53 protein-coding genes, 1 tRNA gene and 6 pseudogenes (2 of these 60 running past the window's edge) are annotated in these 56,428 nt (G+C 59.9%); 30 read left to right on the top strand and 30 right to left on the bottom strand.

What is annotated here, in order from left to right; translation table 11 throughout:
- Positions 1-715, top strand: partial view of an FAD-dependent oxidoreductase gene (locus tag ACZ9DP_RS07045; RefSeq protein ID WP_476200947.1) — the 3' portion only. The gene continues 884 nt to the left of window position 1, outside the view; 715 of the gene's 1,599 nt are visible here — the last part of the coding sequence; its start codon lies beyond the left edge, outside the window; its stop codon occupies positions 713-715.
- Positions 716-790: 75 nt separating this feature from the next.
- Here ACZ9DP_RS07045 and ACZ9DP_RS07040 read toward each other — a convergent pair whose 3' ends face one another.
- Together ACZ9DP_RS07040 and ACZ9DP_RS07035 are read right to left on the bottom strand one after the other, a co-directional pair.
- Positions 791-1,714 (bottom strand): RNA-guided endonuclease InsQ/TnpB family protein, encoded by a 924-nt coding sequence (locus ACZ9DP_RS07040; RefSeq protein ID WP_476200946.1) that lies wholly within the window; start codon positions 1,712-1,714, stop codon positions 791-793.
- Positions 1,711-2,040: a helix-turn-helix domain-containing protein gene (locus tag ACZ9DP_RS07035; protein ID WP_476200945.1), complete on the bottom strand. Its 330-nt coding sequence runs from the start codon at positions 2,038-2,040 to the stop codon at positions 1,711-1,713. Before ACZ9DP_RS07035 ends, ACZ9DP_RS07040 begins: the two co-directional genes overlap by 4 nt.
- A 36-nt stretch (positions 2,041-2,076) precedes the next feature.
- Here ACZ9DP_RS07035 and tnpA point away from each other — a divergent pair.
- The 3 genes and pseudogenes from tnpA to ACZ9DP_RS07020 all read left to right on the top strand — a co-directional run.
- Positions 2,077-2,463: pseudogene (gene tnpA, locus ACZ9DP_RS07030) on the top strand (IS200/IS605 family transposase); the annotation flags it as partial.
- 231 nt (positions 2,464-2,694) lie between these two features.
- Entirely contained in the window at positions 2,695-4,107 is a 1,413-nt protein-coding gene (locus ACZ9DP_RS07025; RefSeq protein WP_476200943.1) for an FAD/NAD(P)-binding protein, read from the top strand.
- A 307-nt stretch (positions 4,108-4,414) separates the two neighbouring features.
- On the top strand, positions 4,415-5,911 hold the full coding sequence (locus ACZ9DP_RS07020) for a DegQ family serine endoprotease (RefSeq protein ID WP_476202220.1): 1,497 nt from the start codon (positions 4,415-4,417) through the stop codon (positions 5,909-5,911).
- 329 nt (positions 5,912-6,240) lie between these two features.
- Here the strand turns inward: ACZ9DP_RS07020 and ACZ9DP_RS07015 are convergent, their stop codons facing one another.
- The 12 genes and pseudogenes from ACZ9DP_RS07015 to ACZ9DP_RS06960 all read right to left on the bottom strand — a co-directional run bounded on the left by ACZ9DP_RS07015 (position 6,241) and on the right by ACZ9DP_RS06960 (position 16,701).
- Positions 6,241-6,747: an RES family NAD+ phosphorylase gene (locus ACZ9DP_RS07015; RefSeq protein WP_194731066.1), complete on the bottom strand. Its 507-nt coding sequence runs from the start codon at positions 6,745-6,747 to the stop codon at positions 6,241-6,243.
- Positions 6,740-7,111: a DUF2384 domain-containing protein gene (locus ACZ9DP_RS07010; protein ID WP_074072035.1), complete on the bottom strand. Its 372-nt coding sequence runs from the start codon at positions 7,109-7,111 to the stop codon at positions 6,740-6,742. The genes ACZ9DP_RS07015 and ACZ9DP_RS07010 overlap by 8 nt, the downstream gene beginning before the upstream one ends.
- A 62-nt stretch (positions 7,112-7,173) precedes the next feature.
- Positions 7,174-7,962 (bottom strand): crotonase/enoyl-CoA hydratase family protein, encoded by a 789-nt coding sequence (locus ACZ9DP_RS07005; protein WP_476200941.1) that lies wholly within the window; start codon positions 7,960-7,962, stop codon positions 7,174-7,176.
- The gene (locus ACZ9DP_RS07000) at positions 7,962-8,831 is read right to left on the bottom strand and encodes a hydroxymethylglutaryl-CoA lyase (protein ID WP_476200939.1); all 870 of its coding nucleotides are present in this window, start codon (positions 8,829-8,831) and stop codon (positions 7,962-7,964) included. The genes ACZ9DP_RS07005 and ACZ9DP_RS07000 overlap by 1 nt, the downstream gene beginning before the upstream one ends.
- A complete protein-coding gene (locus ACZ9DP_RS06995; RefSeq protein WP_476200938.1) occupies positions 8,831-10,810 on the bottom strand; it encodes an acetyl/propionyl/methylcrotonyl-CoA carboxylase subunit alpha in 1,980 nt (659 codons plus the stop codon). Before ACZ9DP_RS06995 ends, ACZ9DP_RS07000 begins: the two co-directional genes overlap by 1 nt.
- A 7-nt stretch (positions 10,811-10,817) precedes the next feature.
- Positions 10,818-12,425 carry a carboxyl transferase domain-containing protein gene (locus ACZ9DP_RS06990; RefSeq protein WP_194731063.1) on the bottom strand — a complete coding sequence of 536 codons (1,608 nt, stop codon included), beginning with the start codon at positions 12,423-12,425 and terminating at the stop codon, positions 10,818-10,820.
- Positions 12,422-13,585, bottom strand: a complete 1,164-nt coding sequence (locus ACZ9DP_RS06985; protein WP_022718637.1) for an isovaleryl-CoA dehydrogenase — start codon at positions 13,583-13,585, stop codon at positions 12,422-12,424. The genes ACZ9DP_RS06990 and ACZ9DP_RS06985 overlap by 4 nt, the downstream gene beginning before the upstream one ends.
- Before the next feature lie 316 nt (positions 13,586-13,901).
- Positions 13,902-14,933 carry a hydroxyacid dehydrogenase gene (locus ACZ9DP_RS06980; protein WP_476200937.1) on the bottom strand — a complete coding sequence of 344 codons (1,032 nt, stop codon included), beginning with the start codon at positions 14,931-14,933 and terminating at the stop codon, positions 13,902-13,904.
- A gap of 301 nt (positions 14,934-15,234) precedes the next feature.
- Positions 15,235-15,408: pseudogene (locus ACZ9DP_RS06975) on the bottom strand (hypothetical protein); the annotation flags it as partial.
- A 27-nt stretch (positions 15,409-15,435) separates the two neighbouring features.
- Entirely contained in the window at positions 15,436-15,603 is a 168-nt protein-coding gene (locus tag ACZ9DP_RS06970; protein ID WP_476200935.1) for a hypothetical protein, read from the bottom strand.
- A 110-nt stretch (positions 15,604-15,713) separates the two neighbouring features.
- Positions 15,714-15,899: a hypothetical protein gene (locus ACZ9DP_RS06965; RefSeq protein ID WP_349254120.1), complete on the bottom strand. Its 186-nt coding sequence runs from the start codon at positions 15,897-15,899 to the stop codon at positions 15,714-15,716.
- 295 nt (positions 15,900-16,194) lie between these two features.
- On the bottom strand, positions 16,195-16,701 hold the full coding sequence (locus ACZ9DP_RS06960) for an Hsp20/alpha crystallin family protein (RefSeq protein WP_476200933.1): 507 nt from the start codon (positions 16,699-16,701) through the stop codon (positions 16,195-16,197).
- 335 nt (positions 16,702-17,036) lie between these two features.
- Between ACZ9DP_RS06960 and ACZ9DP_RS06955 the strand changes: the two genes are divergently transcribed.
- The 9 genes and pseudogenes from ACZ9DP_RS06955 to ACZ9DP_RS06915 all read left to right on the top strand — a co-directional run.
- A complete protein-coding gene (locus tag ACZ9DP_RS06955; RefSeq protein WP_476200931.1) occupies positions 17,037-17,351 on the top strand; it encodes a co-chaperone GroES in 315 nt (104 codons plus the stop codon).
- 41 nt (positions 17,352-17,392) lie between these two features.
- Positions 17,393-19,024, top strand: coding sequence for a chaperonin GroEL (gene groL, locus ACZ9DP_RS06950; RefSeq protein WP_476200929.1), 1,632 nt, complete (start codon positions 17,393-17,395; stop codon positions 19,022-19,024).
- 53 nt (positions 19,025-19,077) lie between these two features.
- Entirely contained in the window at positions 19,078-19,314 is a 237-nt protein-coding gene (locus ACZ9DP_RS06945; RefSeq protein WP_476200927.1) for a hypothetical protein, read from the top strand.
- Positions 19,315-19,559: 245 nt separating this feature from the next.
- Positions 19,560-19,847, top strand: a complete 288-nt coding sequence (locus tag ACZ9DP_RS06940; protein WP_022716313.1) for a hypothetical protein — start codon at positions 19,560-19,562, stop codon at positions 19,845-19,847.
- Between the two features lie 145 nt (positions 19,848-19,992).
- A complete protein-coding gene (locus ACZ9DP_RS06935) occupies positions 19,993-21,021 on the top strand; it encodes a LacI family DNA-binding transcriptional regulator (protein ID WP_476200925.1) in 1,029 nt (342 codons plus the stop codon).
- Positions 21,022-21,061: 40 nt separating this feature from the next.
- Entirely contained in the window at positions 21,062-22,300 is a 1,239-nt protein-coding gene (locus ACZ9DP_RS06930) for an ABC transporter substrate-binding protein (RefSeq protein WP_476200923.1), read from the top strand.
- Between the two features lie 75 nt (positions 22,301-22,375).
- Positions 22,376-23,290 carry a carbohydrate ABC transporter permease gene (locus tag ACZ9DP_RS06925; RefSeq protein ID WP_239600545.1) on the top strand — a complete coding sequence of 305 codons (915 nt, stop codon included), beginning with the start codon at positions 22,376-22,378 and terminating at the stop codon, positions 23,288-23,290.
- Positions 23,287-24,150, top strand: coding sequence for a carbohydrate ABC transporter permease (locus ACZ9DP_RS06920; protein WP_476200921.1), 864 nt, complete (start codon positions 23,287-23,289; stop codon positions 24,148-24,150). The genes ACZ9DP_RS06925 and ACZ9DP_RS06920 overlap by 4 nt, the downstream gene beginning before the upstream one ends.
- Positions 24,151-24,172: 22 nt before the next feature.
- Positions 24,173-25,840: pseudogene (locus ACZ9DP_RS06915) on the top strand (glycoside hydrolase family 127 protein); the annotation flags it as partial.
- Positions 25,841-26,056: 216 nt separating this feature from the next.
- Here the strand turns inward: ACZ9DP_RS06915 and ACZ9DP_RS06910 are convergent.
- Positions 26,057-27,353: pseudogene (locus ACZ9DP_RS06910) on the bottom strand (IS110 family RNA-guided transposase).
- A 59-nt stretch (positions 27,354-27,412) separates the two neighbouring features.
- On the opposite strand from ACZ9DP_RS06910, the gene ACZ9DP_RS06905 reads away from it, so the two are divergent.
- Both ACZ9DP_RS06905 and ACZ9DP_RS06900 read left to right on the top strand, forming a co-directional pair.
- A complete protein-coding gene (locus ACZ9DP_RS06905) occupies positions 27,413-27,763 on the top strand; it encodes a hypothetical protein (RefSeq protein ID WP_476202218.1) in 351 nt (116 codons plus the stop codon).
- Position 27,764: 1 nt separating this feature from the next.
- Complete coding sequence (locus ACZ9DP_RS06900; protein ID WP_194731925.1) at positions 27,765-28,841, top strand: ABC transporter ATP-binding protein; 1,077 nt, start codon at positions 27,765-27,767, stop codon at positions 28,839-28,841.
- A gap of 34 nt (positions 28,842-28,875) precedes the next feature.
- Here ACZ9DP_RS06900 and ACZ9DP_RS06895 read toward each other — a convergent pair whose 3' ends face one another.
- From ACZ9DP_RS06895 to ACZ9DP_RS06865, 7 genes and pseudogenes are all read right to left on the bottom strand, one after another.
- Positions 28,876-29,487: an alkylhydroperoxidase domain protein gene (locus ACZ9DP_RS06895; protein WP_476200920.1), complete on the bottom strand. Its 612-nt coding sequence runs from the start codon at positions 29,485-29,487 to the stop codon at positions 28,876-28,878.
- Between the two features lie 12 nt (positions 29,488-29,499).
- Positions 29,500-30,132, bottom strand: a complete 633-nt coding sequence (locus ACZ9DP_RS06890) for a CMD domain protein (protein WP_476200919.1) — start codon at positions 30,130-30,132, stop codon at positions 29,500-29,502.
- A gap of 30 nt (positions 30,133-30,162) precedes the next feature.
- A pseudogene (locus ACZ9DP_RS06885) lies at positions 30,163-31,213 on the bottom strand (putative FMN-dependent luciferase-like monooxygenase).
- On the bottom strand, positions 31,210-32,910 hold the full coding sequence (locus ACZ9DP_RS06880) for a dipeptide ABC transporter ATP-binding protein (protein ID WP_476200917.1): 1,701 nt from the start codon (positions 32,908-32,910) through the stop codon (positions 31,210-31,212). Before ACZ9DP_RS06880 ends, ACZ9DP_RS06885 begins: the two are co-directional and overlap by 4 nt.
- Entirely contained in the window at positions 32,907-33,824 is a 918-nt protein-coding gene (locus ACZ9DP_RS06875; RefSeq protein WP_476200915.1) for an ABC transporter permease, read from the bottom strand. Before ACZ9DP_RS06875 ends, ACZ9DP_RS06880 begins: the two co-directional genes overlap by 4 nt.
- Positions 33,821-34,765, bottom strand: coding sequence for an ABC transporter permease (locus tag ACZ9DP_RS06870; protein WP_074072061.1), 945 nt, complete (start codon positions 34,763-34,765; stop codon positions 33,821-33,823). The genes ACZ9DP_RS06875 and ACZ9DP_RS06870 overlap by 4 nt, the downstream gene beginning before the upstream one ends.
- 52 nt (positions 34,766-34,817) lie before the next feature.
- Positions 34,818-36,455: a TIGR04028 family ABC transporter substrate-binding protein gene (locus ACZ9DP_RS06865; RefSeq protein WP_476200914.1), complete on the bottom strand. Its 1,638-nt coding sequence runs from the start codon at positions 36,453-36,455 to the stop codon at positions 34,818-34,820.
- Between the two features lie 349 nt (positions 36,456-36,804).
- Here ACZ9DP_RS06865 and ACZ9DP_RS06860 point away from each other — a divergent pair, with 349 nt between their 5' ends.
- Complete coding sequence (locus ACZ9DP_RS06860; RefSeq protein WP_476200913.1) at positions 36,805-37,533, top strand: YoaK family protein; 729 nt, start codon at positions 36,805-36,807, stop codon at positions 37,531-37,533.
- Positions 37,534-37,550: 17 nt separating this feature from the next.
- Here the strand turns inward: ACZ9DP_RS06860 and ACZ9DP_RS06855 are convergent, their stop codons facing one another.
- The gene (locus ACZ9DP_RS06855) at positions 37,551-38,156 is read right to left on the bottom strand and encodes a class I SAM-dependent methyltransferase (protein ID WP_074072066.1); all 606 of its coding nucleotides are present in this window, start codon (positions 38,154-38,156) and stop codon (positions 37,551-37,553) included.
- A gap of 272 nt (positions 38,157-38,428) precedes the next feature.
- On the opposite strand from ACZ9DP_RS06855, the gene ACZ9DP_RS06850 reads away from it, so the two are divergent.
- A tRNA-Val gene (locus ACZ9DP_RS06850) sits at positions 38,429-38,504 on the top strand.
- Positions 38,505-38,509: 5 nt separating this feature from the next.
- Here ACZ9DP_RS06850 and ACZ9DP_RS06845 read toward each other — a convergent pair.
- Positions 38,510-39,145: a tyrosine-type recombinase/integrase gene (locus ACZ9DP_RS06845; protein ID WP_476200911.1), complete on the bottom strand. Its 636-nt coding sequence runs from the start codon at positions 39,143-39,145 to the stop codon at positions 38,510-38,512.
- Positions 39,146-39,287: 142 nt separating this feature from the next.
- Positions 39,288-39,683, bottom strand: a complete 396-nt coding sequence (locus ACZ9DP_RS06840) for a hypothetical protein (RefSeq protein ID WP_476200910.1) — start codon at positions 39,681-39,683, stop codon at positions 39,288-39,290.
- Positions 39,684-40,339: 656 nt separating this feature from the next.
- Here ACZ9DP_RS06840 and ACZ9DP_RS06835 point away from each other — a divergent pair.
- Positions 40,340-40,513 (top strand): annotated as a pseudogene (locus tag ACZ9DP_RS06835) (DUF1515 family protein); the annotation flags it as partial.
- Between the two features lie 317 nt (positions 40,514-40,830).
- On the opposite strand, the gene ACZ9DP_RS06830 reads toward ACZ9DP_RS06835, so the two are convergent.
- Positions 40,831-41,397, bottom strand: a complete 567-nt coding sequence (locus ACZ9DP_RS06830; protein ID WP_476200909.1) for a hypothetical protein — start codon at positions 41,395-41,397, stop codon at positions 40,831-40,833.
- A 707-nt stretch (positions 41,398-42,104) separates the two neighbouring features.
- On the opposite strand from ACZ9DP_RS06830, the gene tnpC reads away from it, so the two are divergent.
- Positions 42,105-42,917: an IS66 family transposase gene (gene tnpC / locus ACZ9DP_RS06825; protein ID WP_476200908.1), complete on the top strand. Its 813-nt coding sequence runs from the start codon at positions 42,105-42,107 to the stop codon at positions 42,915-42,917.
- Positions 42,902-43,003: a hypothetical protein gene (locus ACZ9DP_RS06820; RefSeq protein WP_476202216.1), complete on the top strand. Its 102-nt coding sequence runs from the start codon at positions 42,902-42,904 to the stop codon at positions 43,001-43,003. Before tnpC ends, ACZ9DP_RS06820 begins: the two co-directional genes overlap by 16 nt.
- A gap of 293 nt (positions 43,004-43,296) precedes the next feature.
- On the opposite strand, the gene groL (ACZ9DP_RS06815) is transcribed toward ACZ9DP_RS06820, so the two are convergent.
- The 3 genes from groL (ACZ9DP_RS06815) to ACZ9DP_RS06805 are packed head-to-tail and all read right to left on the bottom strand — an operon-like array spanning position 43,297 to position 46,871.
- On the bottom strand, positions 43,297-44,937 hold the full coding sequence (gene groL, locus ACZ9DP_RS06815; protein ID WP_476200906.1) for a chaperonin GroEL: 1,641 nt from the start codon (positions 44,935-44,937) through the stop codon (positions 43,297-43,299).
- 25 nt (positions 44,938-44,962) lie between these two features.
- Positions 44,963-46,225 carry a 5-aminolevulinate synthase gene (gene hemA / locus ACZ9DP_RS06810; RefSeq protein WP_476200905.1) on the bottom strand — a complete coding sequence of 421 codons (1,263 nt, stop codon included), beginning with the start codon at positions 46,223-46,225 and terminating at the stop codon, positions 44,963-44,965.
- A gap of 25 nt (positions 46,226-46,250) precedes the next feature.
- Positions 46,251-46,871: an SCO family protein gene (locus ACZ9DP_RS06805; RefSeq protein ID WP_237362026.1), complete on the bottom strand. Its 621-nt coding sequence runs from the start codon at positions 46,869-46,871 to the stop codon at positions 46,251-46,253.
- 247 nt (positions 46,872-47,118) lie between these two features.
- On the opposite strand from ACZ9DP_RS06805, the gene ACZ9DP_RS06800 reads away from it, so the two are divergent.
- The 10 genes from ACZ9DP_RS06800 to ACZ9DP_RS06755 all read left to right on the top strand — a co-directional run bounded on the left by ACZ9DP_RS06800 (position 47,119) and on the right by ACZ9DP_RS06755 (position 56,329).
- On the top strand, positions 47,119-47,835 hold the full coding sequence (locus tag ACZ9DP_RS06800; RefSeq protein WP_074072071.1) for a carboxypeptidase regulatory-like domain-containing protein: 717 nt from the start codon (positions 47,119-47,121) through the stop codon (positions 47,833-47,835).
- Positions 47,836-47,936: 101 nt separating this feature from the next.
- On the top strand, positions 47,937-49,076 hold the full coding sequence (locus ACZ9DP_RS06795) for a metallophosphoesterase family protein (protein WP_074072072.1): 1,140 nt from the start codon (positions 47,937-47,939) through the stop codon (positions 49,074-49,076).
- A gap of 11 nt (positions 49,077-49,087) precedes the next feature.
- Positions 49,088-49,555 (top strand): c-type cytochrome, encoded by a 468-nt coding sequence (locus tag ACZ9DP_RS06790; protein WP_476200904.1) that lies wholly within the window; start codon positions 49,088-49,090, stop codon positions 49,553-49,555.
- Positions 49,556-49,602: 47 nt separating this feature from the next.
- Positions 49,603-51,054, top strand: coding sequence for a cbb3-type cytochrome c oxidase subunit I (locus ACZ9DP_RS06785; RefSeq protein WP_074072074.1), 1,452 nt, complete (start codon positions 49,603-49,605; stop codon positions 51,052-51,054).
- Positions 51,051-52,721, top strand: a complete 1,671-nt coding sequence (locus ACZ9DP_RS06780; protein WP_194731038.1) for a cbb3-type cytochrome c oxidase subunit II — start codon at positions 51,051-51,053, stop codon at positions 52,719-52,721. Before ACZ9DP_RS06785 ends, ACZ9DP_RS06780 begins: the two co-directional genes overlap by 4 nt.
- A 3-nt stretch (positions 52,722-52,724) precedes the next feature.
- Positions 52,725-52,913 carry a hypothetical protein gene (locus tag ACZ9DP_RS06775; RefSeq protein WP_074072076.1) on the top strand — a complete coding sequence of 63 codons (189 nt, stop codon included), beginning with the start codon at positions 52,725-52,727 and terminating at the stop codon, positions 52,911-52,913.
- A complete protein-coding gene (locus tag ACZ9DP_RS06770; protein ID WP_074072077.1) occupies positions 52,873-53,088 on the top strand; it encodes a hypothetical protein in 216 nt (71 codons plus the stop codon). The genes ACZ9DP_RS06775 and ACZ9DP_RS06770 overlap by 41 nt, the downstream gene beginning before the upstream one ends.
- A gap of 179 nt (positions 53,089-53,267) precedes the next feature.
- A complete protein-coding gene (locus ACZ9DP_RS06765) occupies positions 53,268-53,390 on the top strand; it encodes a hypothetical protein (RefSeq protein WP_257788118.1) in 123 nt (40 codons plus the stop codon).
- A gap of 33 nt (positions 53,391-53,423) precedes the next feature.
- Complete coding sequence (locus ACZ9DP_RS06760) at positions 53,424-54,140, top strand: sulfite exporter TauE/SafE family protein (protein ID WP_476200900.1); 717 nt, start codon at positions 53,424-53,426, stop codon at positions 54,138-54,140.
- 56 nt (positions 54,141-54,196) lie between these two features.
- Positions 54,197-56,329, top strand: coding sequence for a heavy metal translocating P-type ATPase (locus ACZ9DP_RS06755; protein WP_476200899.1), 2,133 nt, complete (start codon positions 54,197-54,199; stop codon positions 56,327-56,329).
- On the opposite strand, the gene ACZ9DP_RS06750 is transcribed toward ACZ9DP_RS06755, so the two are convergent.
- On the bottom strand, positions 56,281-56,428 hold the 3' end of the coding sequence (locus ACZ9DP_RS06750) for an FCSD flavin-binding domain-containing protein (RefSeq protein ID WP_476200898.1). 1,118 nt of this gene lie beyond the right edge of the window; only the last 148 of its 1,266 coding nucleotides appear in the window; its start codon lies beyond the right edge, outside the window; the stop codon is at positions 56,281-56,283. The two genes, ACZ9DP_RS06755 and ACZ9DP_RS06750, sit on opposite strands and share 49 nt — an antisense overlap.

Raw genomic sequence — 56,428 nt, 5'->3', positions numbered from 1 at the left:
GGCCCTTTCAGATCCGCAGCATGAAAGCGCCTTTTTGTCCGCCGCTTACCTTGCCTTGAGCTTTCGTCCACTCGGTCGGTACCTCACGCCTGAAGTCATCCGCCGGCATCATGCAAGCCGTCTTGATGCAATCGCCGGCCATCTCAAGAACCTGGCCGCTAACCCGACCGAGATTGTCAGGCACCTACCAGGCTATCTGCGCAATCGCTACGGGCGAAGCGCCAGGAAGCCTGGCTTCTTCGTCAATAACAGCCGTCGGACGTACAGGCTTGCTTTCCATGCCGAACATTTCCCAGACAGGCAAAGCCACGTGCGCTTGTCTGACAGCGTCGATGCTTTCTTCGTGCCGCGGCTAACGATCGACACGCGCGTGCCTGACGAAAATATCCGTGCACTCGTTCGCACCCATCGTCTCCTGAATGACTGGCTTGAAAAAAATTGCTTGGGTCAACTCGATCTGAATCGTAGTGACGATACGCTTGCAAGTGCCATCGCTACGCGTATCCGCCATGGCACGCATCAGATTGGGCTGACACGGATGGGAACGAACCGCAACGACGCCGTCGTCGACGGGAACTTGAAGGTCTTCGATCTTTCTAACGCATATATTGCGAGTTCTTCTGTCTTTCCGACGTCGAGCCAAGCCAACCCAACATTGACAGCAATGGCCCTTGCCATTCGCCTCGCGCAGCACATCATCCAGCCGGCACCCTAGCGTTTCTCTTCTGGTGCATACCTCCGAGGACCTAAAGGGTTTCATTTGCGAGCTTCGAGGTTGTCGATTGCCGAGTTAACATCTTCCCCCGCTTGCAAGCGGGGGATTTCCGAGGGGGCGCGAAGCTCCGCCGATCGTTATCGCTTCTACGGAGAGCGGCTGCCCTTCCTCCACGATCATAGACGCCGTGTTCCGACGCAGGATGTTGATTGCAGCATTGTGGTCGGCATGGGCGCGGAAGCCGCATTGGCAACAGCGGAAAGACGCTTGGCTTTCGCGGCTTTCCCTGTCCACGGCTGCGCAGGCCGAACAGGTCTGCGAGGTGTGGCGGGGATCGACCTTGCACAGGTATCCGCCCCGTTCTTCGAGCTTGTAGGCCAACACGGTTTCAAAGCCGTGCCAGCCTTGTTCGAGGATCGCCCGGTTCAGGCCCGCCTTCTGGCAGACGTTGGTTCCGGGCGCGTCCACGGTTCCCCTGGCGCTGCGCGTCATGTTGCGCGTGGCGAGGTCTTCCAGCACGACCGTTGCGAAGCGACGGGCGATATCAAGACTGGCCTTGTGCCGCCAATCCTGCCGGATGCGGGCAGCACGGGCCTGCAAGGCTGCAACGCGGCGGCGGGCCTTGGCGTGGCGACGCGACCCGCGCTTGCGCCGCGCCAGAACGCGCTGGGCCCGGCGCTTCCTGGGCTCGATCTCCGCAAGGCCGGCAGGCATCCACCAATGCTCCCCGGTCGAAAGCGTCAGCGTGTTCGCCACGCCCCGGTCGATCCCCACGGCGGGCAAATCGTTTTGCGGGACGGCATGGTCGATTTCGCAGGCGAAGGCGATGTGCCAGCCGTTCGCCGCCAGGCTCACCGTCACGTTCATGGTCTTGCCACGCAGGCGCCGCGTGTCGCGGAACTTCACCCAGCCGATCTTGGGAAGGCGCGCGGCGGACCACTTGCCGTTCAGGCGCTTGACCTCGATCTCCCGCCCCTGAAAGCGGAAGGCGCCGTTCACGCCCTTCTTGCGGGGCGCGAGGGATATCCTGCGCGCCCGGCGAAGAAGTTGGCATACGCCTTATCCAGATCGCGCAGGGCCTGCTGCTGGGGCGTCACATGCACGGCGGCAATCCAGTCGAACGCGGCCCGCAGTGCGGTCAATTCCCGCGCCTGGGCGATGGCGTTCAAGCGGTTCCCGGTCTGCCGCCGGTAATGCCGCCACCAGTCCCTGCGCTGCTCCAGCGCCAGATTATAGACCAGCCGCACAACCCCCGCGAACTGCCGCAACAGGACTTCCTGTTCGCCGGTCGGAGCGAGCTTGTAGCGGAAAGCGCGGTGGATCATGTTACGATTCTATCAATTGCTCCAAGGAGCGCAACCGTGGATCGCACCGGCAGGCATGTCGTCTACATGCTCCATGGTCATTTGGTCTTTGTCACGAAATACCGCCGTGACGTTCTGTCAGAACCGGCAATCCGCCACCTGCGGCGCATCTTCGCCAAGCTGTGTCGCGACTTCGAGGCCGAATTGATCGAATGCGACGGCGAGGACGATCATGTTCACCTGCGGGTGCATGACCCTCCGAAGATCGCCCTGTCGAAGCTGGTCAACAGCCGCAAAGGCGTATCCAGCCGACGTCTGCGCGAGAGCCGCCCGGAAATCACCGGGCGCTACCACAAGGGCGTTTTGTGGTCGCCGTCCTCCTTTGCGGCAAGCTGTGGCGGCGCACCGCTCTCGGTGATCACCGAATATGTCAAATCCCAGCGGGAAGCGGCAAAGGCCGCTCTCGCGTTCCTCCCCGGCCTGAACGCCGGGGTATCCCGCGAGGTTCACGATGACACGCGTCAACTAGTCTCGGTGGCTGCAGCTGCATGTTCTGATTGATCTCCATAAATCTTATAGATTAATTTACTGCGACGGCGCCAAGTATCGGCTAGGCCGAGCCTCAAAGATGCGTCAAGCTCCTCCCAAATCTCGAACCCAGTTGGATCAGCAGCGGTGACGAAAAACGAAACGGATAGCGTCAAAAGACCCGCCATTGCCATCGTTGGCGGTGGCGTTTCCGGTGCGGGTGTAGCCTTTCATCTCGCAAGGACAATGCACGAGCTGCCACGCGTCATCGTCTTTGAGCCGCGCCGCGAATTGGGCCGCGGGCTTGCCTATGATACGAACGACCCTTCCCACCGCATCAATGTTCCGGCAGCCCGTATGAGCCTGCTTCCCGATGAACCGGAGGATTTTCTTGATTGGATTGCCGACAGCGATGGCGTCGCGGACGATCCGGAAGCGTTATGGCCGAATGGCAATCTCTTCCCGCAACGCCGGCTCTTCGGCGCCTATGTCGCTGCGAGACTGCGCCCATATCTTGAAAACGGTGAGGTCGAGCATAAGAGGACGCTCGTAAGAAGGGTGTTACCCGGCCCAAAGGAATGGTTGATCACCGACAGCAACGGCGATGAGACACGCGCGGATTTCCTCGTGATCGCCACCAGCCATCCAGCGCCCGCAGCACCGCGCAGCCTCTCCGCCGCATTGGCCGGCCACCCGCGCTTTGTTGCCGATCCGATGCGCCCCGGCTCGCTCGATGCCATTCGTCCGGACGATCGGGTCCTCATTGTCGGCAACGGCTTGACATCCGCCGATATCGTCGCGTCGCTGACACGCAGCGGGCATCATGGACCGATCACTTCGATTTCCCGCCGCGGGCTTCGTTCGCGCGGCCACCCAGCCTGCCCGCAGGAGCCCTTCGGCGACTTCCTTTCCGAACCGGCTACAAGCGCTGCAGCACTCCTCCGGAACGTTCGAAAGACGATCGCGGGGGCGGCCGAAATCGGCGAAAGCTGGCATGCAGTCATCGATCAGGTCCGCAGCAACGGCCATGAAATCTGGCGCAATCTGCCTGTTGCCGAGCGGCGGCGCATCGTCCGCCATTTGCGGCCTTATTGGGACGTCCATCGCTTCCGCATCGCACCGCAGCTCGAAGAGGTGCTGGACCGGGCGATCGTTGAAGGACGCCTCGAGGTCCTTGCCGCTTCCGTTGCCGGTGCCAAAACCGACGGAGCGGCGATCGACGTACTTCTGTTCAGGCGAAGCGGCGAGCGCGTGGAGAAACGCTTCGATGCTGTGGTCGTGACCACCGGTCCTGCCCATGGCAGCATTCTCCAAAGCCAGATATGGCTGCATGAGCTCAACCAGGGCGGTCATCTGAAGCTCGATCCGACCGGCCTCGGCATCGCCTGCAACGAGAGCTCAGAAGCGGTCGCAACGGATGGTCTGGCGAATTCGTCATTGCTGATCTCGGGTCCGCTGGCGCGCGGCACCTTCGGTGAACTGATGGGACTGCCGCAGGTAACCGAACATGCTGTCTTCATCGCAGCCGAACTTGCAAAAAAACTGAAAGCGGTCCGATAGCGTCGTGTGACTACCGACGAAGATAGGCCGCTTCGCCCCCCCGTCCGCATAGGGTGCACGAACATTAACCATCTGTAATTCTTACATTTTTGCAATGAAACCGTAATGAACATTTAATTTGTAAATGCGGCTTGACCAGAGCATATCTCTCCAAGACGCCATTTCTTGAAACCGGCAGCATTCGCTACAGTTTCGATGATTGTCCTCTGGAGGCCAAAGGATTGGCGCCACGTTCACCCGACGCCCGCGTTCCCCGGCATGGAACCAAGACGCCGCCATGCAGTATTTTCGCAAGGGACCTGTCACCATGTTACCGATCCTCTCCAAGCATCGCACCGCAGCGCTGATCGGCGCAGCATTTATCGCCGGCACTGCCGTCGTGCCGTTTGCCATCAACGCATCCAATGCCGCCGCCGCTCCGGCGAAAACCAACGGCGCGCTTTCCTCCAGCGGCTCTTTCGCCTCGGTCGTCGATGCCGACAAGCCTGCCGTCGTCACTATCACCACAACGATGAAGGCCGACGCCAGCGCCGACGACGACCAATCGCCGATGGACGAGCAATTCCGGCAGTTCTTCGAACAGCAAGGCATACCATTTCCGAAGCAGGTGCCGCAGCATCAGCACGGTGAGCGCGCCATGGCGCTCGGATCCGGCTTCATCATCAGCTCCGATGGCGTCATCGTCACCAACAATCATGTGATCGACAATGCTTTGGGCATCAAGGTGACCCTTGATGACGGAACGGAAATCCCGGCCAAGCTGATCGGTGCCGATCCGAAGTCTGATATCGCCGTCTTGAAGATTGAAGCTCCGAAGCCACTTGCAACGATCGCCTGGGGCGATTCTGACACGCTGAAGCTTGGTGATCAGATCCTGGCCATCGGCAATCCCTTCGGCATCGGCACGACAGTCACAGCCGGTATCGTGTCGGCCCGCGGCCGCGATCTGCACAGTGGTCCCTACGACGACTTCATCCAGATCGACGCGCCGATCAATCACGGTAATTCCGGCGGTCCGCTCGTCGATCACGGCGGCAATGTCGTCGGCATCAACACGGCGATCTATTCACCAAACGGTGGCAGTGTCGGCGTCGGTTTTGCCATTCCGTCCGATGAGGCCAAGGCGATCGTCGCCAAGCTTCAGAAGGACGGTTCGATCGAGCATGGCTATCTCGGCGTGCAGATCCAGGCAGTTACCAAGGATGTTGCAGATGCCGTTGGGCTCAATGCCTCGCAGGGTGCGCTCGTTGCAGCCGTCACCGGGGGAACCCCTGCCGCACGCGCCGGTGTCAAGACGGGCGATATCATCACCGCCTTAGGCAGCGAGACCGTAAAGACGCCGAAAGACCTCTCGCGTCTCGTCGCCGACATGTCGCCGGGCGCCAGAGAAACGCTCACCGTCTGGCGCGGCGGCCAGAGCACCGATCTCACCGTCACCATCGGCGGCAACGGCACCGGCGAGAAGCAGGCAGCAGCCGAAGAAAGCAGCGGCAGGACACAGGCCGGTCCGGGCATCGGAATTGCTCTTGCCGATCTGACGCCGGATAACCGGGAGGAACTTAACCTGGCCAGAGGCGTCACGGGCGCGGTCGTTGCCAGTGTCAATCCGGACAAGCCGGCCGCCGAAGCAGGCGTTCAGACGGGCGATGTCATCGTCCAGGTCAACGACAAGACCGTACATAATGCAGGCGATGTGAAGAACGCCGTCGCCAATGCTGCAAGATCTGGCCGCAAGTCGGTGCTGCTGCTTGTCGAACGTGGTGGCAATAGGATCTTCGTAGCGGTACCTTTCGCAGCGGCTTGACGCCGAATATCATGCGCTCTGCATTCAACCGGATGCGGAGCGCTATTGCTCCAAGCCTTGCGCCGCCTCCACTTCGCTGAGCGCCAGGAAGCGAATACTCCGGTGGACGCCAGCCAGCATTGGCAGCGTCCGGATCAGTGATGGGCAGTAGGGGTTCCCGCATCCTCCCCATTTCTAGCTTCGCGAGCCAGACATCTGCTACTTCGAACGACAGATGCGCCGACACCAGCTACTTAAGCAACCGTTCATTGCTCTCGAAGAGCGCTCATAAGCTTCCGGAATACTATAATTGGACAATTCCATCGCGATGTTCTCGACGCGTCCGTAATCTACAACCAGGAGGCCGGTGATTTGGGCAGTCGACCCTCTGGATCGATTGCGCGAAGCTCCGGTGCACCCGGCATATTCCATTCCCACAGCGCGACGCATGTGCCGCCGAGCGACATGAAAGATGGATAGATCGCGCCATGATATCGCGATGCAATCAGACGTTCGCGCAGGTGGTGGGTTGCCGGCACCTTGCTTTCATCCATCAGCATCCGCCATTCGCAACGATGGATATCCGCAGTAACGTCAAACTTTCGAAGAAGCATCTGGTCGGTCGTGTCCGCGAGGCGCGCCCCTTTGAGTTCCAATTGCACGATCATCGCCGGGTGCTGAACAAAGCCCTGGTTATATTCGGCCCAGGCCGTGGACAGCTCGCAGGCCGCATAGATGGTCGGGGCACCCACCCGATTCCACCGGCCACCAAAACGGCTGGCGCCCTCGCCAGAAAGCGGCGCATGGGCCCATCGTGGAACGAAGGCGCGCCATAGATGCACGACGGTCTCAGGCATAGACGCCGGAGCGGACGGCCTCGAGATAGGCGAGAACCCGGTCGGACTTGCCTTCGCCGACAAGGTCAAACGCCGTCTTGCCGCCCCAACCGGGGATCGGCTGATGCTTGAACCATATGACCGCACGGTTTTCGTCGCCGGCCATTTCGCTTGCCATCGCAAGGATACGGACGACGTTGCTCAGCGCATTATCCACTTTGCGGGCGCCCGATTTCGCCGCCAGCGTATTGCGCGCAACCCCGATCAGCCGGGCTAGCTCGGAGAGCGTTACGCCCAGTTGCTCGGCGACGCGCCGGGCCGATAGAAACGACGAATGTTCATCGCCGAAGCGAGCAGCGACATTGCTGAGGCCTGTAGCTGCCATGATGGGTATCCTCGCATATTTTGATCAGTCCTCAATCAAAGTATGCTCAAAGTACGCTCAATTCAAGCATCACTTCGCCAGGATGGCTCCCGCCGCTCGAAAAAGGCGGCAATGCCTTCGCGCGCCTCTTCCATTTCCCAGGTGTCGGCTAATTGCTCGATGACGCTTTCGATGACCGCGTCCGTGATCGGCATTCCGAGCGAGCGAACAAGTGTCTTGCCTCTTGCCACTGCATCGGGCGACGCCTTCAGGAAATGCCCGATTTCGGCCTCGACTGCCGCATCGAGATCCTCAGCGGGTACAACGTGCCCGGCCAGCCCGGCAGCCTTTGCCTCCGATGCGTTGATCAGTTTACCGGACATGATGAGCGGCCGGGCAGCTCCTTCGCCGATCCGCGCGACGACGAAAGGACTGATCGTTGCCGGGATGATGCCGAGGCGAACTTCGGTCAGGCCGAAACGGGCGGTTTCAGCGGCGATCACCAGATCGCAAACGCTGAGAAGGCCGACACCGCCCCCAAAGGCATTGCCCTGAACACGGGCAATCACCGGCTTCGGAAGGTCATTCAATGCACGGAACATGGTGGCAAGCCGCCTTGCCTCGGAAATCCGCTCATCCCGCCCCGCCTCAAACTGCACGCGCATCCAATCGAGATCGCCGCCCGCGCAGAAGCTTGCCCCCTCTGCGGCAAGCACGATTACCCGAACGCTGCGATCAGCACCGAGAGCCTTTGATGCGGCGGTCAGTTCATCCATCATCTGGGGCGAGATCGCGTTGTGCTTTTCCGGCCGCGCAAGCGTCAGCCGCGCAAGGCCGCGGGCGTCGATATCGATGTGAAGCGTTTCAGGCATCACGACTTACTCCTCAGCTCACGGGCAAAGGCGGCTGTCTGCCGCAGCTTGTCTTCCGCAAGCCCTGTCGAAAAACCTCTTGCCGCGAGATGCTGCGCGACGGCCATGGTGTCGACATTGCCCTTTGCACCCGGTGCGTAAGGACAGCCTCCGAGTCCGCCGATCGAGGCATCGAAGACGCGAAGCCCATGGTCGAGCGCAACGTCGACATTTTCGAGCGCACGGCCTGAGGTGTCGTGGAAATGGCCGGCAAGCATTGTGGCAGGCGCTTCGTCAAGCACGGCGGCGAGCATCCTCGCCACGGCTTCCGGTGTTCCGCGGCCGATCGTATCGCCAAGGCTGACCTCATAGCATCCAAGTTCCCTCAGCAATGCTACGACCTTCGCGGCATTGGCGGGCCGTACGGCACCTTCATAAGGGCATTCGACGACACAGCTGACATAGCCGCGTAGTGGAATACCGTGCGCGCTGCTCGCCAGCGCGACGGGGCGGAATCGCTCGATGCTCTCGGCAATCGAACAATTGATATTGTGCTGGGAGAAGCTTTCGGAAGCTGCGGCAAAGATCGCGACCTCGTCCGCCCGTGCCGAAAGTGCCGCCTCAAAGCCCTTCATGTTGGGGGTGAGGACGGCATAACGCACGCCAGGCACGCGGCGAATTCGGGCCATCACTTCGGCGGCGTCGACAAGCTGCGGCACCCATTTCGGACTCACGAAACTCGTCACCTCGATGCGCTCGTAGCCGCAATCGGACAGCATATCGACAAGAGCAATCTTGTCTGCCGTCCCGATGAAGTGTTCCTCATTTTGCAGACCGTCACGCGGTGCCATCTCGACGATCGAAACATGTTCCTGGTGTGCAGCCGTCATCATGCCTCTCTAGCCTTCAGGGTGACGAGGACGGCGCCCTCGGAAACCTGCTGACCCTCACTCGCGTGAACGCTTTCCACGATGGCGTCTCGCGCGGCGGTCAGCGTCAGCTCCATTTTCATGGCCTCCATGACGATCAGCGGCGCGCCTTTCGAGACGACGGCACCTTCGCTTGTCCGCACGATCTTGACGAAGCCTGGCATCGGCGCGATCAGGCGATCGCCGACCTCCGCTTCTGAGGCAGTACCATCCAGCGGATCGGGCAGCGCAAAGAGGTGCGAATTGCCGTCGAGCCTCAGGCACAACCGATGTGTCCCGCGCTCCACCTCGACAGAAACCTGTCTGCCATCGGTCTCCACTTGCAAACGGTCGGCATGGCGGCTGACAATCCTAATGGGAATCACCCGGCGGCCGTCATGGACGGCGAACATGCCGAAGCCTCGAGCGACGACACACAGACTTGCAGGACTGCCTGCATGTTCCAACGTCACTTTACGCTGCATCTCGCCCCAGAGCTGCCAATGGCCGAGCGTGTCCCACGGATCGCGGCCGTGGCTCTTTCCCTCCAGCGACAGCACCGCCGCAAGCGCAATCACCGTGTCTTCGGCAGCTGGAATTGCGGTCAGGGTCTCAAGATTGCGCTCGATCAGACCAGTGTCCGGATGGCCAGAGACAAACTCCTCCTGACGGCTCAGTTTGGTGAGAAAGCCGATATTGCTCACCGTCCCGGCGATGTGCGATGCCTGCAGTGCCCGCGTCAACACCCCAAGCGCATCGGAGCGATTCGCGCCATGCACGATCATCTTGGCGATGAGCGGGTCGTAATGGGCAGAAATCCGATCGCCTGTCCTGACGCCCGCATCGATCCGCACGCCGTCCTTTGGGAAATGCATCTCGTCGATCACGCCCGTGGCGGGTAAAAAACCCCTTGCCGCGTCCTCCGCGTAAATGCGCGCCTCGAAGGCCCAGCCGTCGATCTTCAGCTCGGATTGTTTTTTCGGAAGCGGTTCACCGGCTGCCACCCGCAATTGCCATTCGACGAGATCAACGCCCGTAATCGCCTCCGTTACCGGATGCTCGACCTGCAGGCGCGTGTTCATTTCCATGAAGAAGAAGCGGTCCGGCCACAACCCCTTCGAGACATCGGCGATGAACTCCACGGTCCCGGCGCCGCGATAATCGATCGCCCGCGCAGCACGCACGGCCGCATCGCCCATGGCGCGACGCACCTCGGCGGTCATGCCCGGAGCCGGCGCCTCCTCGATGACCTTCTGGTGGCGCCGCTGGAGCGAACAATCGCGCTCGAAAAGGTGCACGACATTGCCGTGCCGGTCTCCGAAAACCTGTACCTCGATATGACGCGGTCGAAGCAGGTATTTTTCGATAAGCACGGCATCATCGCCGAATGCCGCCTTCGCCTCGCGCTTTGCCGCCTCCAGGGCAGATGGAAGCTCTTCGGCCCGGTCGACACGGCGCATGCCCTTACCGCCGCCGCCCGCGCGCGCCTTGATGAGAACGGGAAAGCCGATCTCGGATGCCTTGACCGCCAGAAGGTCCGGATCCTGGTCGTCGCCGTGATAGCCGGGCACGATCGGAACGCCGGCGCTTTCCATCAGGGCCTTGGCGGCATCCTTGCGGCCCATTGCCCGGATCGCCATTGGCTGCGGACCAATGAAAACTATTCCCGCCGCCTCAACAGCCTCGGCGAACTCGGCGTTCTCCGAAAGAAAGCCATAGCCCGGATGGATCGCATCGGCGCCAGCCCGCTTGGCCGATTCTATAACACGCTCGATCGAGAGATAACTTTCATGGGCCGCCGAACCGCCGATGCGGATCGCTTCGTCGGCAAGCTCGGCGTGCAGCGCGCCGCTGTCGGCATCGGAATAGACCGTGGCTGTGCGCACGCCCAGGCGGCGGGCGGTACGAATGATACGGCAGGCGATTTCACCACGGTTCGCAATCAGGATCTTTCCAAACATCGCAGCCTCACATCCTAAACAGGCCGAAGTGCGTGTTCTCGATCGGCGCATTCAGCGCTGCTGACAGCGACAGGCCGAGAACATCGCGGCTCTTTGCAGGATCGATGATGCCGTCGTCCCAAAGGCGGGCGGAGGCATAGAGCGGATGGCTCTGGCTTTCGAAGAGATCGAGAACCGGCTTTTTGAAAGCCGCCTCGTCTTCAGCATTCCAAGGCGTTCCGGCGCGTATCAGCGCTTCGCTGCGAACGGTCGCAAGCACGCCTGCCGCCTGCTCGCCGCCCATTACGGAAATCCTGCTGTTCGGCCAGGTCCAGAGGAAGCGCGGCGAAAAGGCGCGGCCCGCCATGCCGTAATTTCCGGCGCCGAAGGAACCCCCGATCAGCATGGTGATCTTCGGTACCTTGGTGGTTGCCACAGCCGTGACCAGTTTGGCGCCATGCTTGGCGATACCTTCCGTCTCGTATTTACGCCCGACCATGAAGCCGGTGATGTTCTGCAAAAAGACCAGCGGGATTTTCCGTTGCGAGCAGAGCTCGATAAAATGTGCGCCCTTGACCGCAGATTCGGAAAACAGGACGCCGTTGTTGGCAAGGATCCCGACAGGGACGCCATGGATATGCGCAAAGCCGCAGACGAGCGTGGCGCCGTAGCGTGCCTTGAACTCGTCAAAACGCGAACCGTCGACGATGCGGGCGATCACCTCGCGGACCTCGTAGGGCGTGCGAAGGTCGGCGGGCACGATACCGGCGATTTCCGCGGGATCGTAGTGCGGCGGCTCTGCCTCGCGAAGTTCGACCGTATGTGCTTTTTGCCGGTTCAGCGAGGCAACGGCGCGGCGTGTCAGCGCCAGGGCATGGGCATCGTCGCGCGCCAGATAGTCGGCAACGCCAGAAAGGCGCGTGTGCACGTCGCCGCCGCCGAGCTCCTCGGCAGAGACCACCTCACCCGTCGCCGCTTTGACGAGCGGCGGCCCAGCGAGGAAGATCGTCCCCTGCCCTTCCACGATGATGGCTTCGTCAGACATGGCAGGGACATAGGCGCCACCTGCCGTGCAAGAGCCCATCACCACGGCAATCTGCGAGATTCCGGCCGCCGACATATTAGCCTGGTTGAAGAAGATCCGGCCGAAGTGATCACGATCGGGAAAGACCTCGTCCTGGTTGGGCAGATTGGCGCCGCCGGAATCAACCAAATAGATGCAGGGCAGGTTGTTCGCCGCTGCGATCTCCTGCGCCCTTAGGTGTTTCTTCACCGTCATCGGATAGTAAGTGCCGCCTTTGACCGTCGCATCGTTGCAGACGATCATGCATTCGCGACCTGCGACGCGGCCGATTCCCGTGATCAGCCCGGCTGCCGGCGCCTCATCGCCGTACATGCCGTAAGCAGCTGTCGCGGCAATTTCCAAAAACGGTGTTGCCGGGTCGATTAGTCCCATGACCCTGTCGCGCGGTAGCATCTTGCCGCGACCCACATGCCGCTCGCGTGCCGCCGTCCCGCCGCCGTTCTGGGCCGATCGCGCGACGTCCTCAATAAGCCTGACAGCCTCCTGCATGGCCGCCTGATTGGCCCTGAAGGTTTCAGAATTGATCGCGATCTGGGATTTGAGTACGGTCATGCCGTCTCCGCAAAGAGCTCGCGTCCGATCAGCATTCGCCGGATTTCGGAGGTTCCGGCGCCGATCTCGTAGAGCTTAGCGTCCCTCAAGAGCCGCCCTGCGGCATAATCATTGGTATAGCCATTGCCGCCAAGCGCCTGGATCGCTTCGAGCGCCATGCCAGTTGCCTTTTCCGCTGCATAAAGAATGCAACCTGCAGCGTCCTTGCGGGTCGTCTCGCCGCGGTCGCAGGCCGCCGCCACGGCATAGACATAGGCGCGCGCCGTATTCAGCGTCACATACATGTCGGCGAGCTTGGCCTGCATTAACTGGAATTCGCCGATCGCCCGGCCGAACTGCTTGCGTTCATGCAGATAGGGCAGAACAAGATCCACGCAAGCCGCCATGATGCCGAGGGGACCGGCCGAAAGCACCACGCGTTCGTAATCCAGGCCTGACATCAGTATCTTCACGCCGTCGCCGATTGCGCCCAGCACGTTCTCCTCGGGCACTTCGCAATCTCGAAAGATCAGCTCGCAAGTGTTCGAACCCCGCATTCCAAGCTTGTCGAGTTTCTGGCCTGTGGCAAACCCCTGGAAGGTCTTCTCGACAAGGAACGCCGTGATGCCGCGCGGTCCGGCCTCAGGGTCGGTCTTGGCATAGACCACGAGCAGATCGGCATCCGGACCGTTGGTGATCCACATCTTGTTGCCGTTCAGGAGATATCGATCGCCGCGCTTTTCGGCCTTGAGCTTCATCGAAACGACATCCGAACCGGCATCCGGCTCCGACATGGCGAGTGCGCCGACATGTTCGCCCGAGATAAGCTTGGGCAGATAGCGGCTCTTTTGCGCGTCATTGCCGTTGCGGTTGATCTGATTGACGCAGAGGTTGGAATGCGCCCCATAGCTCAAGCCGACCGAGGCCGAGGCGCGGCTGATCTCCTCCATGGCGACGCAATGGGCAAGATAACCGAGACCCGCGCCGCCATAAGCGTCGTCCGCCGTGATGCCGAGCAGGCCCATATCTCCCATCTCCCGCCAGAGCGGTGCTGGAAAATTGTTACTGCGATCGGTCTCTGCCGCTAGCGGCGCAATGCGTCCACTCGCAAACCGCCTGACACTTTCGCGCAAGGCTTCGATCTCGTCGCCGAGTGCGAAATTCAACCCACCTGAATACATCCGGCCTCTCCCCTTAGCCGTCGATCACGCCGCATCGTCACCGGCATCTGCTCTCCTTCGAGGTCGCAGTGTTGATCCATGATACTGGAAGCAATGCTCCTCCGCTTCATCAGTCCATGTCAGAACGATAGCACCCGATCCGCAGAATTTCCCCACCAAAAATGCTGCCGCGGCGCATCAATCGAAAAGCGAATGCCCAGGCTCGCGATATTTTCATAAAGGAGCTGGGATCGACGGTTGTTGAACCATCTGCCGCCGCGATTGTGCGGCAAACAGCCGGCCGGCGCTATTGGCACGCGGCACCGCGCATACCTGATCAATTGATCTTCACGCCCTTCGAGCGCATGCGCGAAACGGTCTCACGCTCGGCCCGCTTACACCGCATGGGCGGCAAACCGCGGTCCATCAGGTCCATGTCCTCCAACACCATGTCGCCCATCTTCTTGAAGGCACCGTCGAGTGCACCGGCACGATGGGCGGAGCGGATGAACCCCTTCAAACTGCGCACCGGATGGTCAAGCGGCAACGGCTCTTCGGGATACACGTCGCTTGCCGCAACGATATGGCCCGATGCGACGGCCGCCATCAGCGCATCGAAATCGACGACATCGGCCCGACTGAGCAGGATGAACGCCGAGCCGGGCCGCATGCTGGCAAACGCCTCAGCGTTAAGGAATTGCTTGTTCTCACTGGTCACAGCCGCAACGACAAAAACGAAATCGCTCTCGGTTAGCACCTCTCTTAGGCTCGCCGCTTCGACGCCGTGCTCCTCCAGGATGGAGCGCGGCAGCCAGGGATCGAAGACCCGGATCGTCGCCCGGAAACCGCAAAGCACCCGCCGGAGCGCCTTGCCGAGATCGCCGAAGCCGATGATGCCGATCTCGGAGCCTGAAATCAGCCGGGAACTTGCATTGCCCTCTCCGCCCCAAAGCTCTCTGCCTTTACGAAAAGCCAAGTCCTGGTCGACGATGCCGCGCGCGAGCGAAAGTGCAAAACCCAGACCGATTTCCGCCACGGGTTCGGCAAAGACCTGTCCCGTTGTGACGACGTGAATGCCGCGCTGGAAGAGGATTTCATAAGGCATGTTGTTGATGAGATTGCTTTCGACGTTCAGCACGCAGCGTAGTTCGGGCATGCGCGCCAAGGTCCCGACCGACATCGGCGGCTGGCCGATGATGTAACGCGCCTTGCCGAGAACGTCATCGCCGAGCCCGGCGACATTCTCCGGATCGGCCTCGATGATCTGATATTTGGCGTGCAACAGTTTTCGCGCCTCGTCGGTAAAGATCAGATCGAGCGTGCGCGGTTCCGGTGCACTGATCGCCAGTGGCCGCTCGTCATATGCCATCTCTTCTCCTCCGCAGCCCTTCAGGGGCTGCCTGCTTAACGCACCCTAGAGCAACCCCGCATTCGTTCGCGAAGCTACCAGATGCCTGGCACAAGCCGGTGCTTCACCTTCCGGCGATAGCGATCATAGCCGGATAATTCCTTGACCAGGTACTTTTCTTCGTCGAGCAGCCTGGGACCAGGCCTGTAGCGACTGGTTTGACGGCCCCCGAGAAGGTTAAACGGAGGCGTACATCGGATGCCGGACAATCCCATAGAGGCCTGTCGAGTTAACATCTCCCCCGGCAGAAAGGACGGGATTTTCAGGGGCGGCTCTGGCCCGCCCTTTCGCGTTCTCGGGAGACGGATTTAATCGCCGATGGCCGTGTTCCGGCCGCTAGGATGTTGACCGCCGCGTTGACGTCGACATGGTCTGCGTGTCCGCAGGAGAGGCAGAGGAACTTCGCTTGGTTTTCGCGGTTTCCCTTGTCCCTCGACCCGCATTCGGGAGCAGGTCACGGACGTTATCGCGGATCGACCTTCACGAGGTTGCCGCCGAGGAAGGCCAGCTTGTAGGAGAGCAGCCGTTCGAAGCGGTACCACGCCGCCGCGAGGATCGAGCGGTTGAGTGCGGCCTTCTGCGCGACGTTCTTTCCCGGTTCCTCTGCCGTCCCCTTGGCCGAGGCGCTCATGTTCCTGATCTCCAGGTCTTCGAGGACGGCCGTTGCGAAGCGCGTCGTCGTGAAGGTCTATAGCATATCAGGCGCAGGCAACACCCTCTTCTGCCTATGGCAGACGCCTCTCAGTGATCGAGGTCAAGTTTGAGCTGCTCGCCGCCGCGGGTCTTTACGAGATAGGGGTTCGGCGGTCTCATCAACTGGATCCGCTCGAGCAGCTTTTCACGGCGTTCCAGATCGCGCTCGCGCGCCGAGCGGGATGCAGCAACAAAAGCCAAGGCATTCTGTATAACGAGTTCTGCGTGCGTCATGAGCATCTCCGTTACATTTGTTCCCTATATGTTCTCATTCATCGGCAAAGTCAACCTGCGACGCCCCGGTGCACGGCGATTCCCAGCGTCGCTTTTCCACAGACTACGGCTGAAGTGAGACTTAGGCATTCACCGCGGGCGCCGATGCAACTGACGATATCCTTCTGGCGCTCGCTCAAAGCCGAAATAGCATCCATTGTCGCCAAAGGCCGAGGCGAAGAGAACGGGGTCGCTGCCAGCGGTCCCGCCCTGTTTCTCGGCCCACGGATGCGGTTTGGCAACGGTGTTCGGCGGCCTAGCTGTTGATCGTAATGCGCTTGGCGGTCGATTGCGCCGTTTCCGAGCGTGGCAAGGTGATCGTCAAGACGCCGTTTTTGAACGAAGCGTCGACCTTGTCTTCCTGCACCTCGTTATTGAGCGACAGGCGGCGCTCGAAGCGGCCGTAGAACCGCTCGGAGAATTGCCGGTCCTTGTCCTCGCTGTCGGCCCGCTTTTCACCGCGGATCGTCAGGATGCCATTGTCGATCAGAAGTTCGATATCCTTCTCGTCCATTCCTGGGATTTCGGCGACGATACGGATGTCCTTGTCCGTCTCCGCGACTTCGATCTTCGGCCAGGCCGTTTCGAACATGAAACCGGACCCGACAGTCGGAAAATGGCCCTCGACGCCGCGGAAGACATCATCGAACAACCTGTTCATCTCGCGATGAAGCGCAAGGAACGGGTGCTGGTCTCTGCCTGCATAGCCTGTCGGGACCGGACTGTTGGTGCGGCCCCAGGGAATAAGATCACGAACGCTCATCTAAGCCTCCATGTTTTCAACGCGCCAGATCATCCGGCGCACTCGCCTTTGCCCTGGCGGGTATCAGGCGACAAGTCACTCTTCGGAATACACTTGACACTGCGCAGAACTGCCTGCGCCGCATCACAGATTAAACGCTGATGGGGAAGCTTCCGTTCCGCGCGTTAGCACTCTCCTGACACGAGTGCTAATTTTTTGCCGTCGCCCTCTTGAAATTCGAAAAAATCGGTAGCAGATTTTTTCCGCCGAGCGGTCAGCAAGGCTCGGTAGCCGCCCGGATTGGTCGCCTGGTCCGGGAGCGTGATAAGTGATCATCATCGTCCATGGAGGAAGACATGACGTTCCGACCGCTTCATGATCGCATTCTCGTCCGCCGGGTTGCGTCCGAAGAAAGGACCAAAGGCGGTATTATCATTCCCGACACAGCCAAGGAAAAGCCGCAGGAAGGCGAAGTCATCGCCGTCGGCCCCGGCGCGCGCAATGACGCCGGCCAGATCCAGCCGCTCGACGTCAAGGCGGGCGACCGTATCCTGTTCGGTAAATGGTCCGGCACCGAGATCAAGATTGACGGCGAAGACCTGCTGATCATGAAGGAAAGCGACGTAATGGGCATCATCGAGGTTCCGGCGGCCGGCAAGAAGGCCGCTTGAGGCGCCTTTCAGCTAACGCTACCCAATGGAGGAGTGAAGACATGGCTGCCAAAGAAGTCAAATTCCACAGCGACGCGCGTGACCGCATGATGCGCGGGGTCGACGTGCTTGCCAACGCGGTGAAGGTGACGCTCGGCCCGAAGGGCCGTAACGTCGTGATCGACAAGTCCTTCGGCGCGCCGCGCATCACCAAGGACGGCGTTTCGGTCGCCAAGGAAATCGAACTTGAGGACAAGTTCGAAAACATGGGCGCGCAGATGCTGCGCGAAGTCGCGTCGAAGACCAGCGACGTTGCCGGTGACGGCACGACGACGGCAACCGTTCTTGCCCAGGCGATCGTTCGCGAAGGCGCCAAGGCCGTTGCTGCCGGCATGAACCCGATGGACCTGAAGCGCGGTATCGATCTTGCTGTCGATGCCGTTGTCAAGGAACTGAAGAAAAACGCCCGCAAGATCTCCAATAATGCCGAAATCGCCCAGGTCGGCTCGATCTCCGCCAACGGGGATGTCGAAATCGGCAGTTTCCTTGCTGAAGCCATGCAGAAGGTCGGCAATGAAGGCGTCATCACCGTCGAAGAAGCCAAGACCGCCGAAACCGAACTCGAAGTCGTCGAAGGCATGCAGTTTGACCGCGGCTACCTGTCGCCGTACTTCGTTACCAATCAGGACAAGATGCGGGTCGAGCTTGAGGATCCCTATGTTCTCATCCACGAGAAGAAGCTCTCGAACCTGCAGTCGATGCTTCCGGTTCTCGAAGCCGTCGTTCAGACCGGCAAGCCGCTGCTGATCATCGCTGAAGACGTCGAAGGAGAAGCGCTTGCAACGCTCGTCGTCAACAAGCTGCGCGGCGGGCTGAAGATTGCTGCCGTCAAGGCTCCGGGCTTCGGCGACCGCCGCAAGGCCATGCTGGAGGACATCGCGATCCTGACCGGTGGTACGGTCATCTCTGAAGACCTCGGCATCAAGCTCGAGTCCGTTACCCTCGACATGCTCGGCCGTGCGAAGAAAATCGTTGTCGAGAAGGAAAACACCACGATCATCGACGGCGCCGGCGCCAAGTCCGACATCGAAGGCCGCGTTGTCCAGATCAGGGCGCAGATCGAAGAAACCACCTCCGACTACGATCGCGAGAAGCTGCAGGAACGTCTTGCCAAGCTCGCAGGCGGCGTTGCCGTCATCCGCGTCGGCGGCTCGACGGAAGTCGAAGTGAAGGAAAAGAAGGACCGCGTCGACGATGCACTGCATGCGACTCGTGCGGCAGTCGAGGAAGGCATCCTGCCAGGCGGCGGTGTGGCGCTGCTGCGCGCCGTCAAGGCGCTCGACAACCTCACCACGGGCAATTCTGACCAGCGTGTCGGCGTCGAGATCGTCCGGCGCGCAATCGAATCCCCGGCGCGCCAGATCGCCGAGAATGCCGGGGCGGAAGGTTCGATCGTTGTCGGCAAGCTGCGTGAAAAAGCCGAATTCTCCTACGGCTGGAATGCTCAGACCAATGAATATGGCGATCTCTATCAGATGGGCGTGATCGACCCGGTCAAGGTCGTGCGCACAGCGCTTCAAGATGCTGCCTCCGTTGCCGGGCTGCTGGTGACGACGGAAGCGATGGTGGCGGAAAAACCCAAGAAGGAAGCCGCCGCCCCTGCCATGCCCCCCGGAGCCGGCATGGACTTCTAGGTTGACATACGGCCCGCCCGGCAACGGGTGGGCCGTACGGAATGGAGGTCAAGATGGTTCAGACGATCATAAACAGATCGGACGTGCCGCTCGATACCCGTGACCTTGAGATGTGCCAATGCGTATTCGACGAGGTTCGATCGGAAGCCAAAGTAGCCAAGGATTCCGAAGAAGCGGAGCGGATTGCTGCCATAACGATCGAACTCTATCGCCAGGGCGTGCGCAGGCCCGACCATCTGAAGCTCATGGTAGAGGCGGCTCGCGGTCTTATCGCGCAGCGCGAAAAGTAAAATGAATGGAGCCCAGGACTGTCATTCTCGTTTGAAACCCGCAAACGGGCAGGCAGTGAGATGGGAAGACAAACGTTCAATAGTCAGGGACAGACGATCTGCCGGCGACGCGCTGATGAAGTTCTTTGCGGCCCTGTACGTCCGCCGCTTGCCGATGATCTGATTTTTTGCCCCTTTTTTGAGGAGGTTCCATGAATCTGTGCTAAGTCGCGGCAAAGAACGCCACCATAGGACTTATCGAAACCATGATTGAACTTACGCCATCGCAGGTCGCAGCACTGAAACTCGCAAGGGACGGCGATCTTTATCCTCAGCCGATGAAGAAGTGGACGCACCAAAACGCCACGGTGACTTACGCGAAAACCGACCGTTGGAAAGAACGGCCGCAGAAAGTGAAATCCGTAACCAGCAAGGCGCTGGACGAATTAAAAGCGTCCGGGTTTCTGGAACGGCGCCATCTCGATCATGATGCTTCAAAGGACGTCTACGGGATCACGATGGCTGGCAAGATGTGGCTGCTAAAGAACAAGTAGGCCTTACCGGATCCTCATCAGATCTTTGATGCTGACCAGTTTTCCGTTCGGCACAGTCGCCTAAGATCGTTTCCCAGAAGGTGAGAAAACGTTTTCGCAGTTGACATTTTTGTTGCGAAAAGGTTTTCTCTTATGGGGTGGAAGAATGAGACTGGACCACACAGGAAGAAAGCAGAGCCGCATCACGATCCACGATCTTGCCGCTGCGGCCGGGGTCAGCATCTCGACGGCATCGAAGGCGCTGAACGATACGGGCCGCATGGGCGAGGAAACACGCGAGCGGGTCAAGCGCATCGCGCGGGAAATTGGCTTCAGGCCGAACGCGCTGGCGCGTGGCCTCTTGAGCAAGCGCAGCTTCACTATTGGGCTTTTGACCAACGATACCTATGGCCGCTTCACCCTTCCGGTGATGGCAGGCATTTCGGAAGCGCTTGTCGATCACGGAGTTTCGGTTTTCCTGTGTGCGATCGAGGACGATCCGGCCCTTGGGCAGATTCATGTGGATGCGATGCTGGACAAGCAGGTCGATGGCATCATCGCATCGGGAAAACGGGTCGATCGGCAGCTTCCGGTCGATTTGTCGAGCCTTCCGGTACCCGTGGTCTATGCCTTTACGGAAGGTATGCCGGGCAGCGTCAGCTTCCGCTCGGATGACGCACAGGGCGCAAGGCTCGCTGTGGAATGGCTGATCGGGCTCGGGCGTTTCCGCATCGTCCATATTACTGGTCCTGAAAGCTTCTTTTCGGTGCGCGAACGCGCTTTTGCCTATCGCGAACTGGCAGGTGACGGTGAACCGGTTCTTTACGGCGTGTGGGCAGAAGCCTGGGGTCACGAAGCGGTCGACCAGATATGGAGCCGCGCCGGAGAAAAACCCGATGGCATCTTCTGCGGCAACGATCAGATTGCCCGCGGCGTCGTCGACGCGCTGCGCGAACGGGGCGTCAAAGTACCGGAGGACGTTTCTGTGGTCGGCTTTGACAATTGGGAGATCGTCGCCGCACAGACGCGGCCGCCGCTGACGACGATCGACATGGAATTGAAGGAGCTCGGGCGTCAGGCAGGATTGACCGTGCTTGCCCTCGCCGAAGGCCGGCCCGTCGAGCCCGGCGTGCGGAAATTGCCGTGCCGTTTGATCGTGCGGCAGTCATGCGGGAGTGATGCCCGCGAAGAATGAGAAGCGGCGCGAGGAGACGCGCCATATTGGGAGGAATGTCATGATCAAGCGCCTAATAGCAGCGACCAGCATCGCTACCCTATGCCTGGTATCCGGAGCATCGGCCGCCGAAAAAGTTGAAATGTGGGTCCGCTCGGGGATCGGCGACGCCTTCAAGAAGGTCGTCGAAGCCTATAACGCCAACCACGAAAACCAGGTCGTCGCAACCGAGGTGCCATTTTCCGAACTGGTGCAGAAATATGCAACCGCGATTGCCGGCGGACAGGCCCCCGACGCCCTTTCGATGGATCTTATCTATAACCCGGCCTTTGCTGCGGCCGGCCAGTTGGAGGACCTGACGGACTGGGCAAAATCTCTGCCTTACTTCAATTCGCTGTCGCCGTCACACGTTCGCCTCGGAACCTATCAGGACCGCATTTACGGCCTGCCGCTCTCCGTCGAGACATCGGTCTTCGCGTGGAACAAGGATCTCTACAAGAAGGCCGGTCTCGACCCGGAAAAGGCACCGGCAACATGGGACGAGATTACCGCCAACGCGGAAAAGATCCGCGCGCTCGGTGAAGACACCTACGGATTTTATTTCTCCGGCGGCGGCTGCGGTGGCTGTATGATATTCACCTTCACGCCGCTCGTGTGGGGTGCCGGCGCCGATATCCTGTCGGCCGATAGCAAGGCAGCAACGCTTGATACCCCGCAAATGCGCAAGGCCGTCGATATCTATCGCAACATGGTCAAGAAGGACCTCGTTCCGGCGGGAGCTGCAAGCGACAACGGCGCGAACTTCCTCACCTTCACCAATGGCAAAATCGGTCAGCAGAGCCTCGGCGCCTTTGCCATCGGCACGCTGGTGACCGAACATCCGGACATCAACTTCGGGGTAACGCTCATTCCCGGCGTCGACGGAAAGCCGTCCTCCTTCGCCGGCGGCGATAATTTCGTCATCACCAAGGGCACGAAGAAGATCGACGCCGTGAAGGAATTCCTCGAATACGTCTACTCAGTGGATGGCCAGAAGGTCATGGCGAAATACGGCAGCCTGCCGACGCGAGGCGATATCGCCGACAAGGTCCTGGAAGGCCTCGATCCGCGCATGCAGGTCGGCCTCAAGGCCATTGGCGTTGCCAAGACACCCTATACGCTGCAGTTCAACGATCTGATCAACAGCGCCAACGGCCCATGGGCCAGCTTCACCAATGCCGCGATCTTCGGCGACGATGTCGACGGCGCCTTTTCAAACGCCCAGTCGGAAATGCAATCGATCATAGACAGCGGCCAATAATCCTCTCCCGGCCGCGGGCCGGGAGGCGGTGGCAGCTTCCCGGCCAACCTCAACGACAGATGCGGAGCGTTCTCGATGACAGGTTCAGGCTTACCGCGCCAATCTTCCGCGCGCAGGCGTCGGAGATCGCAATGGCGCGGCCTTGCCTATATCGCGCCGGCCATGGCGCTCGTTATCGTCTTCTTCATCATGCCGGTGCTTTTCACCGGATGGATGAGCCTTCACAACTGGCCGCTGATGGGCGCTTCTCGCTGGATCGGATTCAACAACTATTTTCGCATGTATAACGACAGTCGCTTCATAACAGCGCTGAATTTTACGGCCTATTATACCGTGATCGTCACGATCGCGATCTTTTCGGTGGCCTTTCCGCTCGCGATCTTCGTCGAGAAAGAGCGGCAGTTTGTCAGCGCCTACCGCACGGTCATCTTCCTGCCTGTGGTCGTCGGCCTTGCGACGGCCTCGCTGCTTTGGGTTTGGCTCGCCAATGTCGACAGCGGTTTCATCGGTCCCGCCTTGAAAGGCCTCGGCCTCGTGGCAAAGAGCCCCAACCTGCTTGCGACTTTCGACACGGCGTTTCTGACGATTGTCGTGATGGTCGTCTGGAAGATCGCAGGCTTCACCATGATCATCCTCCTGACCGGACTTCAGGCTATTCCCGCCGAACTCACCGAGGCGGCCCGCATCGATGGCGCCGGGCGTTGGCAACGCTTCGTGCACCTGACACTGCCGCTGATGCGCAAGACGATCGCACTGGCACTGATCGTCTCCGTCACCGGATCGATCCTCGCCTTTGACCAGTTCTACATCATGACGGCCGGCGGACCGCAGAACAAGATGATCTCGGTCGTCTACTACATCTTCAATCAGTCCTTCGTGTCCTTCAATCTCGGCTATGGCGCAGCGCTCTCGATCGCGCTGCTCGCGATCCTGGTGGCTATCAGCATCGTGCAGCTCTGGCTGCTCCGTGTCGGAGGGGATCACCCATGATTTCCGCGAAGGAAAAACGTGCACGAAAGCGCTTGCGCCAGAAATCGGCCTATCACCTGACCGGGATCGCCATCGCAATCTTCTTTCTGGCGCCTTTCGCCGTCACGCTGCTTGCCTCGTTCCGGCATGGAACCGAAGCGAGCCTGCCGCCCCTGCCACCATGGCCGACCGCGGGAATAAGCTTCGATTCCTACAGATTGCTGGATACCTTCGGCGCCGGCATCTGGCGGCATATGATCAATTCTCTGCTTGTTTCCCTTGCCACCGTGATACTCACGGTTGTAGTCAGCCTGCTAGCGGGCTACGGATTTTCGCGCTACCGCTTTCCTCTGAAGAACGTGCTCTTCGTGCTGATCATCACGACACTGATGATCCCGTTCCAGTCGATCCTGACGCCGCTTTTCATCATCCTTGCAAAGCTCGGTCTCAACAATTCGCTGCTCGGGCTGACGCTCGTCTATGTGACGCTCCAGCTACCCTTTTCCGTCTTCATGATGCGAAATGCTTTCGACGCCGTGCCGAAGGAAATCGAGGAGGCTGCGCGCATCGACGGCGCCCGTGATTTAAAACTCCTCGGGCGCGTGCTATTGCCCCTCGTCTTGCCGGGTGTCGCCACCGTCGCGATCTTTGCGTTCCTGAATGCCTGGAATGAGTTCCTGGCAGCACTTGTGCTGCTCTCCAGCAACGAGAAATACACCCTGCCGGTTCTCATGACGGCGGTGCGCGCCGGCCGCCTTGGCGCCATCAACTGGGGTGCTGTGCAGGCGGGCGTCGTCGTCATGACGATCCCCTGCCTCATCGTCTTCCTGCTTTTGCAACGCTACTACATGCGCGGGCTGATGGCCGGCGCGGTAAAATGAACCAGCTACAACGGATGAAGCCATGAACAAGCCAAAACGTGACCGCCAGTTCCGCCCCCTGCCCGTTCCAAACGTCGAGCTTTACGGGATCTTCGGTGACCGTCAGGATGCCATCTGCGAGTCCACGGCTGAGACACTTCTCGACCGCTGCGTGGAGGCGGGCATGCTGCGCGCGATCGATACCAGCCAGCCGGGCCCCGGTGTCGTCATTCCAATTCAGCCCTGGGGCGGTACGACGCAGATGTTCTGGGACAGCGACCTTGGAAAGTCGATCGAGACGGTCGCCTATTCGCTCTACCGGCGCCCCAATCCCCAACTTGAGGCGCGCGTCGACGAAATCATCGACATGTACGAGAAACTGCAGGACGCGGACGGTTACCTGAATGCCTGGTTCCAACGCGTTCAGCCCGGTCGCCGCTGGACCAATCTGCGCGATCACCACGAGCTTTATTGCGCCGGACATCTGATCGAGGGCGCCGTTGCCTATTATCAGGCGACGGGCAAGCGAAAGCTGCTCGACATCATGTGCCGGTATGCCGATTATATGATCAAGGTCTTCGGCCATGGCGAGGGCCAGATACCGGGCTATTGCGGCCATGAGGAGATCGAGCTTGCGCTCGTGAAACTCGCTCGGGTGACCGGCGAGAAGAAGTATCTGGATCTTGCCAAGTATTTCATAGACGAGCGTGGCACAGAGCCGCATTTCTTCACCGAAGAGGCGACCCGCGATGGGCGCGATCCGGCAAATTTCATCCAGAAGACTTACGAATACAATCAGGCGCATCAACCGGTGCGCGAGCAGAAGAAGGTGGTCGGCCATGCGGTGCGTGCGATGTATCTTTATTCCGGCATGGCCGATATCGCGACGGAATATAACGACGACACGCTGACTGCAGCGCTCGAAATACTCTGGGACGACCTTACCACCAAGCAGATGTATATTACAGGCGGCATTGGCCCGGCCGCGGCAAATGAGGGCTTCACCGACTACTACGACTTGCCGAACGAAAGCGCCTATGCGGAAACATGTGCTTCGGTCGGCCTTGTCTTCTGGGCAAGCCGCATGCTCGGCCGCGGCCCGAACCGCCGCTATGCCGACATCATGGAACAGGCGCTTTACAATGGCGCAATGGCCGGTATTTCGCTCGACGGCCGCACGTTCTTTTATGAAAACCCACTTGAAAGTGCCGGTAAGCATCATCGCTGGATCTGGCATCATTGCCCGTGCTGTCCGCCGAACATTGCCCGCCTGCTTTCCTCCATCGGGTCGTATATGTATGCCGTTGCCGACGACGAGATCGCCGTACATCTCTACGGAGAAAGCAAGGCCCATTTTGAAATTGATGGCTCCAATATCACGCTCGCGCAGGAGACGCGCTATCCTTGGGATGGCGCCATATGTTTCGACATCGTAACGGAAAGGCCGGCGCGTTTCGCAGTGTCGCTTCGTATCCCCGAATGGGCAAACGGCGTCGCGATCAAGGTGAATGGCGAGGCGCTTGAACTTTCATCCGTGGCGCTCGACGGCTATGCCCGCATCGAGCGGGAATGGAAAAGCGGCGATCACGTCGATCTCGACATCCCCCTTGCGGCGCGCTCGCTCTTTGCCAATCCGCTCGTGCGCCAGGATGCCGGCCGCACCGCTTTGATGCGCGGCCCTCTGGTCTACTGCGTCGAGGCAACCGACAACGTCCTAAGTGCGGAAGAAAATGGGCTTGGCAGGCAAAGTTTCTCTGTTCGTCAGCATGCTCGCGCTGCATGACGCTCGTCAAGTCACATCGTCGAACCAGGCGGCCTCCACTGGAATGGGAAAAGGTCTCGTCCATAGCAAACACAGGGTCCATCATTTTGGCCCTCACCGTCCTTAACACGAGCTTCTGATCCAGGTGGAAGACCCAAGCATTGTCTACAGGGTCATCCGATGGGATGCCCTCACGGCCCTACCTGACAGAGGTTCTTCCACCTGGTACCCGCCCTTCAACGAAGGGCCGGTAGTCTGAACCGCTTTTGACGACGGCGTGTACGACACGCGCCATCTTGGCGGTAATAGCGGTCATTGCCTTGCGGCGGAGATCGGGATTGTCACGATCCCTTGCGATGTAGCGTTCGAACTTATGCCGGAAGCCGTTCTCACGCTGGCGGATGGCAACTTGTCCAGCAATCCACAGCGTCCGTCGCAGCCGCGCGTTGCCGAATTTGGAAAGCCGGGTCTGGCCACGATACTGGCCCGATTGTTGTGTCGACAGATCCAGCCCGCAGAATTTGAGAAACTGACGGTGATGGTGAAAGCGGCGTAGATCCCCAGCCTCCGCGATGATCGTCAGCGCGTTGATGGGACCGATCCCAGGTATCTGCCGCAAAAGCTGATAATCGCGGCTGTGTCGCAGCAGCTCATCGGCCTGTGTTTCGATCTCGTTACGTTGGCGGATCAGGCTACGGGCTTCGGCCACAACCATCCGAAACATGCGAATGGCAGGCGCATCCAGCGGCAATGGCAAGCCGATCGATGTGCATGCCGTCTCATAAATATCCATTAAAATCTGTGACTTGCTGACTTTCCTGCCGACAACATCCCATGCCGCTTCGACGAACTCCTCTTTCGTCAGTGTCGTGATGCTCGCGGGTGTGGGGAACGCATCGAGGAAAGCGAAGAACCAGTCGCTACGGCTGTTGCCCCTGAAGCGATCAATCTCAGGAAAATACAGCGGCAGGTAATGCGTCAGGATGCGATGCTGGATCTCGGTCTTGGCGTTAGCAATGGCTTCGTGTGTCTTCGACAATTCCTGAACGTCGTTGATGCCGGCACGCAAGGGATCATGATAGACTTGTGTCGAATGGATCCTCAACATGTGCAGGATCACCTGCGCATCCTTGGGATCGTTCTTGTCCCAGCTGTTGTGCAAGGCTTCTCGCGTGCGGGCCAGTGCCAGCGACGAGACCAACCGCGTCTCGAAGCCGGCTTCGACCAAACGCCAGGCGACGGGTCGGTGATAATTGCCCGTTGCCTCAAAAGCACAGACCACCGGTTGGCCATAAGCCTGCAGGACTTCGATCAGACGATCATGCTCCGCACGGGTGTTGAGAATTGCCAACCGGCGGCGGCGTTTATGGCCGGGTGCTTCGATCAACACTTCATTGCGAACCTTGGCGATGTCGATGGCTACCAACACGGCAGCGGTGGGTATAGAATTCTGACTGGTCATGGTCGGTCTCTCCGGAATGAGTTGTGAACACTCACATTCTAGAGATACTTTGGCTGGCCATGGCCACCTCAAACGGTGCGCGCTTGCAGCAAAAAAGCTGCGCGCACCGTTCCCTCGGTGGCTCCAATTCTTCCTTCCGTAGGTGCTACGGCTCCGGCTTGAATGGAATCCGGCTCAATGGCGACGTTTCGAAAGCGACAACTTCCGAAGTCGCCGAGCTTCGTGGTGCCGTCGCTCTGGATTTGCCCGCAAGGCGCGATGAGGCCGATTGGGGCAGCGCCCTTTACAGGGCGTCGCCGCCGCATGCACGCGAAACGACTGCGCGCTTCGTGCCCTATCCATTCTGGGACAATCGAGCGCCAGGTGAGATGCTTGTCTGGGTAAGAGCAGGTGAAGAACGCGGTGAGTGAACTGGCTGACACTGGCGTCGTGCTGGCGGGCGTCCGCAAGAGTTTCGCCAGCCTCGATGTCATTCATGGCATCGACCTCGAAATTGCCGAAGGCTCCTTTGTTGTCTTCGTGGGACCGTCCGGCTGCGGAAAGTCGACGCTGCTTCGCATGATTGCCGGATTGGAAGAGGTCACCGACGGCGAGATCGAGATCAAGGGACGCAACGTCACCGATCTCGATCCTTCCGAGCGCGGCATTGCCATGGTGTTTCAGTCCTATGCGCTTTACCCACACATGAGCGTGCGCGAAAACCTCGCCTTCGGACTGAAGATGGCGAGAACGGCGGCAGCAGAGATCGAAGCACGTGTGAAGGCCGCGTCCGCGATCTTGAAGATCGAGCACCTGCTCGACCGCAGGCCCGGACAACTCTCCGGCGGTCAGCGCCAGCGCGTAGCGATCGGCCGGGCAATCGTGCGCAAGCCGGACGTGTTCTTGTTCGACGAGCCGCTATCCAATCTCGATGCCGAATTGCGGGTCTCGATGCGCATCGAGATTGCTCGGCTGCATCGCGAACTCGGCAACACGATGATCTATGTGACGCATGACCAGACCGAGGCGATGACGCTTGCGGACAAAATCGTCGTTCTGCGCGATGGGCGTATCGAACAAGCCGGAACGCCGCGTGAAGTCTATGAGAACCCGGCCAATGTCTTCGTAGCGGGTTTCATCGGCTCACCGCGGATGAATTTACTGCAAGCGACATGGTCAGGCGACGGCACAATCAGCATCGCCGGAACCGTCATCCCGGCGCCGATTGCATCTGGAAAGCTTTCGGCGGGCGAAAGGCTTACATTCGGCGTTCGCCCGGAGCACTTCATTGTCGCTGAAGCTGCGGCGCAGACGCTTAGAGCGCGCGTTGATTTTTTTGAGTACCTGGGCGGAACTCAGTACCTCTACTGCCAACTCGATGATGGCCAGACCGTTACCGCTGAACACAGGTCTTCGCTCACAATCGAGGCCGGCGACACCGTCCATCTTGCAAGCGAGATGACCAAGCGCCGCTTCTTCGATGCAGATGGAAAGCGGCTGGCGGATTAAAATCTTCTCTCTATCGAGATAAAATTCGGCGCCATCAGGCTTCAGCCGCAGGTGTCGGCTCGCCCAGCGAGAGCATCAGTCGGTTGGCCCAGTTGAAGAAAGCGGCACCATGGATGACGTCGGCAATTTCCAGATCGTTCAGACCTTTGGACCGCAGCCGGGCGATCTCTTCTTCATTGAAGGCGGATGGTGTCGCCGTCAAAGCGACCGAAGCCTCGACGATTGCATTCCACCTGCGGCTGCCGAGGTCGGTATCCGTTCCTTCGTCGAGCAGGCGCTGAACATCGCTGGTGCGCTTGGAATAATGAGAGGCAAAACGGGAATGGACCGAGGCGCAGAAAATGCAGCCGTTCAGCCGCGACGCGGCCGTCGCAGACAGCTCCCTATCGGCGCGCGGCAGACCGGCCGCCGTATTGTAGAAGATGTCCTTGTCGGTCTTCGTGCGAGCCTCTAGGATCTCCGGATCGCGTACAAGCAGCATGAAGTAAGCCGACTTGGCGCGCGATGGATCAACGAGCCCCGCCCAATGCCGGTCTGTCAGTTCCTCTTCTGCGAGCGGTGCCAGCCAGGGTGTCCAGCCAACCTCGGCCTGTGTGAAGGCGCTCGGGCGGTACTCGAGCTCAGGATGGATTGCAATCTCGGTCATGTAATCGTCTCCTTATTCGGCTGCTTCCGAAGCAAGTGTTCCCTCGCCCGCCTTGGATAGCGCCGCAAGCCCCGTGACCACGCGGATCTGGAATGCAAGGAAGGAAACGATCTGCGAAAGCGTCACGATCGCCGTCGTGCTCCATCCGGCATCCAGCAATTTTTGCAAGGCAGCCGGAGACGCCTCTCGCGGCCGGAACACCAGCAGATGGCTATGTTCAAGCGCCGCCGAAAGCTTAACTCCGAGAGCGACGCGTCCAAAATCGGATACCTCAAAGACCAGGCCCGACTTGTCTCCAACCGATAGGGGTGCCGCACGATACTTGCCGTAGGGGCCATGCGTGCGCCCCTTCTCGACCTCTGCTCTGACGGCTGCGGCAAGAGAAGCGCCGCCCGTCGTCTCGATGATGCCGGCCGTATAGAATTCTGCTGCCGCGCTTGCATCGTGCAATCCCGCAACGAAGGCCGCAACTGCAAGCCGCTCCATCCGCAAGATGCCTCCTTCCTGTACCGGCTCGAAAAGTGCCAGATAGCTCTTCTGCGCATTTGAGCGTGTTTCAGGCCGTTCCGCACGAATGCGATCGACGAAGGATCCGGCGCGGATGCCGGCTAAAAGATCGATAACGTCAGGTGTCGAAGAGGTCATGGTCGATACCCTTTCTTGGAGAGCCGAAAATCAGGCGTTGGCTGCGAGCCGCCGCTCGTGATGAAGCAGAGCCTGGCCCGTCCAGCCAAGCGCGGGCGCCACGATGGTTGCCGTCAATTCCAGCGAGCGCAGGATATGCTCTTGCGGCGGATCAACCGAATGCACCTGGAAGACGAGATCGGTCACTCGCGACAGCGCAGTATCGGCCTTAAGCGACGCAATCACGTCGTCCGGCGTTCCGACATGCACATCGAATGCCTTGATGAGGTCTTCTGTCGTCGTGCCGGTAATCTTATGACCGCTTGCGACAAAGCGCTCGACGCTGCGCTTAAGCCCGAGTTCGGCAAAATGCAGCGCCTCCTTCCGGTCATCGGCGACAAAGAGGCTGCGGGGAACCGAGAATGCGCGGCGCGCGGCAGTCGGCCAACGCTCCGAGATAGGTATCAATGATCGGATTTTGCAATTCCCAAAGCGCCGCAGACGGGGCTTCAAGCGGACGCGGCTGCGTCCGCGAAAGCATCAGACCATCACCATCACGGCCAGCACGCTCGCCGCCGTCGACGGAAAACGTCGCCTGCCAGACATGATCAAGCAAGTGCGGCGCATCTGGATAGAGGCGGTTGCCGCCTTCCAGCTCGCGGCCGGCCCAGGCGCCGCGCACCATCGCAAGGCTCTTAGCATAGACTTGGCCGCGATCGGCACTTTGCAGGCCGAACGGCAGGAAGGCTGCAGGCGTGCCGCCCGTGCCGAAACCGATTTCAAGGCGGCCATTCGAAAGGATATCGAGAACCGCCGTGTCCTCCGCAACACGAACCGCATTCTCCATCGGAAGCGTGATCACGCCTGTTCCGAGCCGGATGCGCGATGTTCGCGCCGCAAGTTCGGCAAGAAGGATAAGGGGTGAAGGAAGTCCCCCTTCTTCGCCATTGAAGTGGTGTTGGGCAATCCAGGCGCTGTTAAATCCGAACTTTTCCGCATGGATGACCTGCTCGACAACCAGCCGGTAGCGGGTTGCCGGATCGGCCTGGTCGAGTACCCGACTGAAAAAGCCGAGACGCTTCGGCTGGACTGGATATCTCATGGATTCGTTCCTGCATTGGTCAACGACGACCGCCTCGGGATGGGCGGATATTTCTTGCCGGGAATGGCATCGATCAACTCACGCGTGTAGGCATGCTGCGGATCGCCGAAGACACCCTCCACCGGCCCGCTGTCGACGAGCTTGCCTTCTTTCAGCACCGAGACCGTGTCGGCGATCTGGCGGACCACGGCGAGATCGTGGGAGACGAAAAGATAGGTGAGCCCAAGCTCGCGCTGCAGTTTGTCGAGCAATGACAGGATCTGCGCCTGCACGGTGACGTCGAGCGCTGAGACCGCCTCGTCGAGAACGAGGATCTGCGGACCAAGGACCAGCGCACGGGCAATCGCAACGCGCTGACGCTGTCCACCGGAAAGCGCATGCGGCCTGCGCTGCAGCATATCGAGCGTCAGCCCCACCCTTTCGAGTGTGTTTGCGACCTTTTCAGCCCGTTCGGCGCGTGAGATCGGATCAAAGTTCAAAAGTGGCTCCTCGACAATCCGTGCAATGGTCTGGCGCGGATCGAGTGAGCCAAAGGGATTCTGATAGACGAGCTGGATCTTCTTGCGAAAGAGCCTCAGCGTTTCACCGCCCAGACGAGCCAGGTCTAGGCCATCGACGAACACGTTCCCCGCCGTCGGCTTCTGGAAGGCCGCCACAGTACGGATTGTCGTTGTCTTGCCGGATCCCGATTCACCGACAAGCGCATGAGTCGTGCCGCGCCGGACCCGAAACGAGATGTCGTCGACGGCGCGAAATTGGCCTTTCTGTCCGCCGAGGCCGAAATCCTGGATTAGATTTTCGACAACGATGATATCGTCCGGCTCTGTGGCCGGCGCTCCTGCAGCAGCCGGCACGCGGCGTCGACCGGCATTGAGAGACGGCGCGTCGGCAAGAAGCTGTCGCGTATATGCACTTTGCGGCGCCCTCAGGATATCGCCGATACGGCCTTGTTCCTGAATGCGGCCATGTTTCAGCACCACCAGCTTGTCGGCCCGGTCGGCGGCAACTCCAAGATCGTGCGTCACCAATAGGAGCGCTGTCCCACATTCGCGGCGCAGCGCGTCGATGAGGTCGAGAATGTGCTTCTGGACCGTCATATCGAGCGCGCTCGTCGGCTCGTCGGCAATAATCAGCGAGGGTCTCAGTGCAATTGCAATCGCAATCAGCACGCGCTGCTTCATGCCGCCGGACAGCTCGTGCGGATACTGCTGGGCACGCAACGTCGGCTGATAGAGGCCGACGCGCCCAAGCAGTTCGATTGCCTGAGCATAGGCAACCGGTCCGGAAGATTGGTCGTGGATTGCGAAGATCTCCGCCACCTGTTTGCCGATAGTCTTAACCGGATTGAGCGCGTTGCCCGGATCCTGCGGTATCAAGCTCACGACTGAACCGCGAATGCCATCGAGCCGCTTCTGAGGCCAGCCGGCAATCTCCTGCCGGTTCAGCCGGATACTGCCTTTCTCGAGGCGTCCGTTTTCCGGCAGAAGGCCGATGATTGCCTGCGCAGTCGAGCTCTTGCCCGAACCTGACTCGCCGACAAGCGCCACGACCTCGCCCGGATCAACGCGAAAATCGATCCCGCGCACCGCAGTACGCGTTCCGTTCCGGTCGCTGTAGGAGACCGTCAGCCCCGACACTTCGAGGACTGCGGCGGGCTGGGTCGCGCCGTTCGGCCGATTGACCGGTTGGATCGTCATCTCTGCACCTTTCCGATTGCCTGGCTGACCCGGTTAACCGAGAGAACGACGAGCACCACGGCGATGCCGGGTGCGGCCGTCAGCCACCATGCGGTTGCGATATAGTTGCGGCCTTCGGCAATTAGCAGGCCCCATTCCGGCGTCGGGGGTGGCGCGCCGTAGCCCAGAAAACCGAGGGTCGAAAGTTGCAGGATGGCCGACCCGACCTGCAGCGCTGCAAACGCAATGACAGATGTCAGCGAATTCGGCAGAACGTGCCGCCACAGCACTTTCAGGAACGTGGCGCCGCTGCCGAAGGCCGCCTCGACATATTCGCTGCGGCGCACCGTCACGACCTCCGAGCGCACTATACGGGCAAAGCTTGCAATCGACGTTACGCCGACGGCGATGGCAGCGTTTGTCGTGCCGAATCCGAGAAGGATGATGATACTGAGCGACAGCAATAGGGCCGGGATCGAGAGCAGCACATCCATGAGACGCATGATGACCCCGTCAACCAAACCGCCTAAGGAACCTGCTAGAAGGCCGAGCGCCGTGCCGATGGCAATGCCGATGGCGACAGCCGCAAGCGCGCCGGAAAGCGTATGCACCGAACCATGAACGAGCCGCGCGTAAAGATCGCGGCCGAGCAAATCCGTACCGAGCAGATGCGCTGTCTCAGGCGGTTTCAATTGCTGACCCGCCTGCCCCTGGATCGGGTCATACGCGGTAAAGAGCCCTGGAACGACAGCCCATAAAAGGACAAGGGTTAGGATCACAACAGCGAGCACAAAGTCGGGCTGGACGCGGATGCCGTGCCTCTTTCCTTCGGCGGTCGGCAGCGTCTCATCGGCGACCGGTGCTTCCGCGATCCAGTCGACCGGATCCGGACTTTTGATATTGAGGTGCCGTTCTGCACTGTCGAGCTGGGTCATCGCGCGGTCCCCAATTTGGTTTTCAGTCGCGGATCGAGCACGGGATAGAGCAGATCGATCGCAAGGTTTATGGCGACGAAGGTGGCTGCAGATATGACGACGATCGCCTGCAAAACCGCGACATCCTGGAAGGTCACTGCCTGTTCGGCGAGGCCGCCGATTCCGTTGAGGCCGAAGACGGCTTCGGTCACGACGGCACCGGCCAGCAGTTCGCCGAAGAGCACACCAGCCACCGTCAGTACTGGCAGCAGTGCGTTCCTTGCGACATGGCGCCACAACACCCAGGAATGCGATGCGCCCTTGGCGCGCGCAACAGCCACGAAGGGACGCGTAAGGACCTCATCGATGTTCCGAAGCAGGATTTGCGCCATCGGTGCGGAAATCGGAACGGCAACGGTCAGGACGGGAAGGATCAGTCCCTCCCATGGCCCGGGATTGATCACCGGCACGAGTTTCAGCCGGAACGAGAATATTTGGATCAGCATGATGCCGAGCCAGAAAGTGGGCACGGAGACGAACAGCGAAGGGATAGAATGAATGAACGAACGAAGCCGGCCGAGGCCCGGAATGTTGCAAAAGATCGCAAGAATGACCGCGAGGGTTAAAGCGGTGGCAAAGCCGAGCCCTGCAAGCCGGATGGTCGAGGGCAGGTTGACCGCAAGCTGCGCGCTGACGGCGACACCGCGCTGCAGTGAATAGCCGAAATTGCCTGTCAGGAAGTTGCCGATTGTTTGCAGATATTGCGACGCCAGAGACCCGTCTGCTGCGTAGGCTGCACGAATATCGGCCAGCTGTTCCGGGCTGAGGCCGTATTCCGGGTTCTGGAATTTGATCAGCACCGCGTCGCCGGGCATCGCCTGCAGCAGCACGAAGGAAATCGTGAAGGCGGCCCAGAGCACCAGAAGCGCCTGTCCTGTGCGTGAAAGAACATATCTTGCCATGGCAAACTCCGTCTCAGCGAACTAGCCCGGCTCTTGCCGGGCTTTCGGCCGGTTAGTGTTCAGCAAGCCAGATGCTGTAGAAGCTCGGGCGGCCGACCGCCTCGAAGGCTACCCCCTGCACATAAGGTGCGCCGGCAAAGGCCTGCGGCTCTTCAAAGATCGGGATGGCATAGGCCTGATCGATCACGTAGTTCTGAACCTCGCCGGCAATCGTCAGGCGCTTCGCACGATCGGGTTCTGACGAAAGCTGCTCAAGCAGGCCGTTCAGCCTGCCGTCCGCAAAGGACTTCACCTTGTCGCTCAATCCGCCCTTCTGGCGAAGCACGTCGCGGTTCTTCGGATAGTACTGGCTCTTGATGACGTCGGGATCGGCGCGGCCCACCATCGCCGGCGAAACGGGCGTCTTTTCCGGATCGAGATCATCGACCGTCTTGCTGCCGGCATCGCCTGCAAGAACATTGAGCGTCACGCCGAGCTTCGCCCATTGCTGCGCGACAAGCTGTAGCGTTGCCTTGTTCTGGGGCTGCGGCGGCGATTCATAGGCTGTCAAGATAAGTGGCTGGCCGTCTTTCGCACGCACGCCATTGGCGGCGGCCTTCCAGCCGGCATCGTCGAGCAGCTTTGCGGCTTCTGCAGGGTCGTAGGCAAGCTTCGAGGACAGATCGACATAGCCCTGCGCCGTCGAAGCGATGATCGATTTCGCCTGGGGATAGTTGACGGAAAAGAGCGTCGACACGATCTCCTGCGTATTCGTGCCATGCAGCAGCGCCCGTCGGACGCGCAGATCGGCAACGAGCGGGTTGTCTGGGCGGAAGACGACGCTGTTGTTCACGCCGCGCGTGGGCGGCGTGAAGATCTTATAACCCTGGCTTTCGACCTGCTCTTCGTCATAGGCCTGCACTTGGCGGATGAAATCCGCCTGGCCGGAAAGCAGCGCGCCGATCCGCACGCTGTCCTCCCCGGTGATGACATATTTGATGCCGTCGAGGTAGGCGCGGCCCTGATGTTTAAACTTTGCAGGACCCCAGTTGTAGTCTTGGCGCGCCTTCAGCGAGAGTTCCTTGCCGAGCGTTTCGCTTTCGACGACAAAGGGGCCTGAGCCAATGATCTTGGTTGCATCCCCGAGCTGTTCGAACGGCAAAGCCAGCGTCGTCAGCGAAACTAGGCCGGAGCCGATAACCGACGTTCCCTGCAGAAATCCCGGCGATGGCCTTTTGAAGTAGAATTTTACGGTGAGCGGGTCGATAACTTCGGAATGGTCGTAATTGTTGATGACTTCCGAAACCGGCTGCTTCAACGCTTTGTTGCCGAGACCGAACGTATCGTAGTTTTTCGCAACCGCATTCGCATCGAGCCGCGACCCGTCCGAGAAAGTCACGCCTTCGCGCAACTTGAAGGTATATTCCGTCGCATTCTCGTTGACCGTCCAGGATTGCGCGATCCAGGGCTCGATCTCGAGCGTCGTCGGATTCTGATAGGTCAATTTATCAGTAATCTGATTGAGCACGCCGCCATTCGGATAGAACCCGCCGGCCGGGGGATAAAGATTGGTGTGCGCCTGCTGCTCGAGATAGATCAGCGTGCCGCCCGTAACCGGCTTGGCCGCATCTTCCGCAATGCCCGCGGAAGCAGAAATCGTCAACGACAATGCCCCGATCAATGCGGCAGCGCCCAAATTTGTGAAGCTCATGTCTATTTCCCTCGGATCGAACATGGCCGAAGGATATGGTTTTCATGTTTTAATCCATAGAATTGATGTTCTATTTTACGCCCGCAGGATGAAATGAAGAACTCACGCAGGGATGAAACCGGCAATATCCGGCGTGGAGAGCCAAATGCCCCCGCCGAAAAGTCGAAACGCATCTGAGGTGTCGACCGTGTTGACGTTCAGATTTCAGGCGATAGAACTGAAAATGGATGGATTGCACAGAATCCTCTGCTCTCGGCGACCATCAAAAACGCCCGACCGCATCGAATTTTCACGGCATTGACCTTTTCTTCCCAGCATTGACCCGATCCCGCCACGTTGAAGACAGACCATGCTGATCCGCCAAGGGCACGAACGCAACGAACAGATTGACAGGAAGCTTGCCTCTTGTCTGGCGGCGATCGCCGGCGCGCTCAACGCGGCCGCCTTTTACGCGGTGGGCTTCTTTTCGGCGAACATGACCGGAAACATTTCCACATTTTCCGACCACATTGCCGTCGGCGCGTGGATTTCCGCCGTGTTCTACCTTGCGATCATCGTCACCTTCATCCTGGGCGCCACCGTCTCGACGCTGCTCATCAATGCCGGCCGCAGACGCAACATACATGCCATCTACGCCTACAGCATCCTGACCGAGGGGATATCGCTTGCGATACTCGGCTGTGCCGACCTTTGGCTGCTTGGAGAATGGCGGGCACCGGTTCTCGTGATCGGCCTTGCCTTTCTCATGGGCCTTCAAAACGCAGTCGTCACCCGTATTTCCAACGCTCGCGTAAGGACCACCCATATATCGGGAATGGCGACCGATGTCGGCATCGAGCTTGGGATGGCGTTTGACATCCTGCGCGGACAGGAGCGACCCAGCGAGGCGCAGTATGACCGCGCCAAGCTCCTTTTACATGTCCAAACCATCCTTGCGTTCCTGTTCGGCGGGATCCTGGGCGTCCTCGTCTATCGCTCCGCCGGCGGCTTGTTGCTTATCGCCACTGCCGCGCTATTGCTGGCGATTGCCATGGCCGGCATTTTCCGGGTGCGGCAGCAGCGGGCACAGGCCCCGTGACTTACGGGGCTGGTGCATCAGAGGCGCTGCAGGCAGAAGGAAAAATGCGCATCCGGATCCAGCGTCAGGTATTCGAAGCGCCATCCGTATTCCGCGCAGAACTTGTTGACGGCTTCCACGACGCCATAGACGATCGGCTTTACGGTGTTGCCGGTACAAAAATCGTGGCCGGCAATTCGCCCGCCGCGATTGACCTTGCTGTTTGACAGGACCAACTCCTTCCAGGTGAGTTCGAAGGAATGATCCGTGTCGATATAAACCCAGTCGAAAAAACCATCGTCAAACGTGCTGAGAGCTTCAAGCGACGTGCCCTGCCGGATCACCACCGTTCCCCCTTTTATCTCGTCGGCATATTTCTCGCTCACCGTCGCCATGCCGGCGGAGTAACGATCCATCCCCCACGGATCAATCAGGAAGAGTTTTTCGGGGCGGTTCCGCTTGAGGATTTCAGACGTGAACTCTCCTTCAGCGACGCCAATCTCGGCTGCAACTGCATGATTGGGCAGACGATAGAGGAGTTCATTGCGATCAGGCAGCAGTTTGGCGCCTTCGGTATGGACAAAATCAAGCCTTGTTCGAGGTGTGCTGCTCCTCAGACGCAGCCGCTCTTCGCGCGTTTTCACTCTGTGCTCCAGTGCGGAATGATTTGTTGCCGCGACACAACACCGGAATGTGCCGCGACGCAGCCCATCTCTATACGCAAGTCCGGCGTCACGAAAGCTTGCAAGACGAGAGGACCTGCCCAGCGGTTCACAATAATCTGACGCGTGCCCGTAATGCGCATGGGCTGATGATTGCCGGCTCGAAAAATTTTGGAGAAAAAACCCGGCAATGGTCTTGCAGTTCTGCGCCGATATCGATAGAGAGCCTGCACGCTGGATGCTGCGGCATCGAGGGGCGATTAGCTCAGTTGGTAGAGCGCCTCGTTTACACCGAGGATGTCGGGAGTTCGAGTCTCTCATCGCCCACCATTCCCTCAAATTGCCTTTGATTTTGCTTTGCTTTTTGGCTTTCTCCCCGCACCGGGAATGAGGTGCGGGGTTTTGGCGGCCTCGATTTGTTCTGCGACGAGGCGTGAGGACTTCACACCTAGCCGCGCGCGGTCGGCGCCTTTCGTATAAATTTCGGCCTGCTGCGTCGTCGCCCAGCCATAGAGCGCCATCAGTTCATGAGCTGTCGCGCCGGCGTTTGCAGCGATCGTAGCTGACAGCTTTCTCAGGCCATGCGCACTCTTGAACACGCCAGATTCGCGGCAGCGCTCGCCGAACCAGTTGCCAAAGCTCTCCTTGGTGAAGGGCCTGCCGAATGCGTTTGTAATGAAGTGCAGATCACCGGTCGGCGTCTTTCCAATCACATCAACTAGATGGTTGGAAAACTCCAGCGTGACGACCGCGCCAGTTTTTGCCGTTCGCATCGAGAACACGTTGCCGTTCAAATGCTGACGGCCGGCGCGGCAAACATCGGAGCGCCGGATGCCGGAGTGAAGCAGCAGTTCGAGCGCCAGACGCGGCTTGGTACCGATCACGGGTTTTCTTCGTCGCGTTCGACACCTTGCCGGGAAATCCCTCGCGCGAGATGCCGTCGATCTCGTTCCCCAGCCGCTCCAGGACATCGGCCATGCGATCAATGATCTAGTCGAGGACGCCGAGCATGGCCAGTTCGCCCGTCGCGCACGTGCGGCGAATGCCATGATCAAAGATCGGCGGACCAGTGTTCGGCAAAGGTTCGCGTCAGAAACGATTCCTGCTCTCCGCCTACTTGTTTCCCATCATCTTCTTGAGGTCCGCGACTTTATTCATGCAGCCTTTTTCGTCTCCGGCATCGGCCATTTTACGGGCGTCCATCATCAGCCGGCTAAGCTGGTCGGCCTCAGCGCCGGCGCTTTGCTTCGTCACCTCTTCCTGGTGCGGGGTGATGGATTTCACGCTACCTGACGTCGATCCGGTCATTTCCGGGTCGCTAGGCTGCTGCTTGCTACCCAATACCTCTTTCTGGTGCTTGGTCATGGGAGCGCCGGGGTCGCTGCCTGCTCCGGTTTGCGCAGATACCGCCGCTTGGTGCAGATTGTTGAGTTCCTCCTTGCAATCCGCGAAGGCCGGCCCGGACAGCAGAAGCGCAAACGCTGTGGTTGCTGCTAGACGCATGGACATGTTTTTCCTCCAAGAGACTGTGCGATAGATTCGCCTCAGTACCCGACGAATCGGGGCTAGTTGAGGTGACGAAAAGAGGAACGTCCGGAGACGTTCAGAAGATAAAACGCCTGATACGGATCATGGTTTCCGTACACTAACAGACCGATGCGCTAAGATTTGAGGCGGACCGCACGGCCACGTGCAAGGGGCGAAGCACGGTTACAGGAGAGCTTGGCCACACGATCCGTTCCGCCGAACATCCGAGGCAGTTGAATGTTCCTAGTCGTCCGCTTCAAATTCCTGATCAGCAAATTCATCCTCGAGGACCTGAGTGTCCTCGAGAAAGAAAAACCCCCTCCTGCGAAAATCTCCGACAATCTACGGATATCCTCAGCGATCAGCGCAGCCTATCATTACCGTGCGCTGGCGAACGGCTGATTGCCGCGGCGCAGGGGCCATGCTCCTTGGCCGGGGTAACGTGGAATATAGCCTCGGCCAAAACTGCACGTAGCCTTATCGTCAGTCCGTGACATAGCTGGCAAACCGCAGCTTCCCAGCCTTCTCACCGCAAGACGTGCATTTCAGTCCGCTTCTCGATGTCGGCGATATGCGCATGCCGCATCGACATGGACAGATTATCCCCGTGAAACTCCCGCGTCCCTGTAGAGGGCAACGTCGCGGCTGTTCAGGAAGACATTTCGGAGATGCGGCCTGTTACCGATGACGTCAAGCGATGGAAGCTAATGGGTATCGGCGCGCTCGCGGTCATTGGCATCGGCGGCATGGCTATGGGCGTCACATTTGCAGATGCCATCCGGAGGATTGGCGCGATTGTTTTCGGAAGGTAGCGAGACGTTGCGCGGTGTTCGTGAAAGATGCCACCAACGGCGACTTTCGGGCCATCAGCGGACATTCCGATCCACCAAGATCTACGCCGCCCGATCTCCATCAACGCTGGATGACAGACAAAAGCTGGCCGCGTCACGCAGTGTAGAGGCGACTCGAGTTGACCAAAATCTTGAACCCTCTCAGCATGTTAAGAAGAGGGTTCGCAAGAGCAGTTCAATTACTTCCATACCGGTCACAGCACCCCGGCCGCTGCCCCAGCAGCGGTCGGGATTTTAGATGCAGGCTGCTTCGGTCCGTCGCAGCGAGACGTTTCCTGTCATTTGATTTCCCAGGTCGTGTTATGCGGGATGTCCATCGCAGTGTAGCCCCCGGGACCAGACAGTGCCGGCATTGCTATGCAAGCAAATGGCTCGCTACCAGTAATTCCCGCGTATTTGCCGGTGCCGCCGGTGATGATATGGGTGCCACAACCCATATCTGGCTGCGACTTGTCGACGTCACGAGTATCAAAGGTCGAGAAAATCTTGTCACCGTCGTTATCGGCCAGCACGCAGGCGCCGTCGATATATTTCTTGTCGCCCGACGCAACGCTCAGCGCTGTGCAATGGGCTGACATCTTGTCGAACATCTTCTCTCCCTTCATGTTTTCGGTGGTGCCGACCGCCTCCAGCGAAGTGGCCGTACCGAGGTCGGCAATGTCAATGCTCATCAAAGGCCGAAAAATGAAGTGCGTCACATAGGGCGTGGTCCCCTTCTTTTCGATCGATTGCCCGAGAACGATTCCAGGGGCAAAGGCCAGGAGAACTCCGGAGAGAAGTGCCGCTTTGATCAGCGTCATCGCCGCGGCGGGTGCAGCGATTGTGTTCAGGTTTATGGTTTTCATTGGTTGCTCCCTTGTCTGCGGATGCGGGACGCCCAATTGATTGAATACTAAACCCCAGCGCCGGACTTGACGCCCCGTGATCTCGTGCTGAATGGAGAAGGGGCAGCTCGCGGATGTTTCAATCCAGCTGAGCGCGACATATCCTACGCAAACTAAGGTAAGCCTATTTAAAGGTTCTGTCGCGAAATTTCGTGAGGCGATGGAAGTTCCAGCTGGTGATAGTGGGATCACGCGCCAGTAGTCGAATTGCTCTCAGCCCGAGCCGGATTGGGGTCGAAGGCGTTGTCGCGCGCACGACCTTTCGCTTGCGTCGAAATTGGCGGTCTCGAACTCAGGGTTTCTTTGGGACCGACCGCGAGCTACGCAGGTTGGCGTGGAAACGCTTTCAGCTTGAGTTTTTCACCAAGGCAAAGGGCACCAGAAGGCGGGGGCACCTTCGTTCGTGGCAGCGAGGTATCGCGCGCCCGACCCCATTCTAAATGTAATGGCAGTCGCGCCCGCGCTGCTAGTAAGACATATGCGGCGTGACGAGCCGCTGGTGAGATCGGGATAAATGCGCCCGAACTGCAAATCACCATCCCAGGAAGCATAGTCTTTGTGCCCTTCACCCGGCCACGTTCCTGCCACTTGATTTCGGCTGGTATTCTTCCGTCGTCATTGTCTCAAATTTCGTTTTCTTTTTAAGTTTTCCCTGATGTAATCATCAGATGGCTAAGTCCTCTAAGCCTCTGCTCACGACGGATAAGCCGCTTCGATCCCGGCCGCGCAAGCTACGCGATCCCGCGCAGCCCAACCTTCCCCTCGATCCCATGCCTGCGCCCGAACGTGTCGTACCAAGCGGTCTTCCCACCGAGGCGTTGATTGCCCAGATCATCGTCGCAAAGTTTGGCGACCATCTGCCCTTTTATCGGCAGGCCGAAATCTTCAAGCGTCAGGGCATCCACATCGACCGGGCAAGCCATGGGAATTGGACCGGCCGCGGTTGCTTCCACCTCCAGCCGATCGGCGAGCACATGGGCAAACATCTGGCCTCAGCCGATCGTTTATTCATGGAGGAGACGACCGCGCCTGTTCTCGATCCCGGACGACGACAGACGAAGAAGGGATACTTTTGGGCGATCGCCTCCGATGATCGCGGCCATGGCGGTGCTGACCCACCTATCGTCCTGTTCAAATATGCCCCTGGGCGAAGCGGCAGTTTCGCGGAAGAGTTCCTGACCGGCTTTCGTGGGCGTCTGCTGCAATGCGACGGATATGACGGTTACGATCGGCTCACCCATATCCAGCGGCCTGAGGGTCCGTGGGTGCTCGTGCATTGCTGGAGCCATTTGCGTCGGCGCTTCGTCAAGCAGATGCGCAATACGAAATCGCCGATTGCCGAAACCGCCGTCCGCCAGATTGCAGCACTCTACGCTGTCGAAGCGACCGTCCGGGGCGCGCCGCCGGAGATCAGGCTTGCCACGCGCCGGCAACCAAGCTCAACGACGTTGACCCCGTCGCCTATATCGACGAAACCCTGACAGCCATCATCAACGGTCATCCCAAGAGCCGCATTGAAGAACTCATGCCCTGGCAATTCCGCAAGATATCAAGCCAAATTCTATAGGGTCGCGGCGGAGCGCTTACGAATGTTTGGGGGCTGAGAAGATCGCGACCAAGCATTAGAGCCCTCCTCGAGATCGGAAGCCCTGCATGCGCTCGCGTTTTCCATAACGGTCGTGCGACCGATGTTCGACGCCCATGGGCGTCGAACTTGTCGGTGATCATTCGCGTTCTCTTTGGCACGATCCCTTACTTTCTCAGGGGCCTTGTCAATGACGGAAATCGGCCAATGGGGTTTTGTCCCCTATCGTGGAACCGGTCACGTTCATATTTTGGATTGTTGCAACCGTGTCTCGATTAGAATTCGATGTCCAAATTGTCCTCATGATCGTGATGGCCCGGAAGCTCGGGCGGCGGCGGCCCCGGAACCTCTGCCACCATCGCCTCCGTCATGATCATGAGACCGGCCACGGACGCAGCGCCCTGAAGCGCCGCGCGCACCGCCTTGACGGGATCGATGATGCCCGCTGCCATCATGTCGCCGAACGCTCCCTTCTGGGCGTCGTAGCCGTAGGCGAAATCATCTTTTTCGAGAATTCTCGCTGCAACGACCGAACCGTCCTCGCCCGAATTGGCCGCAATCTGCCGCGCCGGCCAGCGTATCGCCTCCGCGACGAGGCGGATGCCTGCCTGCTGGTCGGGGTGATCGATCTTGAGCGCCTCGAGTGCCTTTCCTGCCCGCAAGAGGGCGGTGCCGCCGCCTGGCAAGATACCCTCCTCGATGGCAGCGCGAGCAGCATGGACGGCGTTTCGGATGCGATCCTTCTTCTCCCTGACCTCGATCTCGCTCGTTCCGCCGACCCGGACCACGGCGATCCCACTCGAAAGCCGCGCCAGCCGTTCCTCCAGCTTGTCGCGGTCATAGTCGAAGTCAGACTGTTCGAGCTGGCGCTTGATGGCGGCGATGCGCGTCTCGATATCCACCGGTAGACCACGCCCTTCCACGATCGTCGTGTTTTGCTTGTCGACCGTAATCTTCCCCGCGCGGCCGAGGACATCGAGCGGCACGGTCTCGATCTTAAGGCCGAGATCCTCCGAGATGACCGTACCACCCGTCAACAGCGCAATATCCTGCAGGATCGCCTTGCGGAGCTCGCCGTAGGCAGGCGCCTTGACCGCTGCCACCTTGAGGCTGCCGCGCAGCTTGTTGACGACGAGCGCTGCTCTGACTTCGGCCTCGACATCTTCGGCGATGATGAGAAGAGGTTTGCCGGTCTGCACGACCTTTTCCAGGAGCGGCACCACTTTGTCGAGGCTCGCCAGCTTCTTCTCGCCGAGAAGGATAAAGGCGTCCTCGAACTCCACCCGCGTCCGCTCGCGGTTGGTAGTGAAATGCGGGGAGATGTAACTGCGGTCGAACTGGATGCCGGTGACGATCTCGATCTCGGTTTCGAGCGACCTGCCTTCCTCGACTGTGATCACGCCATTGTTGCCGACCTTTGCCATGGCTTCGGCGATGATGCGGCCGATTTCGGTGTCGCCGTTTGCCGCGATCGTGGCGATCTGGGCTATCTCCACATTCGAGGAAACGGCTCTTGCATTCTGCTTCAGCTCCGCCGCGACAGCCTCGACAGCACGATCGATGCCGCGCTTCAAGTCCATGGGATTCATGCCGGCCGCCACTGCCCGCACGCCGCCTCTGATAATAGCCTCGGCGAGCACGACCGCAGTCGTGGTGCCGTCGCCGGTCAGATAGGAGGTTTTGACGGCAACTTGCCGGAGCAACCGGACGGCCATGTCCTCAAACCTGTCTTGAAGCTCGATCTCCTTTGCAACGGTCACGCCGTCCTTGGTGATTTTCGCACCGAAGGGCCGGGCCATGGCGACATTCCGCCCCCGCGGTCCAAGTGTGACGCTGACAGCCCTTGCGAGCGTACCCACGCCATCTAACATGCTGTCTCGCGCCTCGAAGGCGTATTTGATGTCTTTGGCCGTCATGGCCTTCCTCCCAAGAGTTGCCGCCTCACTCCGCGGCTTGAGCAGTATTGGCGTATGGTAATCCGAGCCGGTTCCAGACATCGGACAGCGCCGCCACAAGCTGGCTGATCATGATGTCATCGTGGCATGGCGACGGCGTGATGCGCAGCCGCTCGGTTCCCTTGGCGACGGTCGGATAGTTGATCGGCTGGATGTAGATGCCGTACTCGGCCAGTAGAATATTGCTCGCCGCCTTGCACTTTGCCGGATCGCCGACCCACACGGGAACGATGTGGCTGTCGCTTGGCATGACCGGCAGCCTTGCCGAATTCAGTTCGGCCTTGACGCGCCGGACGCGGTCTTGGTGGCTTTGACGCTCCGACTGCGAGGTCTTCAGGTGGCGAATCGCGGCGGTGGCCGCTGCGCAGATGGGCGGCGGCAAAGCCGTCGTGAAAATGAAACCCGGCGCGTAGGAGCGCACGGCGTCGATGAGATCGCTATTGCCGACGATATAGCCGCCGAGACATCCGAAAGCCTTGGCCAGGGTACCTTCGATGACGTCGATCCGCTCCATGGCGCCATCGCGTTCGGCAACGCCGCCGCCTCTCAGCCCATACATTCCCACCGCATGCACCTCGTCGAGATAGGTCATGGCACCGTAGCGTTCGGCGAGCTCGCAGATGCAATGGATCGGCGCGATGTCGCCGTCCATGGAATAGAGGCTTTCGAGGACGATGAGCTTCGGCCGCTCGAAGGCGACGGCCTTCAGCAGTTCCTCAAGGTGTCGCACGTCGTTGTGGCGAAAGATCTGCCTTTCCATTCCGGATTGGCGAATCCCCTCGATCATGGAATTGTGGTTGAGCGCATCGGACAGGATCAGACAGTCGGGTATGAGCTTGGCGATGGTGGAGATGCCCGTCTGGTTGGATACATACCCCGACGTGAAGACCAGAGCCGCATCCTTGCCATGCAGATCCGCGAGTTCGGCTTCCAGTTCGACGAGCGGATGGTTTGTGCCGGAAATGTTGCGGGTACCGCCCGCACCTGTCCCGTGGCGTCGCGCAGTGTCAATCATGGCTTCGATCACCTTGGGATGCTGTCCCATACCGAGATAATCGTTGGAGCACCAGATGACGACCTCCCGCGGTCCCGATGGGGAGCGCCAGGTGGCGAAGGGAAAACGTCCCGCGATCCGCTCCAGATCGGCAAAGACGCGGTATCGCTGCTCTGCATGGAGTCGTGATATGGCGGCGGCGAAGTACTGGCCGTACCGTCCAGTCCCCTTGTTCCCACCCTTCCCCCAGGTCATGTCCGTCCTCCTCGCCGGCGTCCGCTCAACCTCGATTGCGAGCCTCCGTCATCAGATGGCGCAAGGTGGCCGCGATGTCGTCCGCCGGCGTGTCAGCCGACATGCCCCGTGCAAACTTTCCCTCCGGCGACATTATGTAGATGTACGTGCCGTGATCGATGAGATAGTCGTCCCGGCCTGTTCCGGTGCGGTGCCGCTCGCTGTAGACGCCGTATGCCTGCGATACCGCTGCGATCTGCTCCGGCGTTCCCGAGAGCCCGACGATCCGCTTGTCGATTGCTTCGGTATATTCGCCCATTGCCTTTGGAGTGTCGCGCTCCGGATCGACCGTAATGAAGATCGGCTGCACCTCTTGCGCATCCGCCCCGAGCTGCTCGAGCGCGACCGCGATTTGGCTCAGCGTCGTCGGGCAGGCATCGGGGCAGAAGGTGTAACCGAAGAAAACCAGCAGCCACTTGCCGCGGAAAGTCGCATCCGTCACAGCTTCCCCGTCGGACGCGGTGAGGGTGAAGGGGCCTCCCACCGTCGTTTCAGAGACCGCGCGAGCGGGCCAGGCGGTCACCACCGCCGTCGCCGCCAGCATGGTTGCAGCGAGGGCTAGCCACTGCCGCGCCGAAGCGCGATGGTCCTTCCATGGGCGATCCATCTTTTGCCTCCGGGGCCGCAACTGTACATTACCGCACAGTTGAGGTCGGTAGCGATAGGACAGAACGTTCGCAGAACAGGTAAATCGGCTCGCGGTTACCATCCACACGCCACGCGCCGAGGGAATCTGCTTTTTCTGCCGCGTAAATCTGGCCGGTATTCCACTACCAGTTCAGATCGATTTCCCTTGATATTAGAATCATTCTGATCAAGAATGCAACATCTCCGTTAAGGAAGAGGAGGGTGCTGTGAGGAGGCATCATTTCTTCTCTGGATTTCTTACGGTGGCAACGGCGGCGATTGGCGTTCCTGGTCAATCCTATGAAATTACCGCCGTTGCGGGAGGAGGCTCCATCGAGGGTGTTGTTGTTTACAACGGCACCGTCCCGACGAAGAAGATCATCCCCACCAAAGACGTCCAGGTCTGTGGAACTCCACGCGACGAACCGCTGGTCCGGCTTGGCGCCGGCAAGGCCGTTGAAAGTGCGGTCGTATATCTGGTCGACGTGGCATCTGGCAAAGAATGGCCAACGGCAGGGAAGACGCCCGAACTCGACAATGAAAAATGCCGTTTCGAACCGGAAGTGCAGGTTATCCCGGCGGGCCCGCTGAATGTCGTGAATTCCGATCCCGTGCTGCATAATACGCATGGCTACTATGGCAAGCGCACGGCGTTCAACCTTGCCTTGCCCAACCAAGGCCAGACCATTCCCACCGAATTGCCCCGGCCCGGAACGGTACGTATTGACTGCGACGCGCATGGCTGGATGGAAGGCTGGATTTATGTTGCCAACAATCCCTACTACTCAGTCACGGGGAGCGATGGCAAGTTCTCGATCACCGACGTCCCGCCGGGTGACTACAAGCTCGTGGCCGTGCAGCCCTTCACCGGGCCCATGGAAATGTCTGTCAGCGTTGAGGGTGGCAAAGCCACGAAGCTCGATATCGAACTTAAGAAACAGTAGTACGAAGTAAAAGAGCAAAAAGAAAAGTCCTGATGTGGCCGAGCGCGTCACGTCTGCCTCTGTGACGGCCGAGCCTTTTTTGGCCAGGTAGGAGAAACCCCATGTCTGACGAGCTTGATCGTTTGCGCCGGGAAATGCATGCGGTACTGCAGCCCGCTGGGGTGCGTCCAGATGACACGCTCCAGATAACGCGCCGCACTTTCGTTCACAAATCGCTGTTGTTCGGTGCCGCCACGGTCGCGCAGACCTTCGCGTGGTGGCCGTTGCTCAACACGATCGACATCGCGCACGCAGCCGAAGAGCCGTTTATGTTCGCCTGGATTTCGGACACACACCTGTATCCGCGATCCCTGAACACGCGCTTCGTCGACAAAACCATACGCGCGGCCCAAGAGGTCAAGGCGATGAATCCGCCCGCCGACTTCCTGGTCTTCGGCGGCGATCTGGCGCAGCTCGGCAAGATCGAGGAGCTCGAGCTTGGCGTCGAGTTGCTGAAGGACGTCACAATACCCAAGCACTATATACCTGGCGAGCACGACTGGTATCTGGACATGGGCAAGAAGTGGGGCGAACTGTTCGGCCAGTCCAATTGGACCTTCGACCATAAGGGCGTCCGCTTCATCGGTCTCGATACAGTGAGCCGGGGACCGGACTACTGGAGCGCCAAGAACATGACGCCCGAGGAGCGCATGGGCCACATGGCGACCCTCGACGGCACAGTCGCCGGTCCCTGGGCCGGTGTCGGCCGCGACCAGCTCGACTGGATGGAGAAGACACTCTCCGACTGGGACAAGGCAAGACCCGTGGTGATCTTCAGTCACAATCCGCTCTACGAATACTATCCACCCTGGAATTTCTGGGTCCGCGACTGGCGCGAAGTCCATCAGGTATTGATGCCCTTCAGCAAGGTCACGAACATCCACGGCCATACGCATCAGGTGCTCTATAACGAGATCGGCACGATGCGGTCTATCGGCATGCTTGCGACCTCGTGGCCGTGGCCCTATGCGCCCGAAGGCGTACCAAAGCTGACGAAGCCGATGATCCGCGTCGATCCCGGCGATCCTTATGACGGGGTCGGCTGGGGCAAGATCGACGTCGCCGCAAACGACGATGTAAACGCGGAATACGTGATGTGGGGCCGCAAGGAGGTCTTCGTCCAGTCTCCCGAGGACCACGACAAGAACGTGTCGGAAGTCATCCGTCCGCGGATCGCCGATAACATGTGGCCATATCGATAGGAGGAATAGCTATGACAAGCAAAGCAACCCTCCCCGGCACACTGCGGATTTCCTCGATAGGAGGCGCAATCGGCATTGCCCTTCTCGTCGGACCGGCCGGCGCGCACAAGGATCCGATAACCCCGCAACAGTTGAAGGCCTTTCAGGACGTTTTCCTGGAACAGGTCAGGAAGGGAGATCTGCTTTTTCATGGCGATCAAGCGACGGCTGACGCCATGGGCGTCGGCGACAGCCTTTCGAATACGGGAATGGCTTGCGCCATGTGCCACCCCATGGCGTCGGACACCCATCCGCAGTCCTTCCCGAAATTCCAGGCGCAAATTAACCAGTTCGCGACCCTGCGGGATATGATCAACTGGTGCATCGAAAAGCCGAACCAGGGCGTGAAGATCGATCCTGAGTCCGAGGCGATGAAGTCGCTGGAAGCCTACATTACTTGGTCCAATACGGGTTCGGTGCTCCAGCCTGGCAAGTTTTAGGCTTCAGCCGCTGCCGGCGGTACCGGCACGCAAAGAGGAGACGTGTCTTGGCAGAAACCGCGACAGTGTTGCGGGGCCGCTTCGCCAATGTAGACCTCGATGAATTGGTCGACCGTCCGGTCGTGCGCGTCTGGCTCTACTGGGGCATGTTCTGGCTGATGGTGACGCCGTCCGTCGGGGTGGCGATTTCGGGACTGTTCAACTATCCGGACTATCTCGGCACCGAAAATCTGGCGCTCACTTTCGGGCGCCTCCGGCCGGTGCACATCAACGGCGTCATCTTCGGCGCCTTTTCGGCGCTCTTCATCGGGGAATGCTACTATCTCGTGCCGCGTCTCTGCGGCGTGCGGGTGCCTTGGCCGCGGCTGAGCGTCTCAATGGCCTGGCTGTGGAACATCGTTATGGCCGCTGCCCTCGTGGCACTGGCCCTCGGCGAAAATCACGGGCTCGAAGCGGGCGAGCTTCCGCTATTCGCCGAGATTCCGATCTTCGCCGTGATCGCGACGATCACGGCGCAATTCCTGATCACCATCGCCCGGCGCCTCGAGCCGCCTCTCTACGTCGCGCTGTGGTATCTGATCGGGGCGTTCGTCTGGACGACGATGAACCTCGTGCTGGGCAGCTTCATCCTTCCCTACACCATCAGCGGAATCAACAGCGCCGCCTTCCACGGCCTCTACATCCACTACATCGTAGGCCTGTGGCTGACGCCGGCGGGCTATGTACTGATCTACTACTTTCTGCCGGTCAGCGCGCGCAATCCGCTCTTTTCCCACAAGCTTTCGCTGGTCGGCTTCTGGTCGCTCGCGCTCTTCTATCCCTTTGTCGGCATTCATCACTATCTCTTCAGCCCGATCGCCGACTGGGCCGAGACAATCGCAATCGTCACATCGATGCTGCTGATCATCCCGGTCTGGACGGTGCTGGTGAACTTCTTTGGAACCATGATGGGCAAATGGCATGAACTCGGCACGAACCTTCCGGCCAAATTCCTGATCATGGGCTCGATCATGTATCTCTTCGGATGCTTCCAGGGATCCACAGAAGCCTTGCGAGCCCTGCAGCAGCCGACGCATTTCACCGACTTCGTCATCTCGCACTCGCATCTGACCGTGTTCGGAACCTTTGTCGTCTGGGCAATGGGCGGGCTGGTGTACGCCTGGCCGCGTTTGTGGGGTCGCGAACTCTGGTCGTTTCGGATGGGCAACTGGTCTTTCTGGCTGATCACCGCCGGAATCTCGACCATGGGTATTGGTCTAACCGCCGGCGGACTTCAGCAGGGGTTTCAGTGGATGAACGGCGTTGAATGGCTGGACTCGATCGTCCACATGAAACCCTATTGGCTGCTGCGCACGCTGGCAGGCATCACCATGGATATCGGCATGTCGCTGCTCGTCCTCAACATGATGATGACCGTGATTAGAGAGCCCGTAAAGTTAAGAGAACGTGAGCCGATACCCGGCTCGAGCACCATACCGGTCGGTGGGCCCGCCCAATGAGCGCACGGTTCGTCGCACTGGTGGCTGGTATCGGCTTCTTCTTCCTTGCGGTGTTCACGCAGGGAATCCTTCCATTCTTCGAACCGTCAGCCCGCACGACGAAGGTCACAGCCGCTGTCCGTACCAGCTTCGGCCAGGTCAAATGGATGGTGGCCGATGCGACCGACTACACACCGCTGCAGAGCCGAGGCCGCGCCGTCTATTTGCGGGAAGGCTGCTGGTATTGCCATTCGCAGTTCGTGCGCCCGGTGACCGGCGAGACTCGCCGCTGGGGCCCAGTTTCGGAATCGGGCGAATTCGCCTATGACGTGCCACACCTGTTCGGAACGCGCCGCATCGGCCCGGATCTCACACGCGTCGGCCTGAAATACGGCGACGAATGGCACCTCGCCCATTTCTGGGATCCGCGCATGCTGGTTCCAGATTCGGTTATGGCACCCTATCGCGGTCTTTTCGATGAGCCGGAGGGACCCCTTAGGATTGTCGACGATGGTGCCGGCGGTCGCACACTGGAAAGGACGCCTGTTACCGAGCGTTTCTTCCGCTTTGACAGCCAGGATCTGATATCGCTAACGCCGAACGCCAACGGGCTGCTGTTCGTGCCGATCGAGGCGCGACAGAAGAAGCCAGTCATTCTTATCCCTAACGAGGAATTTACGGGCCAGACCGTAACGATCGCGGCTGAGACCGAGGATCTCCACGCGCTCGTTGCCTATATGCAGAAGCTCGGCATGAACCGCGGGAAATGGCGCGACCTTTTCGAACCGCAGCAATTGCAGGTCGTCGACGTTTCCTTGCCACGGTCGCAGGAATGGATATTGCACGGCAAGAACGTCTATGAGCGCCGCTGCATTGGCTGCCACGGTGTGACGGGCGATGGCAATGGTCCGGCGGCAACTTTCATGTACAAGCAACGGCCGCGCGATTTCACGGCTGCCGTCTTCAAGTTCAGGCTGACGCAAGGGCCGCTGCCGACGGATGGAGACCTGCTGCGCACGATCACGCGCGGCGTGCGCGGCACCGCAATGCCTGCATGGCACGAACTGCCCATCAACGATCGCCTCGCCGTTATCCAATACATCAAGTTTGAGCTGGCGGTCGATCGCTCCGATCCCTCCGCGCCTTATGAATTCTTCACGGAAGAGCCCCCCGGCGGGCCGCTGCTGATCGGCGAGCTCCCGCAGCCTTCCGAGCAGCTTCTGGCGCATGGCAGGCAGATATGGCAGTCGGCCAAATGCTGGGAATGCCATGGACAGGAGGGGAAAGGCGACGGCGAGAAGGCCGCCGGACTGAAGGATGATCTCGGCTTCACCAGCGTGCCTGCGGACCTCACCAGCGGCCAGTTCAAATCCGGCCCGGCCGTCCAGGACATATTCCGGACAATGACCACGGGACTGAGCGGCACGCCAATGCCATCCTACCGCAATGCGTTCCCGGACGAGGATCGATGGGCGCTCGCCTACTACGTTCTGTCGCTTTCCGCCTACAAGGATCCCCTGACCCTCGAACCGCTGAACATAGCCGAGGCCGACCGGGAGGCGCTCGACGACCTCAACCGTCAGGCGTCCTCTCCGGACAAGGCTTACGTACCGGGCGCCGGTGCGGCAACCAGCCGGCTCGACAAGGGCGCAGGCGATGCTCCGGCGAAAATTGCTCAGGGAGAATGACGCATGGCGGATTTCGGAATTGCTGGTCCCTATGTCGGCGCAATGTTGATGAGCCTCGGGGCTCTCTGCCTCTTCATATGGGGGGTGCTTTCGGGAGCTTTGAGCAACGCAGACAGGGTCTCGCAGGAATTCTTCGAGAGGGAGATGGAAAATGACAGAAGGACAGACCACGAAACCGACCGGAAGCCGTGATGCGGACGTTTCCGAGAGTAGAGAGCATGAGATGGAGGAATATGCGGGCGGCCACATCGAAGCGCACCATGGATACATCCCCGTGTGGCTTCTGGCTGTCTATTTCGTACTTTTCGTATGGGGGCTTTACTACAGCTACAACTACTGGGGCGGACTTGGGCCTGGCCGGTTTTAGCGCATTGAAGCACGGCCTCTCGCGGAGCCCCGGATGGATTCAACGGCTGTGAGAAAGAAGGAGACCAATGATGTTGGCGCCGAGGATCATTATAGCCGTCGTGATACTGAACCTTCTCTTCCTGGTCAGCGGATTGGCGTTCAACGTCATCGCTGCTTTCTGAACTGTAGGAGGATGGGATGCTTGCTGAGACCATGTTTTCCTTCGCTGATGCGGGCTTCAACCAGACGCTTGCCTTCATCGGCGGCGCCGTCTTTCATATCGCCTTCTTCGCCTGGGTCGCTTACCTCGCTTGGAGATAGGACCGGCCTTTGATCAGGCAGGAGGAAGTTGCGATGACCCCGTATCTGGTACTTTTTGCAGCGGGCTTTGCCGGTAGCTTTCATTGCATCGGCATGTGTGGCGGTTTTGCCTGTGCACTCGGACGTGATCGGCATGGGCTGGGAGGGACAGTGCTACGGCATCTTCTCTACAATGGCGGGCGGCTGACCACCTATTGCTTCCTCGGCGCTCTTGCGGGCGCATTGGGCGCGGTGGTCTGTTCGAGCGGCGGCGGCCCACCGGCCGTTCCGCTCTTCGGAGGCTACGTCGATCCTGCGCAGCGTATCCTCGCAATCGTTGCCGGCATCCTCATGATCAGCATGGCGTTGCAGTTCTTCGGGTTTTTGCAGGGGCTGCGTCGCGCAACAATCGGTCTGGGCGGCAGCGCGCTGGTCGTCTCGCTGCGGCAATTGCTCGCGGCACCTTGGAAAGCCGCTCCCCTCGCGTTCGGCGTCCTCAACGGCTTTCTCCCCTGTCCGCTCGTCTATGCCTTCGTTGCCCAGGCCACCAGCACCGCCGGAGCGCTTCCCGGCTTTCTCACCATGGCGGCCTTTGGTCTAGGAACTTTTCCGGCAATGCTGATGATGGGGGGCATCGGCCGGTCGCTCGCCCCGATGTGGCGGCAGCGCAGCGTCTGGCTAGCAGGCAGCTTCATCCTTGTGCTCGGGCTCGTGACCCTCGGCCGTGGCGTCCTGCCGCTAGGCCTATTCCATGGAACTCACTTCATATGAGCACACCGGACGATGCATTCTGCAGTCACTGCTTGCTGCCGGTGGGACGGCGGGCCATGCAGCGCACTCTTGACGGCGAGGTCCACACCTTCTGCTGCTATGGCTGCTGCATTGCCTTTCAGGTGACGCGCGGCAGAAGCGAGGAATCGGAAGCGGCCTGGCTGCTCGTCCGCCTCGGAGTGGGCGCGTTCCTTTCCATGAATATCATGCTCTTCAGCCTCCTGCTCTATGATGACACGTTCGCCGGGGCGGACGCCTACATGCTTCCATGGATTCACCTGCTGCTCTGGATTTTCGCCACCCCGGCGGTCGTAATCCTCGGCGGTCCTTTCTTCCGCGAGACGGTGCATGACGCCCTGGATGGACGCCTGACATCATCGGCCCTGATCGTCACCGGCGTCGGGGCGGCCTACCTTTATTCTGCCTTCGCAGTGCTCGCGGGCAGTACTCATGTCTATTTCGACACCGCTTCAATGGTGCTGACGCTGTTCACTCTTGGCCGCTATCTCGAGGCGACAAGCCGTGCCAAGGCGGCCCGTGATCTCGAACCGCTCCTTGCGGCAGAAAACGAGATCGCGACAGTCGTCGCCGGTGGAGCCGAGACGCGTCGGCCGGTGCGCGAGATCCTCGCCGGCATGCTGGTACGAGTGCGACCGGGTGAGCGCATCCCCGTCGATGGCGTAATCGTCGAGGGAGAATCTGTCGCCGACGAGGCGATGATCACCGGCGAAAGCCATCCAGTTCCGAAAGCGGCCGGCATGTGTGTCATCGCCGGCAGCATCAATATCGACGGCGCCTTGCTCATCCGATGCAGCGGCGCGGTCAGTGATACGCAGTGGGTACGCATCTGTCGCTCGGTTCGCGATGCCCTATCCCACCGGGGCCTGACCCAGCGCATCGCCGACCGGATCATTGCGCTTGCTGTGCCGCTCGTGCTCGTACTCGGCGCACTGACGATTGCCTATTGGGCGCAATCGCAGCCTTTCGACCGAGCGTTGCTCATCGGGCTCGCAGTTCTCGTCGTTGCCTGTCCGTGTGCGGTTGGGCTTGCCGCTCCGCTTGCGACCACCCTCGGCATCGGACGACTGGCGCGCTACGGCTGCGTTGTTCGTGACCCCGGCATCCTGGAGGTGCTCGCAGAGCTCCGATCCGTGGCTTTCGACAAGACCGGCACGCTGACGAGCGGCAGGCTGCGTGTGGTCGAAATCTTAACCGACAACGTCAGGTCTGAAGAAGTACTGGCGCGCGCGAGCGGGCTGGAGCGGCATTCTGAGCATGCCATGGCAAAGCCCATCACCGCCGCCGCCGCTGCTCTCGGCGTTCCGCCAGATCAGACCCTGGCTACTCGCGCCGTTCCTGGCCGCGGCATCCGCGGCACCGTCGGCGGCATGCCGGTAGCTGCCGGCAACGCAGCACTTATGCGCGATTTGGGATGGGCGCTCTCGCCCGAGTTGCGAGAGCGTGCCCGGATTTCCGAGGCGACGGGCCACTCGCTTGTCCATGTCGGTTGGAACGGCCGCGTGCAGGGCGTACTCTCGCTCGACGACACGCCGCGCCCGGAAGCGCGCACAACGATCGAGGAACTGAGGAGCCGCGGCTTGCAGGTTGTTCTCCTGACCGGTGATCTGGCAGAACCGGCCCGACGCATCGGTGCGACAGTCGGCATCGCCGACATCGAGGCCGGTCTGTCGCCGGAGGCCAAGCGGGACGCCCTGAACCGCCTCCGCCACAACTGCGGAAGAGTGGCCATGGTTGGCGACGGCCTCAATGACGCTCTGGTCCTGGCGGACGCCGACGTCGGTATCGCAGTCGGCTCCGCCACCGACCTCGCCCGCGAAACATCGGCGCTTGTTCTGCCCGAGGCCGGGCTGTGGATGCTGCCATGGGTCGTCGATATGGCGCGCGCGGTCCGCCGGACCATCCTTACCAATCTCCTTTGGGCCTTCGGCTACAACCTTGTCGCGCTGACGGCCGCCTCGCTCGGGCTGCTGCAGCCGATCCTCGCCGCCGCAGTCATGGCCGGTTCGAGCATTCTCGTTGTAATGAATTCGTTGAGGCTGCAACGGGTGCCGGATCCCGATCCGTCTTGCCTCTCCCTTCGGGGAATTCCCGTGGACGGTCAGGAATCTCAACCCCTTGATCAGCCGAACACGTCCGCCGTGAAGGCCGAATACCAGCCGACGGCCTGATGCGCCATCCGGCGTCGGACCTCCGCACTCTCGCCAACCTTGCTGATAAACATCTTGACGGTCTTTATGCTTCCGCCCTCGGGAGCGAAGGTAATGGCA

It is taken from the genome of Rhizobium sp. USDA 4016 (assembly GCF_056279705.1).
Note: the sequence above shows the minus strand (reverse complement) of the source record. Positions and strands in the feature narration are given on the sequence as shown.

Bases quoted from the DNA above. Each gene is read 5' to 3' on its own strand.
- ACZ9DP_RS07035 (WP_476200945.1), bottom strand. From the start codon at position 2,040: ATGATCCACCGCGCTTTCCGCTACAAGCTCGCTCCGACCGGCGAACAG.
- ACZ9DP_RS07020 (WP_476202220.1), top strand. From the start codon at position 4,415: ATGTTACCGATCCTCTCCAAGCATCGCACCGCAGCGCTGATCGGCGCA.
- ACZ9DP_RS07015 (WP_194731066.1), bottom strand. From the start codon at position 6,747: ATGCCTGAGACCGTCGTGCATCTATGGCGCGCCTTCGTTCCACGATGG.
- ACZ9DP_RS07010 (WP_074072035.1), bottom strand. From the start codon at position 7,111: ATGGCAGCTACAGGCCTCAGCAATGTCGCTGCTCGCTTCGGCGATGAA.
- ACZ9DP_RS07005 (WP_476200941.1), bottom strand. From the start codon at position 7,962: ATGCCTGAAACGCTTCACATCGATATCGACGCCCGCGGCCTTGCGCGG.
- ACZ9DP_RS07000 (WP_476200939.1), bottom strand. From the start codon at position 8,831: ATGACGGCTGCACACCAGGAACATGTTTCGATCGTCGAGATGGCACCG.
- ACZ9DP_RS06995 (WP_476200938.1), bottom strand. From the start codon at position 10,810: ATGTTTGGAAAGATCCTGATTGCGAACCGTGGTGAAATCGCCTGCCGT.
- ACZ9DP_RS06990 (WP_194731063.1), bottom strand. From the start codon at position 12,425: ATGACCGTACTCAAATCCCAGATCGCGATCAATTCTGAAACCTTCAGG.
- ACZ9DP_RS06985 (WP_022718637.1), bottom strand. From the start codon at position 13,585: ATGTATTCAGGTGGGTTGAATTTCGCACTCGGCGACGAGATCGAAGCC.
- ACZ9DP_RS06980 (WP_476200937.1), bottom strand. From the start codon at position 14,933: ATGGCATATGACGAGCGGCCACTGGCGATCAGTGCACCGGAACCGCGC.
- ACZ9DP_RS06970 (WP_476200935.1), bottom strand. From the start codon at position 15,603: ATGAGCGCCTCGGCCAAGGGGACGGCAGAGGAACCGGGAAAGAACGTC.
- ACZ9DP_RS06965 (WP_349254120.1), bottom strand. From the start codon at position 15,899: ATGACGCACGCAGAACTCGTTATACAGAATGCCTTGGCTTTTGTTGCT.
- ACZ9DP_RS06960 (WP_476200933.1), bottom strand. From the start codon at position 16,701: ATGAGCGTTCGTGATCTTATTCCCTGGGGCCGCACCAACAGTCCGGTC.
- ACZ9DP_RS06955 (WP_476200931.1), top strand. From the start codon at position 17,037: ATGACGTTCCGACCGCTTCATGATCGCATTCTCGTCCGCCGGGTTGCG.
- groL (WP_476200929.1), top strand. From the start codon at position 17,393: ATGGCTGCCAAAGAAGTCAAATTCCACAGCGACGCGCGTGACCGCATG.
- ACZ9DP_RS06945 (WP_476200927.1), top strand. From the start codon at position 19,078: ATGGTTCAGACGATCATAAACAGATCGGACGTGCCGCTCGATACCCGT.
- ACZ9DP_RS06940 (WP_022716313.1), top strand. From the start codon at position 19,560: ATGATTGAACTTACGCCATCGCAGGTCGCAGCACTGAAACTCGCAAGG.
- ACZ9DP_RS06935 (WP_476200925.1), top strand. From the start codon at position 19,993: ATGAGACTGGACCACACAGGAAGAAAGCAGAGCCGCATCACGATCCAC.
- ACZ9DP_RS06930 (WP_476200923.1), top strand. From the start codon at position 21,062: ATGATCAAGCGCCTAATAGCAGCGACCAGCATCGCTACCCTATGCCTG.
- ACZ9DP_RS06925 (WP_239600545.1), top strand. From the start codon at position 22,376: ATGACAGGTTCAGGCTTACCGCGCCAATCTTCCGCGCGCAGGCGTCGG.
- ACZ9DP_RS06920 (WP_476200921.1), top strand. From the start codon at position 23,287: ATGATTTCCGCGAAGGAAAAACGTGCACGAAAGCGCTTGCGCCAGAAA.
- ACZ9DP_RS06905 (WP_476202218.1), top strand. From the start codon at position 27,413: ATGGCCACCTCAAACGGTGCGCGCTTGCAGCAAAAAAGCTGCGCGCAC.
- ACZ9DP_RS06895 (WP_476200920.1), bottom strand. From the start codon at position 29,487: ATGACCGAGATTGCAATCCATCCTGAGCTCGAGTACCGCCCGAGCGCC.
- ACZ9DP_RS06890 (WP_476200919.1), bottom strand. From the start codon at position 30,132: ATGACCTCTTCGACACCTGACGTTATCGATCTTTTAGCCGGCATCCGC.
- ACZ9DP_RS06880 (WP_476200917.1), bottom strand. From the start codon at position 32,910: ATGACGATCCAACCGGTCAATCGGCCGAACGGCGCGACCCAGCCCGCC.
- ACZ9DP_RS06875 (WP_476200915.1), bottom strand. From the start codon at position 33,824: ATGACCCAGCTCGACAGTGCAGAACGGCACCTCAATATCAAAAGTCCG.
- ACZ9DP_RS06870 (WP_074072061.1), bottom strand. From the start codon at position 34,765: ATGGCAAGATATGTTCTTTCACGCACAGGACAGGCGCTTCTGGTGCTC.
- ACZ9DP_RS06865 (WP_476200914.1), bottom strand. From the start codon at position 36,455: ATGAGCTTCACAAATTTGGGCGCTGCCGCATTGATCGGGGCATTGTCG.
- ACZ9DP_RS06860 (WP_476200913.1), top strand. From the start codon at position 36,805: ATGCTGATCCGCCAAGGGCACGAACGCAACGAACAGATTGACAGGAAG.
- ACZ9DP_RS06845 (WP_476200911.1), bottom strand. From the start codon at position 39,145: ATGTCCTGGAGCGGCTGGGGAACGAGATCGACGGCATCTCGCGCGAGG.
- ACZ9DP_RS06840 (WP_476200910.1), bottom strand. From the start codon at position 39,683: ATGTCCATGCGTCTAGCAGCAACCACAGCGTTTGCGCTTCTGCTGTCC.
- ACZ9DP_RS06830 (WP_476200909.1), bottom strand. From the start codon at position 41,397: ATGAAAACCATAAACCTGAACACAATCGCTGCACCCGCCGCGGCGATG.
- tnpC (WP_476200908.1), top strand. From the start codon at position 42,105: ATGGCTAAGTCCTCTAAGCCTCTGCTCACGACGGATAAGCCGCTTCGA.
- groL (WP_476200906.1), bottom strand. From the start codon at position 44,937: ATGACGGCCAAAGACATCAAATACGCCTTCGAGGCGCGAGACAGCATG.
- hemA (WP_476200905.1), bottom strand. From the start codon at position 46,225: ATGACCTGGGGGAAGGGTGGGAACAAGGGGACTGGACGGTACGGCCAG.
- ACZ9DP_RS06805 (WP_237362026.1), bottom strand. From the start codon at position 46,871: ATGGATCGCCCATGGAAGGACCATCGCGCTTCGGCGCGGCAGTGGCTA.
- ACZ9DP_RS06795 (WP_074072072.1), top strand. From the start codon at position 47,937: ATGTCTGACGAGCTTGATCGTTTGCGCCGGGAAATGCATGCGGTACTG.
- ACZ9DP_RS06790 (WP_476200904.1), top strand. From the start codon at position 49,088: ATGACAAGCAAAGCAACCCTCCCCGGCACACTGCGGATTTCCTCGATA.
- ACZ9DP_RS06780 (WP_194731038.1), top strand. From the start codon at position 51,051: ATGAGCGCACGGTTCGTCGCACTGGTGGCTGGTATCGGCTTCTTCTTC.
- ACZ9DP_RS06775 (WP_074072076.1), top strand. From the start codon at position 52,725: ATGGCGGATTTCGGAATTGCTGGTCCCTATGTCGGCGCAATGTTGATG.
- ACZ9DP_RS06770 (WP_074072077.1), top strand. From the start codon at position 52,873: ATGACAGAAGGACAGACCACGAAACCGACCGGAAGCCGTGATGCGGAC.
- ACZ9DP_RS06765 (WP_257788118.1), top strand. From the start codon at position 53,268: ATGCTTGCTGAGACCATGTTTTCCTTCGCTGATGCGGGCTTCAACCAG.
- ACZ9DP_RS06760 (WP_476200900.1), top strand. From the start codon at position 53,424: ATGACCCCGTATCTGGTACTTTTTGCAGCGGGCTTTGCCGGTAGCTTT.
- ACZ9DP_RS06755 (WP_476200899.1), top strand. From the start codon at position 54,197: ATGCAGCGCACTCTTGACGGCGAGGTCCACACCTTCTGCTGCTATGGC.